The following is a 55,847-nucleotide window of genomic DNA, read 5'->3' as shown; positions in this document are numbered from 1 at the left end:
GCGGCGTCCGCCTCACGTGAGGGGCGGACGCCGCGACGGGGTCGGTCAGACGACGCGCAGCGTGCGGTTTGTCGCCGCGCTCGAGGCGATGTTCGTCGTCCCGGGGTAGGTGACCTTGACGGTGTACGTGCCCTTGGTCAGCGCCTTCAGCGAGACCGAGGCCTTGCCACCGGACAGCGGCGCGTAGATCGTGCGCCGGACCTTGCCGCTCTGCACCAGCTGGATCTTCGCCTTGCCCGTGGGGACCACACCGGTCGTGGTGCGGACCGTCACCTTGAGCGTCGCGATGCCGGTCCCGGCCTTCAGGCTCGTGCGGCTCAGCGTCGTCGTGATGCTGGAGGAGACCTTGACGACCTTCGTCGTCCTGGTCGCCGACGACGCCTTGACGCTCGCGCTGCCCGAGTAGGCGACGGCCACGGAGTACGACCCGACCGCGAGGCGCGGCAGCGTCACCGTGGCCGCGCCGGAGGCCAGCGTCACCTTCTTGGTCGAGACCACCGTGCTGCCCTTGCGGACGGTGACCGTCGCGGTGCCGGTGACCTTCGTCGTGCCCGCGGTCACCTTGACCTTCACGGCGTGCGTGGCGCCGTACGTCACGGACGACGAGAGGCTCACGGCGGTCGTCGACGCGACGGGCTTCTTCGTCACGACCACCCGGTAGGTCGCGGTCGTCGTGCCGTCCTGCGCCGTCACCGTGATGACGTAGGTGCCGTCGGAGGCCTTCGGCGCGACGACGACGGTGGCGTCGGCGTCGTGCGCGACCGCGCGGACCACCGCGCTGCCGGACGTGGTCTGCACCGCGTACTGCCGCACCGCGGGGCTGAACCCGGGGAGCGCGACGCCGTCCACCGTGATCGACGCGAGCGTCGCGTCGGTGCGCGGCGCGACGACCGCCGCGCTGGCCGGCGTGGTGCGCACCGAGACGTGCCCGGCGGCGTCGGTCGCGGTGACCTCGGCGGTCACCGTCAGCCCCAGGTCGGCGGCCCGGACGACGAAGGTCGACCCGGTCGCCCCGGCCACCGGGTCGCCGTCGACGAACCAGCGGAACCCGGTCGCCGTCCACTCGGCACCGGTGGGCGCAGCGGTCAGCGTGGCGCCGACCCGCGCGGCACCGGTCAGCGCCGGCACCATCACGGTCTGCGGCGTCACGTGGCGCAGCGTCGGGCGGATGGTCTGGAACAGGCCGTTCGCGCCGATGGTGATCCGGTCGAGCTTCGTCTCGCGGTAGTACCCGGTGCGCTGACCGGCCGGGACGCTCTGGGCGAACCGGTGGTAGGCGATGTACCAGTCGTCGGTGCCGGGGACGTTGAGGATCGACGAGTGCCCGGTCGCGTAGACGTCGAGCGCCGGGTCCTTGACGAGGATCTCGCCGCGGTAGGTGTACGGCCCGGCCATCGACGTCGCGGTCGCGTAGCCGACGCGGTAGTTCTCGCTGCCGGTGTCGTCGATCGAGTACGTGAGGTGGTACGTGCCCTGGCGGTAGTTCATGAACAGGCCCTCGCGGAAGTTCGTCAGCCCGCCGATCGAGATCGCGGACGTCTTGAGCGAGGTCATGGAGTCGTCGAGCTCGGCGTAGTACGGCGTGCCGTTGCCCCACATCAGGTAGTACTTGCCGGTCTGCGGGTCCTGGAACGCCGCCGGGTCGATCTCCTGGCCGTTGCCGGTGGAGCCCTTGAGCATCGAGTCGGGCTCCGCCGTGAACGGGCCTTGCGGGCTGTCCGCGATCGCGACCCCGATGTTCTTGGCGTTGTCACCGGGATGGTGGCCGGAGAAGTAGAAGTAGTACTTCCCGTCGCGCTCGATGATCGTCGGCGCCCACGCGTTGCCGGTGGCCCACGGCACGTTGCCGTTCGCGCCGTCGAGCGTGAGGAACGGCTCGGCCGCGCGGGTCCACGTGACCAGGTCCTTCGAGCTCCACGCGTAGAACGTGTTGCCGCCCCAGCCGGGCTTCCCGTCGGTGGTCGCGTAGATGTAGTACGTGTCGCCGAAGACCGCGATGTTCGGGTCGGCGTAGAAGTGGCCGCCGGTCGCGTCGACGAGCGCGGGGCCGTCGTTCGGCAGTCGCGTGGGGACCTGGAACGCGACGGGCGGCAGCGTGCGGGTGACGCCGGTGCGGTCGACGAGCGTGGCGGTGGCCGTGACGTCGATCAGCTCGTCCTGCTCGGACTGCGGGCGCGTGACCGTGCCGTCGGGCGCGACGATCCCCGCCACGTCGGCCGTCCACGTGACGCCCGGCGCACCGGGCAGCGACGCGGTGACCTGCGTGCCCGCGACCGCGGCGACGTCGGCCGCGAACGCCCCGGCGACCGTCGCGGAGTTCGAGCGGTACAGGTCGGCGACCTGCTCCGGGGTCAGCGCGGTCGCGTAGATGCGCGCCTGGGACACGCCCCCGACGTACATCGAGTCCGCGCCGTACGCCGAGCGGCCGATCGTGTTGAGGGTCTGCGTCGCGAGCTCCGCGGGCGTGACGACCGAGGCGTTCGTCGTGGACGCGACCTGCTCGCCGTCCACGTACAGCGTGATCGTCGCCGGCGAGACCGAGCCGTCGATCGTCGCGGTGAGGTTGGTCCACGTACGCGCGGGGAGCACGGCCGGGTCCTCGGCGCTCTGCTCGGCCGTGTACGTGGTCGCGGTGATCTTGGTGCGCGCGTGGCCGTTGCCGGTCGTCGCGAACCAGTAGCCCTGCGTGCCGGTCCCGCCGATGTTCCACAGGAAGTTGTTGCGACCCAGCGAGACCGGGTCCGCGCTGGTCTCGATCGAGACGGTCGCGCTGCGGGCGCCGACGAGCAGGTTGTTCGGCAGGGAGACGTAGCTGCTGCCGTCCAGACGCAGGCCGTGCCCGCCGATCCAGGCGGCGTTCCCGACGACGGTCGCATCCGCGTCGTTGCCCGAGCCGTCGGCCGCGACGGTGCCGCTCGTCTCGTCGAACGCGTAGTGCGCGACGAGACGGTCGGCGCGCTGCGCGGGGACCGTGACCGCGTAGGTGGCCGCGTCGGTGAGCCCGCGCGTCGCGTAGCTCACCTGCAGGGTCACCAGGGCGTCGGGCTGGCCCGCCACGGGCCGCACGACGACACCGTTCGCACCGATCACGGCCGGGTCCGACGACGTGAGCGTGACACCCGGAGGCAGCGCCAGGCTGCGCGTCGCCCGGCCCTCGCCCGCCACGACCCGCAGCGCCTTCTCGACCTGCGCCCGCTGCGCGGCGAGCGCCTCGGCGGCCTGCTCGTCGGCGATCGCATCCGCCTCCGCGGCCGTCAGCGCGTCCGAGTAGACGCGCAGGTCGGCGACCTCACCGCTGAACCGCGCGTCGTCGGCGTACGCCGACCGGCCCAGGTAGTTGACCGCGTGGCTCCCGAACTGCCCCGGGGTCACGGTGACGTTCGTGGCCTGCGCGGCCTGCACGCCGTCGACGTAGAGCGTCAGCGTCTGGGAGTCGGCGTCCAGGACGCTCGTCATGCTGTACCAGGTGTTCGCGGCGAACGCGCTGGTCGCGCGCGCGTCCCGCTCGTTCTGCCAGTTGGTCGACGTGATCTTGGTCCGCGCCTGCCCGGTGTGCACCGCGCCGAACCAGTAGCCCGTCCCACCGCCCGACGCGCTCACGCCGACACCGCCGAACGTCCACACGAAGTTGTTCGCCAGGAACGCCGCCGCGTCCGCGCGCACCTCGACCGACACGCTCGCGCTCGACGTCCCCGCGAGCAGCGACGGCAGGGTCACGTACGCGTCCGGCCCGAGCAGCAGCCCGCGCTCCCCCGCCGCGACCCGCCCGACGACGGTCGCGTCACGTCCGTTGCCGCTGACGTCCGGCACGGTCGACGAGCCAAGGTCCGCGAAGTCGTAGTGCGCCACCAGGGCGTCGGTGGGCGGCCCGGCCGGCTCGGCCGCGGTCGCGGGCATCGCGAGCCCGGCGATCACGAGCCCCGCGAGCGCGGCCGCGCTGGTCGTGCGGGTGAGGGTGGAGCGCATCGTCTTCCTCTCGTCGCTGCTGCGCACCGGTGACGTCACCGGCGCATGCCACAGGACGCGCTCGCGCGCGCCAAGGGGCGGCCGCCCCGGAGGTTTGCGGCCCTCCGGGGCGGCCGGGCGGGTCAGCGACCCGCAGGGTGAGCGCTGTGGGTCCGCGACGCGGTCGGCGGTTGCTCGCGCGCGCAGCGCTCGTGTGGTCCGTCGTGCTTCGTGGTTCGGGCTTCGTGGTTCGTGCTTCGTCGTGCGCCTGGTCGTGCGTGTCGCGTCGGGGGGCTGACCGTGCTCCTTCGCAACGGTCCGCGACGTCGTCGTCGGCTGTACCCGGGCAACTGTCGTCCGGTTGGCGGCGATGTTAACGCTCACACGCCGCGAAGGGAAGGCCGCGCGCGCCGGCTGGGCCGACCGGGCGACCGTCTCCGGGCGCGGGACGCACGGACGGCAACTAGGGTCGGCTCTTTCGGGTGACCCGATCGTGGGGAGGTGGTCGTCGTGGGTACGAGAGCCGGGACGTTCGTCGTCGGAGTCGGCGTCGGGTACCTGCTGGGCACACGTCGCGGGCGCGAGCTGCTCGGCAAGGCGGGCGGCAAGGCGGGCGAGGTGTGGCGGCACCCGCGCGTCCAGGAGTACGTGCAGGACGTCGAGGTGCAGGCCAAGGAGTTCGCCAAGGCGCAGGGCACCGCCCTCAAGGACAAGGCGTTCGAGGCGGCCCGCTCGGCCACGGGGACGTCCGGCGACGATGCGCCGAGCGTGGTCGTCGAGCCGGACACGCGCTACGACATCTGAGCCACCGGCACCACGCGCGCGGGACTGCGGGGCGCGCTCCGTCTAGCGCGAGACGAGGGCGAGCCCGTACGTACGCGCCGCGGTGCCCGAGCGGACCGCGGCCAGGTCGTCCCCGTCCAGTGCCCGCTCCAGCGCCGCGTCGACGGCCGCCCGCGCGCGTCGGCCGGGATCCGCGAGCAGGCACACCGGCCAGTCGGAGCCGAGCATCAGGCGCTGCGGCCCGAACAGGTCGAGCGCGACGTCGACCACCTCGCGCACGTCGTCGGCGTACGACGGGCCGGGACCGTCAGTCGCGTACAGCCCGGACAGCTTCGCGACGACGAGGGGGTTGCGCGCCACCTCAGCGAGCGCGGCGCGCCACCGCGCGAGCCCGGCCCGGTCGCCGAGCACGGGCCCGCCGAGGTGGTCCAGCACGAGTCGCAGCCCAGGGTGACGCTCGCCGACCGCGGGCAGCACAGCAAGGGCGGCCGCACCGGCGGCCGGGTCCACCGCGATCGATCCCGTGACGAGGATCCCCCCGGAGCCGCCGAGCGTCGTGCCGTTCGGGGGCATTCCTTGCAGGGGCGTGCCTTGCAGGGGCGTGCCGTCGACCGCCGAGCGAGCGGGCGCCCTGCGCACCGTCGTGCCGTCCGAGGTCACGTAGTCGTACGGCAGGTCGAGCCGCTCGAGGACCCCGAGCCCGGCGTCGGTCTCGGGCCGCAGCACCCAGCCCGGGTCGCGGCGGTGGTGCTGCAACGTGCGGACGCCGACGACGCGCGTGCCCGCCGCCGTGGCCATGCCCCGCGCGCGCTGCACCTCGTCCGCCACCTCGTCGGGCCGGTCCAGCGGCGCCCACACGACGAGCCCCGCGACCCGCGCCTCGTCGCGCGCGACCGACGCCATGACCTCGACGTCGCGCGGGTCGTCGCATGCCTGCACGAGCACGGCGCGCACGGGGTCGTCAGCCGTGCACCCGTCGTCCTCCTGCTCGTCGTCGAGGTGCGCCGCGAGGTCCGGGTAGGTGAACGCCCCCGTGAGCGGGCCCATCCGCGGGCGCAGCCACGGGTACCGCACCCACGCCGGGTCCCAGACCTGGGCGTGGGCGTCGATGATCACGGCACCACCTTGGCCGACTTGCCGCTTTTCGGGTAGAGGGTGGGGCCGACGGTCTCACCGTCCTGCTGTGCCGCGTGACCTGCGGCGCAGCAGGACGAGGCCGACCGTCCTACTGGCCGCGGTCGCCGGCCCGGCCGACGAGCACCGAGCACCGCGCGTGGTGCACGACCGCGGACGCGGTGGACCCCATGACCGCGCGGCGCAGGCCGCTCAGCCCGCGGGTGCCGAGCACCACGAGGTCCGGCTCGGTCTTCTCGATCATGCCGAGGATCGTCGGGCGCACGTCGAACGAGACCGTCATGGGGACGGCGCCGACGAGGAACGTCCGGACCTCCTGCGCGCCCGCCGCGCGCAGCTCGTGCGCGGCCTCGATCATCGCCGCGCGCGGGTCGCCCTGCGCGGTGTCGACGCCCATGACCGTCACCGCGGCGTCGCGCAGCAGCGGCAGGCTGCCGAGCGTGCGCACCGCGTCGAGCGCGTCGGGCGAGCCGTCGGCGCAGACCAGCACCGAGCGCACCGGCTCGGTCGAGCGCGCGATCAGCACGGGCGTGAGCGGACGGTGGGCGGAGACGAGCCACTCGGCGGTGCTGCCCAGGTGCAGACGCTTGAGCAACCCGTGCCCGCGCGGGCCGATCACGATCAGGTCGGCGTCGTCGTACCCGTCGAGGACCACACGCGGGTCAGCCTCGGCCAGCAGGTGCTCGACCGGGACGTCCGGCTCGGTCAGCGCGCGCGCCGGCTCGGGGTGCCAGGCGTGCGGTGCGGCCTGGTCGCTGGGCGAGCCGTCCTCGCGGGGTCGCGCGGTGATCGCGGTGACACGCCAGCCCGACCAGGGCTGTGCCGCGACCCAGGCCCACACGTCCGCCGCGGAGTCGGTGCGGTCGTCGCCGACCACCAGCCAGGGGCGAAGGTCATCGGGACCGTGCGTCGTCGCCTCGTCGGGACGAGGTGTCGTCGTGGGGGTGCTCATGGCCGCCACTCCTTCACGGGCAGCCGCGCCGCGGCAGTCGTCCAGTCGACGGCTCGGGACCGCCACGCGGGACTGCTCTCCCTTCGGTTGTACCTCCGGCCCCCGTGCCGGGTATGGGCCCTTCGGCCCGGTCCGTCCGCTCGCCTGGTGCGCGCCGGGCGACCGGCGCACCCTGAGGGCATGCCCCTCGAACACGGCTACGGCGTGCTGGTCGGCACCCTGACGTCCCACGAGCGCGACACCCCCGACAACCAGGGGCGGTGGTTCCACGTCAACCTGCAGGTGCAGACGCCGGCGGGCAGCTACCGGTGCGCGGTCGACGTGGACTCCGCGAAGTCCGCGATCGGGGTGCAGTGGCGCACGTTCGGCGTCTCGGCCCGGGATCTCGGGCCGGTCGCGACCATGACGCCCGGCTTCCACTTCCTGGCGAGCAACCCGACGAGCGGGGCCGTGGACCTCATCCGGCACCCCGCGTTCCGCCCCCGCGGCGGGTGCCTGTTCGTCACGGCACCGCCCGCGTGGCTGCAGGCGATCATCACGTGGCTCGCCGAGCACGCCTGGACCGCGGGCGACAACGTGGCCGCGGCCACCGCGCTCGAGTCGGTGCTGCAGGTCGGGGCGCGCACGCTCGTCTTCGGCGAGCCGTTCACCAGCGGGCTCGGCGTGCACAACATCCACCAGAACCAGGGCGACCCGGCCGGCTCGCAGTGGTGGGACGACAACGCCATCTGGCAGGACGGCGCGACGCTCGTGCTGCGCCCCGACGGCGGCTACGCCGTGTTCGTCTCGAAGTTCTCGTCGCAGTCCTCCGCGACGGACGCCGACGGCCACCCACTGTGACCGCGAACCGACGCGAGCGGCCCAACACTGTGGGCGGAGCCCTAGCGTCACCTTCGACCGGCGCCTGGCTAGGTCCCCCGAACGCCTAGTGGCTCAGGGCGTCGCGCTTCGCCCCATACACTTCCGCTTCCTCAGCAGACTTGGCGCGCGGCCGGCGCCGCCTGTTCGGATACCCCGACCACATCTCTAGGAACGGGCTGCGGAATCGACGCGTAAAACGCAATACCTCCGTTGGTTCTCCAATCGCGGCCGAACGAACGGCGTAGAACGACTCCGACATGCCCGGCAGACCCATCCAGTCAAAACGCGTCGGTCGGGAGAACGAATGTTCTAGGCCCCGTGGGCCCGAGTAGTAGAAGACACTCCGGCCCCACTCGTCACGCGTCATTCGGGCCGGGCGGAAAAGCAGCCGACACAGACCTAGTGTCTCTATGCGCGTAACAGCCTGACGAATTGCGTCGAGGGCGGACTCGAGACGCGAGATTGCACGTACCGTGCGGCGGTAGTGCGCATACTCGTTCCGCACCGAATTCACCTCCGCGGAGGTCAACACTTGTGTGATCTCGCGCAATCCGGTGATGATTCTGTCCCGGCTCGGTGGCGTCAGGTTCAGGAACATCACCGTCGAGTTGAGTAGGAAGGACTTCAACTCAGTCTTACCATCGTAATCCGGAAGCTCCGACGGCGGACGCTCATAGTCTACGGGCGTCGCGACACACGCCTCTAGCCGGCCGGCAAGAGCACTAAACCCTGAGATCAGGTTTCCAAGATCGACACGTTCAGCACTGTAGTTCGATGAGCCGGCCGGACTTGGCGCGATTTCATTCATCAGGGCAAGCCCGGCCGCGCGGTCCGCTTCGTCATCGTAACTAAACGGGGCATCGGCGTCGAGATGGTCCGTGAGTAACGCCCAGGAGCTAAACGCCAGCGCGTCAACTAGGAGGCCTTCCAGGCTCGCGAAGTACGGAGTTGCCGCCTCGATGAACCTCTCCGACCCGCCGATCTCCGACGACTGCGTCAGGGACCATAGCCGCTCATGCCGTGCCCAGAAGTCTTTATGCGGGTCCTCTTCGCTTGGCACGGGAAAGCCCAGCTTCCAGAGAATAGTATCGATGAGTTCTCTGTCCGAGAGCCCGCCATTCTCTTCGAGCCCGACCTCCTCGCACGCCGCGATCATGTTTGTCTTCCGCGCGAGCACCATGCGCTCAAGGGCCTCACGGGGAGCTCGGCGCTGGAAGAAGTACTCAAGCCGTTCATCGAGGTCGGGGATCTCAAGGCCTCGCAGTTGCCACTCGAGTTCCTCGACGTCCGTGTCAGCTTCGCGCACGTAGAGCGCATCGAGTAGACGTCGCTCTCGAAGCAATGCGAATCCAGGCTCATCGGACGAGAACCGGATGCCGTGACGGCCCAACTCCGGCGCGAGGCCGAACGCGCCCGACCGCATGCCGAACGAGACGACCGCCCTTCGTACCTCGCCAGGCGGAACTTCGATTACTCCGTCCCGTACTAACCTGTCGACGGCTATTCGCAGTTCCGATTCGCGCGCGAAGAGCGCAAGTTGCAGAAGTTCCGCACGTCCGAGGTCGGCGACTGCGGTGTTCGCGTTCCGAACGTCGAGGAAACCGGCGACGTCCGCGCGCAACCGCCCCTTGCTTGTGTCGAGAAGAGCCCAGATCAGGGCGCGAAGCTCGTCCAGGGCGAGGGCGTCGCCTATTAGTGGGATCAGCGTTCCCGCGCGCTGGTCGCCGTAATATGCCGATGTCGCGCCACTCACCTCAGTCGCAAATGCCCACCACTCGGCCGCCTCCCCATCCATCGAGCTGAGGAGATCTTCGAGCTTCTCACGATCACGATTTACTGCCGCAATTCTACTCGTTTCGAGGTAAATCGGATGCAGCGCACGGCAAATTGCGCGGGAACAATGGTAGCCGCTCACCCGGCGTTTGGACTGCAGGCTTCTTGACGTTCCAGCCCGTCGGACGCCGTAAGGACCAGTCGTGAAGCGTCCAAACTGAAATACGCCGACCGGTAGCGCGTCGAGGAGTCGGAGCGTCTCGTCGAGGGTGAGTATGTCCTTCTCGTCCTCGAAGAGTTCGGCATACCGGTCGTATAACTCAGGGCCGAAGACGAACGGCAGTTGGATTCGCCCCTCCAGAACCTCTTTACTGATCGCCCTTGCGAGTTCGTCGGGATCCGTCTTCTCGATATCAATGAAGAGTTCATCGTGCCCCAGCGAGAGCGCGCACATCAACTTCGCTTCCTTCGCCGCGACGCCCTCTTTCGTAACAAGCTTGTCACGGAGCGCAACGCCTGCCGCGGAGAGCGTGATCGCGTTACGCAGATCGTCCGAGATCGTGTAGCTGTCCGCGATTACGCATCCGCCCAGTAGGTCCATAAGGTCGCAGATCTCGACGAAACGGCCCCGCCAGGCCGAATCCGGATATGCCGCCTTGAGCTCTTCGACATTGCGGTGAGGCATCCGTCCTCCGATCATTGACAGGACGGTACCGCTCCGCTTCACCTCCAGGTAGGCCGTTACCGGGTGGTCTTCGTAGCACTACCAGCGCCACCGACTCCGGGCCTCTTAGGCGCCGACGTAGGTCGCCAGGTGCTGACCCGTGAGCGTCGAGCGGTCCGCGACGAGCGCCGCGGGGGTCCCCTCGAACACCAGCCGACCGCCGTCGTGGCCCGCACCGGGGCCCAGGTCGATGATCCAGTCCGCGTGCGCCATGACCGCCTGATGGTGCTCGATGACGATCACGGACTTGCCGGAGTCGACGAGACGGTCAAGCAGCGCCAGGAGCTGCTCGACGTCCGCGAGGTGCAGGCCGGACGTCGGTTCGTCGAGCACGTACACGCCGCCCTTGTCGCCCATGTGCGTCGCGAGCTTGAGGCGCTGACGCTCGCCGCCCGACAGCGTCGTGAGCGGCTGGCCCAGGCTGAGGTAGCCGAGCCCGACGTCGGCGAGCCGGTCGAGGATCGCGTGCGCGGCGGGCGTGCGCGCGTCCCCCGCGCCGAAGAACTCCTCGGCCTGCGTCACCGACATCGCCAGGACGTCGGCGATGTTCTTCCCGCCGAGCGTGTACTCGAGCACCGCGGCCTGGAACCGCCGGCCCTCGCACACCTCGCACGTGGTCGTGACGCCCGTCATCATCGCGAGGTCCGTGTAGATGACGCCGGCGCCGTTGCACGTGGGGCACGCGCCCTCGGAGTTCGCGCTGAACAGCGCGGGCTTGACGCCGTTCGCCTTCGCGAACGCCTTGCGGATCGGCTCGAGCAGCCCGGTGTACGTCGCGGGGTTGCTGCGCCGGGAGCCGCGGATCGCGGTCTGGTCGATCTCGACCACGCCCTCGCGCCGCGCGACCGACCCGTGGATGAGCGAGCTCTTGCCCGAGCCCGCCACACCCGTCACGACGACGAGCACGCCGAGCGGCACGTCCACGTCCACGCCCTGCAGGTTGTGGGTGCTCGCGCCGCGGATCTCGATCGCCCCGGTCGCGGTGCGCACCGTGTCCTTGAGCCGGGCGCGGTCGTCGAGGTGCCGACCGGTGAGGGTGTCGCTGCGCCGCAGCGCGTCGACCGTCCCCTCGAAGCACACCGTGCCGCCCTGCGTCCCGGCGCCGGGCCCCAGGTCGACCACGTGGTCCGCGATCACGATCGCCTCGGGCTTGTGCTCGACCACGAGCACGGTGTTGCCCTTGTCCCGCAGCTGCAGCAGCAGCTCGTTCATGCGCTGCACGTCGTGCGGGTGCAGGCCGATCGTCGGCTCGTCGAACACGTACGTGACGTCCGTCAGCGACGACCCCAGGTGCCGGACCATCTTGGTGCGCTGCGCCTCGCCCCCCGACAGCGTGCCCGCGGGGCGGTCGAGGCTGAGGTAGCCGAGCCCGATGTCGACGAACGAGTCGAGCGTCTCGCCGAGCGAGGTGAGCAGCGGCGCGACAGTCCCCCACGGGATGGCGGAGCCATCCTTCCCGTGGGAGGTACCCCCAGGCTCGTCGAGCCCGCGCACCCACGACGCGAGGTCGTTGATCTGCATCGCGCACGCGTCGGCGATCGAGATGCCCGCGATCTTCGACGAGCGGGCGCCCTCGTTGAGCCGCGTGCCGTCGCAGTCCGGGCACGTGGTGAACGTGATCGCGCGGTCGACGAACGCGCGGATGTGCGGCTGCATCGCCTCGCGGTCCTTGGACAGGAACGACTTCTGGATGCGCGGGATCAGGCCCTCGTACGTGACGTTGATGCCCTCGACCTTGATGCGCGTCGGCTCCTTGCGGAGCAGGTCGTCGAGCTCGCGCTTCGTGAACTGGCCGATCGGCTTGTCCGGGTCGAAGTAGCCGCACTCGCGGAAGATGCGCCCGTACCAGCCGTCCATCGTGTAGCCCGGGATGGTCAGCGCGCCCTCGTTGAGCGACTTGCTCGCGTCGAACAGCGCCGTCAGGTCGAAGTCGGTGACGCTGCCCATCCCCTCGCAGCGCGGGCACATGCCGCCGATCTGCGAGAACTCGCGACGCTCGGTCTTCTTGCCGGACGCGCCCTCGATCGTGATCGCGCCCGCGCCGCTCACCGACGGGATGTTGAACGCGAACGCCTGCGACGAGCCGATGTGCGGCTGCCCGAGGCGGCTGAACAGGATGCGCAGCTTGGCGTTGACGTCGGTCGCGGTGCCGACCGTCGAGCGCGAGTTCGCCCCCATGCGCTCCTGGTCGACGATGATCGCGGTGGTCAGCCCGTCGAGCACGTCGACGTCCGGGCGCGGCAGGTTGGGCATGAATCCCTGCACGAACGCGCTGTACGTCTCGTTGATCATGCGCTGCGACTCCGCGGCGATCGTCGAGAACACGAGCGAGCTCTTGCCGGAGCCCGAGACCCCGGTGAACACCGTGAGCCGCCGCTTGGGCAGGTCGATGCTGACGTCCCGCAGGTTGTTCTCGCGCGCGCCGCGCACCCGGATCAGGTCATGGCTGTCGGCGGCGTGCCGCCCAGGGGCACCCTCGCTCGTCGTCGTTGCTGGCGTCATCGCTCGCGTCTCCCTCGCTGCGCACCTCCCGACGGAGGACCGGTCCGTCGGAGCCGGCGGTGGCTCGTCGTCGCGGCCACGCTAGCGCGCACGACCGACACGCGGTTCAAGGGCCACCCGGCCCCAGGGCGTGCCGCGGAGCGGGGCTAGCGGCTCTCGGGCTCGTCGTGCCCGCGGTACTCGAACGAGCGCACGACGACGTCCCCGCGCTCGGCCACGACGCCCACCATGCGCCCGGTGAACCCGGCCGCGACCTCGGTGGACAGGTACCGGCCGTCGAGCCGCCCGAGCTCACGCCGCCCCGCCGCGCTCTCGACGCGCGCGACGACCTCGTCGGGCCCGCGCTGCGGGCTGAAGACCCCGAACGGCGAGGCACGGACCTCGAGCTCGAGCACGGCGTCGTCGTCCAGCGGCGCCTCGCCCAGCACGGAGGTGAGCGAGCCGATCCGGGCGACCGCCCGCACCGTCGACCCGTCGACCTCGAGGGTCACCGCGTGCGTCGCGTCGAGCCGGATCTCGAGCCCGCCCACGCCCGCGGACGCCTCGACGCGCGCGTGCGCGACCACCCGGTTGTGCTCCTGCCGCCGCCCGACGAACGTGCGCCCGCTCGGCGTCGCGGTCAGTCGCCACGTGCCGTCGCCGGCCGGACGCAGCACCTCGTCGGGGAACACGTGCGCGCCCACCCACTCGCCACCGAGCTCGGCGCCCAGGTGCTCGCGCGCAGGCGCGATCGCGGCGGGCTGGATCGGGGTCGTCGGCACCGGCCAGCCGTCGCGCCACTCGACGTCCGCGGCGAACGTCTCGCGGCCCAGCACGTGCCACGAGGGGAAGTAGCCGCGCGGCCGCACGGCCAGGAAGACGATCGCCCACGAGCCGTCGGGACGCTGGACGAGGTCGGCGTGGCCGGTGCTCTGGATGCTCGCGTCGGTGCTGCGCGCGGACAGCACAGGGTTGGTCGGGCAGGGCTCCCACGGGCCCGACGGCGACGGTCCGCGCGCGATCGTCACCATGTGCCCGGCGGCTGTCCCGCCCTCCGCCGCGAGCAGGTACCACAGGTCCCCGACGCGGTAGAGGTGCGGCCCCTCGACGTGCGCGCCACCCGTGCCCGCCCAGGTGAGCTGCGGCTCGGTGAGGAGGTCACCGGTCACCGGGTCGAGCTCGGCCTGGCGCAGACCGGCGTCGCACCACGTGATCAGGCAGCGGCCGTCGTCGTCCCACGCGATGTCCGGGTCGATGCCGCCCGCACCCTCGATCCGCACCGGCTCGGACCACGGGCCCGCCGGGTCGTCCGCGGTCACCAGCAGGTGCCCGGGCCCGTCGGACACGTTCGTCGTGATCATCCAGAACCGGCCGTCGTGGTGCCGCAGCGTGGGCGCGTAGATGCCGCCGGACGGCTTCGCGTCGGCGACCCGCAGCTGCGACGGGCGCGACAGCGCGTGGCCGATCAGCGTCCACGTCACCAGGTCGTCGGACCGGAAGATCGGCACCCCCGGCGCGTACTCGAAGCTCGAGCACGCGAGGTAGTACGTCTCCCCCACGCGGCACACGGACGGGTCGGGATGGAACCCGGAGATCACGGGACGCGTCGGCATCGGCACGACGAAGAGCCTGCCACGCCCGCCGCCGCACACCGGGCGGGGTTCCGGCGCGTCCGCGCGACGATGCGCTCTGCACGGCCACGGCCCAGCGCGCGGCGCTGTCTATCGTTGCTTTTCGAACGATAGCGCCTAGGATCGCCGTATGAGCGTGGCGGTGACGACTGAGACGCAGGTGGGCACGGCCGTGCGCGCGCAGCGCCTGTCCCGCGAGCTCGACCAGCGCGACCTGGCCGAGCTGGCGGGAGTCGGAACGAGCGCAGTGCGCCGCCTGGAGTCCGGACAGGGATCGACGATGCGCACGTTGCTCGCAGTCCTCGCCGTCCTCGAGATGCCCCTCACCCTGCCGACCGCCGAGCACCAGCCGCCCGTGAGTCGGCGTGTTCGCGGCAAGACCCACGGACGTCCCGCGCTGGAGCGCCGCGAGGAGAAGATCTCCCTGGAGCTGCACCGTGCGGTCGCGCGGCGGCTGCGCCACGACGGCCCGAGCGTGCGGGCCAAGGCGAGGGCGAACCTGCCGAGGATCGAGAGCAAGGTGCACGGGCGGCAGGCGGTCGACTGGGTCCGTCAGTGGCGCGACGCGCTCGACGGGCCGACGCATGAGCTCCTCGACCTGTTGGTACGTGAGGACGAGCACGGCATCGACATGCGCCAGGTCTCCCCGTTCGCCGGCGTGCTCAGCGACGACGAACGCACCGCAGCGATCCGCAAGGCCCGCCAGTGGTGAGCCGGTCCGATCTCGAGCACGCCATCCGCGCATCGACCAGGATCGTGCAGCAGAAGTCGGTCATCATCGTCGGCTCGCAGGCGGTGCTCGGATCTTGGGACGAGGATGAGCTGCCCGCCGAGGCCACCCTCTCGGTCGAGATCGACGTGTGCCCGATGCACGACGACGACGCGGAGTCCTTGGCAACCGAGCTTGACGCCCGGATCGGTGAGCTCTCGAGCTTCCACGAGACCCACGGCTTCTACATCCAAGGCGTCGGCCGACGCACCGCGCTCCTGTCAACCGCGAGAAGGACCACACCTATGTCGGGGCACTGATCCAGGCGCGGTTCGTCGATCCGAACACCGTCTGGGATCGAGTCACGGCGACCGACACCGACGCGCAGCGCATCGAGGCGGCGCAACGCTGGCTCCTTCAGCACTGCCAGGTCTGGCGCGCCACGGGCGAGGTCTCCCGGGCGCCGTCGCACGGCCCACGCTGAGGCCTTCGTCGCAGACCGCCGAGCGAGGTTCCACCGCAGGCTCGGGCGGGCAGCGGGCAAATCTGGGCGACGGTCGGGGTGTTGCGTGCCAGCATTCCTGGCGTTCCCGACATCAGATCGAAGAGAGCCCAGTGCCCGTGCGCGAGCCGTCGTCGCCTCGTCCTGCCCCGTTCAGCGCCTAGTCGCTGACGCCGAGGGCCTGCCCGCCGAGTTGCGCGTCGCGAACTACCTCGTCGACGACCTCGGCCGCGAGCACGACGCCGCGCTCCTCCTCTACGAGGACTTCTGCGCCCTGAGCCCCGCGCAGCGCGGCGGGCTGCTGCGGCGCACGCGCGAGGCGCTGCGGCCCGGCGGGGCGTTCGTCATGGACGTCACGGCCGCGCCCCGGTTCGCCACCGAGCACCCCGGCGCGCGGCACGAGCGCGACCTCGACGGTGCGGGTGGAGAAACGCGCGCCAGGCGTGACCTTCTCCACCCACACCGTCGGTGGTCGGTCAGCGGGAGCTGAACGCCGCGTCGAACGCCGCCGACGGCGGGTCGAAGGCGTTGCGGCGGACGAACTCGAGGGCCTCGGGGGCGCCCACGAGGCGGTCCATCCCCGCGTCCTCCCACTCGACCGAGATCGGGCCGTCGTAGCCGATGGAGTTCAGCGCGCGGAACGCGGCCTCCCACGGCACGTCGCCGCGGCCGGTCGAGACGAAGTCCCACCCGCGGCGCAGGTCCGCCCACGGCAGGTGCGAGCCGAGCCGCCCGTTGCGACCGTTGCCGAGCCGGAGCTTCACGTCCTTGCAGTCCACGTGGTAGATCCGGTCGCGGTGCTCGAGGATGAAGTCGACCGGGTCGAGGTCCTGCCACATGAAGTGGCTGGGGTCCCAGTTCAGGCCGAACGCCTCGCGGTGGCCGATCGCCTCGAGCGTGCGCTGCGTCGTCCAGTAGTCGTACGCGATCTCGGAGGGGTGGACCTCGTGCGCGAACCGCACGCCGACCTCGTCGTACACGTCGAGGATCGGGTTCCAGCGGTCGGCGAAGTCCTGGTAGCCCGCGTCGACCATCGCAGCCGAGGCCGGCGGGAACATCGCGACGAACTTCCAGATCGACGAGCCCGTGAACCCGACGACGGTCTTCACGCCCAGCTTCGCCGCGAGGCGCGCGGTGTGCTTCATCTCCTCCGCGGCGCGCTGCCGGACGCCCTCGGGGGCACCGTCGCCCCACACCTGGTCGGACAGGATGTCGCGGTGCCGGGCGTCGATCGGGTCGTCGCAGACCGCCTGGCCCTTGAGGTGGTTGGAGATCGCCCAGACCTTCAGGCCGTAGCGGTCGAGGATCGCGAGGCGGTCGGCGACGTACGCGTCGTCGTCCCAGCGCCACGGGTCCAGGTGGTCGCCCCAGCAGGCGATCTCGAGGCCGTCGTAGCCCCAGCCGGACGCGAGGCGCGCCACCTCCTCGAACGGCAGGTCGGCCCACTGGCCGGTGAACAGGGTGATCGGGCGGGTCATCGTCAGGCCTCCTGCGTCTCGATCGGGGTCCACGTGCTGTCGGCTGCCGCCGAGCGTTCGACGGCGTCCAGGACGCGCTGCACCTGCAGTCCGTCGGCGAAGGTCGGGGCCGGGTGGTCGCCGGCGGCGATCGCGCGGACCAGGTCGACGGCCTGGTGGGTGAACGCGTGCTCGTACCCGAGCCCGTGGCCCGCGGGCCACCACGCGGCGACGTACGCGTGCTCGGGCTCCGTCACGACGATCCGGCGGAACCCGGCGGTGACCGCGGGCTCGCTCGCGTCGAAGTAGTGCAGGACGTTCATGTCCTCGAAGTCGAACGCGAGCGAGCCCTTCGAGCCGTTGATCTCGAGCCGGATCGCGTTCTTGCGGCCGTAGGCGAACCGCGTGGCCTCGAACGTCGCGAGGCCGCCGCCGGACATGCGGGCCAGGAACACCGCGGCGTCGTCGACGGTCACCGGCCCGGTCGCGCCGGAGGACGACGACGAGCCGGACAGGCCCGTGAACTCGTCGGCCACCGGGCGCTCGTGGACGAACGTCTCGAGGATCGCGCTGACCCCCGTGACCTGCTCGCCCGTGATGAACTGCGCGAGGTCGACGACGTGCGCGCCGATGTCGCCCAGCGCACCCGAGCCTGCCTTCTGCTTGTCGAGACGCCAGGACAGCGGCACCGACGGGTCCGCGATCCAGTCCTGCAGGTACTGCGCGCGCACGTGCCGCACCTGGCCGATCCGTCCCTCGACGACGAGCGTGCGCGCGAGCTGGATCGCCGGGACGCGGCGGTAGGTGAAGCCGACCATCGCGACCTGCCCGGGCGCGGCGGCGGCCGCCGCGGCCATGGCCTCCGCCTGGGCGACCGTGTTGGCCAGCGGCTTCTCGCACAGGACGTGCTTGCCCGCGGCGAGCGCGGCCAGTGCGATCTCCTCGTGCGTGTCGCCCGGCGTGCAGATGTCGACGAGGTCGACGTCGTCGCGCGCGACGAGGGTGCGCCAGTCGGTGGTCGTCTCGCGCCAGCCGAGGCGCGCGGCGGCGGCGCGCAGCTCCGGCTCACGGCGTCCCGCGACCACCGCCATGTCGACCTCGAGCGGCAGGTCGAAGAACCGCGGCGCGGTGCGCCACGCGTGCGAGTGGGCGACGCCCATGAAGGCGTAGCCGACCATCCCGACGCGCAGGCGGGGTCGGGCGGTGCTCGGTGCGGTCACGGGTCCTCCTCAGGAGCCGGGGTGGGGCGGCCGGGTGCGGCCGCCCCACCGGGAGCGTCAGGACTCGAAGGCCGTCGGCAGGTACTGGTCGACGTTCTCCTTGGTCACGACCGGCGCGTACAGCTGGATCGTGCGCGGCACCTCGACCTCGACCAGGTCGCTCATCGACTTGCCCTGGACCAGGAGCCGCGCGAGCTTGATGCCGTCGGCCGCCTGCGTGGACGGGTAGATGACCGTGGCCTTGAGCACGGTGTCGTCGGCCTTGATGGCCTCCATGACGTTCTTCGACCCGGCGCCGCCGACCATGAAGAACTCGTCGCGGCCCGCGGCCTCGATCGCCGCGAGGATGCCGACGCCCTGGTCGTCGTCGTGGTTCCAGATCGCGTCGAGCTTCGGCGCGGCCTGCAGCAGGTTCGCCGCGGCGGCCTCGCCGCCCTGCACGGTGAAGTCGGCCGCCACGCGGTTGGCGACCTTGAGCCCGCACTCGCCGAGCGCGTCGGCGAACCCCTGGCTGCGGTCCTGCGTGAGCGGCAGCGAGTCGATGCCCGCGATCTCCGCGACCTTCGCGTCGGCCTTGCCGCCGAGCTGCTCGCAGATGAACCGGCCCGCGCTGATGCCCATGCCGTAGTTGTCGCCGAGCACGGTCGTGCGCGCCGCGGTCGGGTCGTCGAACTCGCGGTCCACGTTCACGACGACGATGCCCGCCTGCATGGCCTTGATCGCGACCTCGGTCAGCGCGGCGCCGTCGAACGGCAGCAGGACGATCGCGTCGACCTTGTCGTTGATGAACTGCTCGATCTGGCTGATCTGCAGGTTCACGTCGTTCGTGCCGTCGGCGACCTTGAGGTCGATGTCGGGGTACTGCTTGGCCAGGTCCTGCGCGGACTTGGTGATCGAGCCCATCCAGCCGTGGTCGGCGGCGGGGGCGGAGAAGCCGATCGTGACGGTGTCGCCCTTCTCGTCGTTCTCCCCGCCCGGCACGACGGCGGCCTGCGTGGTCGCGTCGTCGGTCTCCTGCGGCTCGTTGGACGTGCAGCCGGCCACGAGCAGCGACGCGGCGGCCAGCGCCCCGGCGGCGGCGACCCAGCGCCGGCTCAGACGTGCGGACATGACGATCCTCCTTGATCGGTGGTGCGCGAGTGGTGCGCCGGGCGGGAGCCGGCGCGAGCTGGGGTCGTGGCGAGGCGGCTACGTGCCGGCCCGGGAACGGTCGGCGAGCCGCTGCTGCAGCAGCACGGCGCCGACGATGATCGCGCCCTTGAACACGGACTGGGCGGAGATCGACAGGTTGTTCTGCGTGAACACGTTGGTCAGCGTCGTGAAGATCAGGACGCCCAGGACGGTGCCGACGATGCTGCCGCGGCCGCCCGCCAGGAGCGTGCCGCCGACGACCACCGCCGCGATCGCGTCGAGCTCGTAGAGCATGCCGTTGGTGGAGCTGCCCGCCGTGGTGCGGCCGAGCATCATGACGCCGGCGATGCCCGCGGCCAGGCCGGACAGCGCGAACAGGTACATGGTGTGGCGCTGGACCTTGATGCCCGCGAGACGCGCTGCCTCGGCGTTGCCGCCGACGGCGACCGTGCGGCGCCCGAACGTGGTGCGGTTGAGCAGCACCCACCCGGCGACGGACACCACCGCGAAGATCCACACGAGCACCGGCACGCCGAGCGGGTCCGCGCGGAAGAAGTCGAGGAAGTCGCGCACCCGCACCACCTGCGTGCGGCGGTTCGCGATCACCTCGGCCAGGCCGCGCGCGGCGACCATCATGGCGAGCGTCGCGATGAACGAGACGACCTTGCCGTACGCGACGAGGACGCCGTTGATCAGCCCCGCCCCGACACCCACGCCGAGCGCGACCAGCACCATGACGATCCAGTGCGAGTCCTCGGCCATGGTCTGCGTCGCGATCGTCGACGCCCACACCGAGGCCAGGCCGAGCACCGAGCCGACGGACAGGTCGATGCCGCCGCCCGTGATGACGAACGTCATGCCGATCGACAGCACGCCGAGCACGGACGCGAGCCGCAGGATCGTCAGGAGGTTGTCGAGCGTGGCGAACCGGTCACCCGCGGTGATGATCCCGACGAGGCAGATCGCCACGAGCGCGATCACCAGCCCGAGGTTGCGACCCGCGGGGCCGTGCAGCAGGCTGCGGCGCCGCCGTGGCTGTGATCCCGGGGCCGACGCCACGGTGCCCGGGGCGGGCGCGTCGCTCGCCGCGACGTCGTGCTCGCTCATGCGGCACTTCCTTCCATGACGAGGTCGAGCACGCGGTGCTCGTCGATGTCGGTGGCGGGCCCGGTGTGGACCACCCGCCCTTCGGAGACGACGAGGACGCGGTCGGCCAGGCCGAGCACCTCCTCGATCTCGCTCGAGACGACGACGACCGCCGTCCCTGCCGCGGTCAGCTCGGCGACGAGCGCGTAGATCTCGGCGCGCGCGCCGACGTCCACGCCGCGCGTGGGCTCGTCGAGGAGCAGCACGCGGCAGCCGTGCACGAGCCAGCGCGCGAGCACGATCTTCTGCTGGTTGCCGCCGGACAGCGTGCGCGCGTGCCGGGTCACGTCCGCGGGCCGCACCTCGAGCGCCTCGACCTGCGCGCGGGCCTGCTCGCGCTCGGCGGTCTCGTCCAGGAAGCCGCCGCGCGCGGTGCGGGTGAACGTCGAGAGCGTGACGTTGCGGTAGACCGGCTCGTCGAGCAGCAGCCCCTGGCTCTTGCGCTCCTCGGGGCACAGCCCGATCCCGGCGGCGACCGCGTCGGCGACCGATCCGGTCCGCACGCGCCTCTCGCCCACCCGCACGGTCCCGCTCGTCGCGCGTCGTGCGCCGAACACGGTCTCGAGGATCTCGGAACGGCCCGAGCCGACCAGGCCCGCGAGCCCGACGACCTCGCCGGCCCGCACCGAGAACGACACGCTCTCGAACGCCCCGCGCAGCGCGAGGTCCGCGACGTCGAGCACCACGGGCGCGTCGGCGGCGACGGGAGCACGGCGCGGGATCGCGTACTCGACCGTGCGGCCCGTCATGAGCCGGATGAGGTCGGGCGTCGGGGTCGTCGCGGGCAGGCCCGAGGCGACGGTCCGGCCGTCCTTGAGCACCGTGATCCGGTCGCCGATCTGCCGGATCTCCTCCAGGCGGTGCGAGATGTAGACGACCGAGACGCCCTGCGCGGTCAGGTCCCGCACCACGCGGAAGAGGTTGGCGACCTCCTCGGAGTCGAGGACCGCCGAGGGCTCGTCCATGACGATCACGCGCGCGTCGTGCGACAGGGCGCGCGCCATGCTGACGATCTGCTTGCCCGCCGCGGACAGCCGCCCCACCTCGCGGTGCGGCGGGATCGAGGAGTGACCCAGCCGGGCCATGAGCTCGCGCGTGCGCTGCGTCGCCTCCCGGCGCCGCGTGAACCCGCCGCTCGACAGCTCGTGGCCCAGGTAGATGTTCTCGGCGACGGACAGGCCGTCGACCACGTCGAGCTCCTGGTACATCGTCGCGATCCCGAGCCGCAGCCCGGCGACCGGGTCCGCGATCGTCACGACCTCGCCGTCGACGACGATCTCGCCCGCGTCCGGCTGGTGCGCGCCCGCGAGCACCTTGATGAGCGTCGACTTGCCCGCGCCGTTCTGGCCGAGCAGGCAGTGCACCTCGCCCGCCCGGACGTCGAGCTCGACGCCGTCGAGCGCGCGGGCGCCGGGGAACTGCTTGACGATCCCCCGCATGACGAGAAGCGGAGCCTCGGGACGCGGCGCTGCGTCCGGTGCGCCCGGGATCGGGCGGTCTGCGTCGACCATGAGGATGAACGTAGGGTCACTTCTGCTCAGCGTCAAGCAAAAGTTGCCTATTGCGGATCAGAGTTGCACGATTGCGATCCACAGAAGCGGTGCCCTTACGCGCGCACGCCAGGACGAACGTGCCGCCGACCTGCTGAAACGGAGTGGTTCACTGTGCGCATGGACGAGCAGACCCGCGCGCCGCGTCCCAGCGGCACGGGCGAGCTGTTCCAGCTCCTGCGCGACGGGCAGCCCCGGACCCGGTCCGACCTCGCGTCCGTGACCGGCCAGTCACGCTCGACGATCGCGACGCGCGTCGACCTGCTCCTCTCGTCCGGCCTGGTCAGCCCGGCGGGTGAGGCGTCGTCGACCGGCGGCCGCCCGCCCGCCACGTTCGCGTTCAACCCCGCCGCGCGGGTCGTCCTGGCGGTCGACCTGGGCGCCACGCACGCGCGACTGGCCGTGACCGACCTGGCGGGCACGGTGCTGGCCGAGCACGGCGAGCCGATCTCCATCGGCGCGGGACCGGCCGTGGTCCTCGACCGCGTCGTCGAGATCGGCCTGGACCTGCTCGTGGCCGCCGGCCGCCCGCAGAGCGACCTCGTGAGCGTGGGCGTCGGCCTGCCCGGGCCGGTCGAGCACTCGACCGGCCGTCCGATCAACCCGCCGATCATGCCCGGCTGGGACGACGCCGACGTGCCCGGCCTCCTGCGGTCCCGCCTGCACGTCCCGGTGCTCGTGGACAACGACGTCAACCTCATGGCGCTGGGTGAGCACACCTCGCAGTGGCGCGGCGTGGACCACCTGCTCTACGTCAAGGTCGCGACCGGCATCGGCGCCGGGATCATCTCCGACGGCGCGCTGCGGCGCGGTGCGCAGGGCGCCGCGGGCGACCTCGGGCACGTCGCGGTCCCGGGCGGGCAGGACCGGCCGTGCCGGTGCGGCAACACCGGGTGCCTCGAGGCCGTCGCGAGTGGTCCGGCGATCGCCGGCGAGCTGCGGGCACGGGGCCTGGACGCGACGACGAGCGCCGACGTGGTCGCCCTCGTGCGCGCCGGCGACCTGACCGCGAGCCACGCGGTGCGCGACGCCGGGCGCAGCATCGGCGGCGTGCTGGCCGCGTGCGTGAGCCTGCTCAACCCGTCCGTGATCGTCGTCGGCGGGCAGGTGGCCGAGGCCGGCGAGCACCTCATCGCGGGCATCCGCGAGGTCGTGTACCGCCGCTCCCTGCCGCTCGCGACCCAGCACCTGCGCATCGTCGCGACCCGGACCGGCGCCGAGGCCGGCGTCCTGGGCGCGAGCGCCATGGCGGCCGAGCACGTGCTCTCGGCCGCCGCGATCGACACCCTCATCGCCTGACCCGTCCAGAGAGATGGCCGCCTGCCTCGTCCGGGCACCTATACATCGTGTGTATACGTAGTGTGTATAGTCGCCCTGTGAGCATCGCACCCGCCCTCCTCGGGCTCCTGCAGACCGGGCCTCGGCACGGCTACGACCTCAAGCGCGCCTACGACGAGCGCTTCGGCCACGACCGCCCGCTCGCGTACGGCCAGGTGTACGCCACGATGGCCCGCCTGCTGAAGAACGGGCTCGTCGAGGTGGAGCTCGAGCCTGGCGACGGCCCGGACCGCAAGCGCTACGCCATCACCGACGCCGGGGTCAGCGACGTCGAGCAGTGGCTGTCGCGCCCCGAGAAGCCCGAGCCGTACCTGCAGAGCACGCTCTACACGAAGGTCGTCCTCGCGCTGCTCACCGGGCACGAGCCGACCGACGTCCTGGACACGCAGCGCGCCGAGCACCTGCGCCTCATGCGCGAGCTCACGCGCCGCAAGGCCGAGGGCGACCTCGCCGACCAGCTCGTGTGCGACCACGCCCTGTTCCACCTCGAGGCGGACCTGCGCTGGCTCGAGCTCACCGCCGCCCGCCTCGACCAGCTCGCCGCCTCGGTGCGCGCGTAGCCCACCCGACCACCAGCACGCGCTCGAACCCGCACCCACTCCAGGGGGATCTCGTGACCACCGCACCAGTCACCACCGGCCCCGGCGCCGTCATCCCGTCGTCCGGACCGCTGCTCGTCGCTCGCGACCTGCACGTCGAGTTCGGCCCGACCACCGCGCTCGCCGGCGCCTCGCTCGAGGTCCACGGCGGCGAGGTCCTCGCGCTCATGGGGCCCTCAGGCTCGGGCAAGTCGACCCTGCTGCACTGCCTCGCGGGCATCCTGCGGCCGGACTCCGGGACGGTCGCGTTCGACGGCCGCGACGTCACCGCGATGTCCGACGCCGAGCGCAGCGCGCTGCGCCGCTCCGAGTTCGGGTTCGTGTTCCAGTTCGGCCAGCTCGTCCCCGAGCTGACGTGCGTGGAGAACGTCGCGCTGCCGCTGCGCCTGGCCGGCGTCACGCGCCGCGACGCGCACCGCACCGCGCGCGAGTGGCTCGACCGGCTCGAGGTGCCCGACATCGCCGACAAGCGACCCGGGCAGGTCTCGGGCGGCCAGGGGCAGCGCGCCGCGGTCGCCCGCGCGCTCATCACCCGGCCGCGCGTCGTGTTCGCCGACGAGCCCACGGGCGCGCTCGACTCCCTCAACGGCGAGCGCGTCATGCAGCTCTTCGTCGCCGCGGCCAAGGACACCGGTGCGGCCGTCGTGCTCGTCACGCACGAGGCGCGCGTCGCCGCGTACTCCGACCGTGAGGCCGTCGTGCGCGACGGTCGCGTGCGCGAGCAGGTGCCCGCATGACGCCCGGTCGCAGCAGCGCGCCGGCCGACCTCGCGCTCGGCGTCCGCATGAGCGTGAGCGGCGGCCGCTCCGGCTGGGCCAGGCTCGGACTCATCGCGACCGGCCTCGGGATCGGGGTGGCGATGCTCCTGCTCGTCGCGTCGTTGCCGACGGTCCTCGACACGCGAGCAGAGCGCGATGCCGCCCGCTCCCCCGGCACCGAGGTCGTCGAGCCGGGCGACGACACGCTGCTCGTCAAGCGGTTCGCCTCGGACGTCGCGGCCGACCTCGTCGTCGGCTACCTGGTGCAGCCGGAGGGCGCGAACGCCCCGCTGCCACCCGGCGTCGACCGCGTCCTCGCGCCCGGCGAGGCGCTGATGTCGCCCGCGCTGCAGCGCGTCCTGGACTCGCCCGAGGGCGAGCTCCTCGACGGGCGCTGGGGCGACCGGGTGGTGGGGACGATCGCACCCGAGGGCCTCGTCGGGCCACAGGAGCTGCGCGTCTACGTGGGCACGGACCAGCTCACCGGCGACAACGCGCAGCGCATCAGCGACTTCGGACGCGCCGTGCGCGACGACGGGGCGGACGCGACGACGATGCTCATGGCGCTCGTCGGACTGACCGGCCTGCTCGTCCCCGTCGCCGGCTTCATCGCGACCGCTGTGCGGTTCGGCGGCGAGGCGCGCGACCGTCGTCTCGCAGCCGTCCGCCTCGCGGGCGCCGACGCGGCGACCACGGGACGCATCGCCGCGGGCGAGACCCTCGTCGGAGCGGTCGGCGGCCTGCTCGTCGGCGGGTTGCTGTTCCTGGCTATGCGCGCGGTGGTCCCGCCACTGGTCCCGTCGTCGCTGACGTTCCACGGCGCCGATCTGCGGCCCGTGCCGGTGCTCGCCGCGCTGGTGGCCGTCCTGGTCCCCGTCGCGTCCGTGCTCGTCACGCGGTCCGCGCTCAAGCACGTCATCGTCGAGCCGCTCGGCGTCGTCCGGCGCAGCACGGTCGTCCACCGGCGCCTGTGGTGGCGCGTCGCGGTCCCGGTCGTCGGGCTCGCGCTCATGCTGACCCCGCTGCTCAGCGGCGGGACCGGCTCCTTCGGGGACTCGCAGGGTCTCGTGCTTCTCGGGATGGTGCTGCTCCTCGTCGGCGTCGCGCTCCTGCTCCCCTGGCTGCTCGACGTCACCGTGCGCCGGCTGCGACCCGGGGCGCTCTCGTGGGACCTCGCGCTGCGTCGTCTGCAGCACGAGAGCGGCACGGCCGTCCGGGCAGTGTCCGCGGTCGTCGTCTCGGTCGCCTCGCTCGTCGCGGTGCACGGGTTGCTCGGCAGCGAGACGGGGACCCCGGGTTCCGAGGACGGGCGGTTCGAGGCGGTGGTGTACGACGACCTCCCGGGCTCGGACGGTGCCCACTGGGCGTCCGCGCTCGCCGGCATCGAGGGCGTGCAGGGCATCGAGACGCGCGTCATGACGTCGGCGGAGCCCGTCGACGTCGGCGAGCCGATCGCCCTCGTCGTCGGCAGCTGTGCCTCCTTCACGGACACGACCGGTGCGACCACCTGCACCGACGGCGACGTCATGCTCGTCGCACCCCCCGACGCCCAGGCGCCCGCACCGGGCACCACGTACGTGCTGGGCGCGCCCGGCTCGGGCGCGTCGACCTGGTCCGTGCCCGCGGACGTGGCCACCGTCGAGCCCGAGTACCCGGACAGCGCGCCCTGGCTGTTCGTCACGCCGCGGGCGCTCGGCGACGCGGTCGTCGTGCCGTCCGGCGACTACGACAACGCGATCGTGACGATCGCGCTCGACCACGCCGCGCCCGACGTGACCGCGCACCTGCAGACCGCGATCGCGCAGATCGACCCGACGGCCACCGTCATCATCAACGACCCCGAGGCGACCAGCTCGATGGTCACGGGCATCCGTCAGGGGCTCATGCTGGGCACGGTCGCGCTGCTCGCGGTCGTCGGCGCGAACCTGCTGGTCACCACGGCCGAGCAGCTGCGCGAACGCCGACGCCCGCTCGCGGTCCTCGCCGCGTTCGGCGTCCGCCGCCGCGTGCTCGGGTTGTCGGTGCTGTTCCAGGTCGCGGTTCCCGTGGTCGTCGGGCTCGCGCTCGCGGTCGTCGTCGGCAGTGGCCTGGCCGTGATCCTGCAGGCCGGCGCCGACCTGCCGGTGAGCCTGGACCTCGCGGGGATCGGCGTCACCGCGGGCGGGGCCGCCGCCGTGGTCCTCCTCGCGACGGCGGCGCTCCTGCCGCTGCTCGGGCGGGTCACGCGCCCCGCGGGCCTTCAGGGCGAGTGACGCACCCTGCCCGTGGGCGTGCTGGGGGCGCCCACGGGCAGGTCGTCATGGTGACTTCCGTACCGGCTACGGATGCCGCGGGGCGTGCCCGGCGGTCAGGCTGGGCCGGTCCCGCGAGTCGACAGCCCGGAGGGCACGGATGGATCGGCAGCACGTCAGGGCGCGCGCGCAGGCCGCCGCGTCCGCGCTGCCCGTCCCACGACGCTCGTCGGAGCCGAGCCCGAAGGCGCCGCTGCTCCCCGCCCCGCTCCCCCTGTCAGCGGGCGCCACGAGCGCCCCGGCACCGGCGACGCCCGGCGGGCTCGGGGTCCTGCGCCGCTACACCGACCGCACGCCGTCGGCCGCCGCGCCGCCCGAGCCGCTGCCGATCATCCGCCGCGCACGCACGAAGCGGACCTCGAGGAAGCACTTCTCGGGGGGCGTGCGCAAGCACCGGCGGTCGAAGGCCGGCCGCTTCGACATGACCAGCGGCACGCGCTACGCCACCACCGACCGCACGCTCACGCTGAGCCAACGGGCCTCCGGCGGCTTCAAGCCCGACGCGCACACGACCAGTGAGGACTTCCGGTTCCGCTCGAACCCGACGACGGTCGGCGTGAGCTCGGGGTACCACGAGGCAGCGGTCACCACCGACACCTTCACGTTCTTCCGCAACGCCGACGACCAGGGCGACGGCACCGCGCAGCTCCCGGCCACGGCCAACACCGCACCGCTGCAGGCGCTGCAGGGTGCGATCGTCGACAAGAGCGTGCTCGACTTCCTGCTGGGCGCGGCCGACGGGTTCCGCACCGACACCGCCCTGACGATCCTGTCCGCACCCGACGGCGAGCCGGCCGGCCACTCCGGCTCCGGGATCAGCCAGTCCGGCCAGAGCGCCGCGCACGACCTGGTGCGCGAGGCGTGCGCGCGCGTCCTGCAGGATCCCGACACCGCGAAGGTGTCCCGCCAGGCCGTCACCGTCGCCCTCGGCGCCTACGTCGTCGGCTCGATCGCGCCCGGGGAGGTCGCCAGGCTCGTCTCGACCGACACCCTCAAAGCGGGCCCGGCCGCGATCGCGACCTGGGAGACGCGGCGCAACGAGGCCAAGGCCCGCGTCGAGGGTCTGTTCGCGACGCTGTCCGACGACGAGAAGACCTACGTCCAGCGGCACTCGCAAGCCTTCCTGACGTCCGCCGACCCGACCGGCGGGCGGCACCTCGGCCAGAACACCAAGCCCGCCTTCAAGCGCGCCACGTCGCTGCCACGCCTCGAGACCAACCACGGCACCGAGGTCTCGGGCGGCAAGTACGACCAGACGCGCGGCAACGAAGCCACGTCCGCTCCCTCGTTCGCCTCGGCGTCCGACGTCGGCGTCTACGTCACCCAGCCCTTCCGCCTCGACCGCTAGTAACCGACACGGCACCACCGGCATCAGTGGGCGAGCTCTCTCGGGTTCGTGTTCGTCGAGCACGCTCATCGTCCTGCACCGGACAGCGTCGCACCGGAGCGTCCTGAATGACGGTGCGGCCCGCGCGCTCCGTGCGGGACCATCGGCCCTCGTCGTCGTCCTCGCGCACGTGAGTCAATGGGCGGCGTCGCGTCGTCGACGGAGGAGATCGCATGCCCACGGCCGCCCCGGCCGCCGCCACCGCGCGCCGGTCAGGTCGCGCGGGTGCCGTGATGCGGTTCGGCGCCACCGGCGCGTCCGCCGCGCTGCTGTACGGCGTCGTCGCGCTCGCGCTCGGGACCGCCTACCGGTGGCCCGCGCAGGTCTCCCACCTCGCCGCCACGGCGGCCTCGACCGTCCTGGCCAGCTCGCTGCACCGCCGGTTCACGTTCCGCGCGACCGGGACGGCGTCGTGGCAGCAGGGGCAGACGGTCGGGGCGATCACAGCGGTGGTCGGGCTCGCGATGAGCACGCTCACGCTCGACGTGTGGCGGCACCTGGCCCCCGAGGCGGACCGGCTCAGCGGGGTCGTCCTGGTCTACGCGGTGAACGCGCTGATGGGTGTCGTCAACTTCCTCGTGCTGCGGCGTGCGCTCACGGGGCCGGCGCGCGGCGGCGCCGTTCGCGTCGCTTCCCTGCGCATGCGGTGACTCGCGTCCGTCGATGTGTACAGACGTGCATATCGACACCTAGCATGGGCTCCGTGACCCACGACTACTTCGCCGACGACCCACGCACCAACCGCGAGCGCATGCTCGCCGGGGACCTCTACATCGCCGACGACCCCGACAGCGAGCGCATCGCGCGCGAGGCGCTGCGCCTCTCCGACGCGTACCACCGCGCCGAGGTCGCCGGCGACCCGGACGCGCGCGAGCACCTCGTCGCACTGCTCGGCTCGCTCGGCGAGGGCGCGTACGTCAAGCCGCCGCTGTTCGTGGACTACGGCGAGAACCTCCACATCGGGGCGCGCACGTTCGCCAACTACAACCTGACGGCGCTCGACGTCGCGACCATCACGATCGGCGAGGACTGCCAGATCGGCCCGAACGTGCAGCTGCTCACGCCGACGCACCCCGTCGCGCCGCAGCCGCGCAAGGACAAGCTCGAGGCCGCCAAGCCCATCACCATCGGCGACAACGTGTGGCTCGGTGGCGGCGTGATCGTCTGCCCCGGCGTGACGATCGGCGACAACACCGTCGTCGGCGCGGGGGCCGTGGTCACGCGCGACCTCCCGGCGAACGTCGTCGCGGTCGGCAACCCCGCGCGCGTGGTCCGCGAGATCACGGATCAGGGCTGACGTGACGAACCCACCGGACCGGCGACGGCGCCGGTTCGACCCGGACCGCCGCGACCGCATCATCGACGCGTGCCTCGCGGTCATCGGCGAGGTCGGTGTCGCGGGCGCGTCCAGCCGGCGCATCGCGGCCGCCGCCGACGTCTCCCTCGGGTCGATGACGTACCACTTCGCCGGGACCGACGAGCTGCTGCGCGAGGCGTTCGGACGGTTCGCGCGGCACGTCAGCGACCGGTTCGAGGATCACCTGGCGCGGGCCACGGACGCCGACGAGGCACGACGAGCCGTGGTCGACCTCATCACCTCCGACGTCCTCGTCGACCCCCGCGAGCTCGTCCTGACGCACGAGCTGTACACGCTCGCCGCACGCGACCCCGGCTACCGGGAGCTCACGCACGCGTGGATGGCGCGCAGCCGGCACGCGCTCGAGCGGCACTTCGACCCCGCGACGGCACGGCTGCTCGACGCGCTGATCGAGGGCCTGACGATCCACCGCGCCCTGGACACCGAGGCGCACGACCCCGACGAGGTCCGCCGCGCGGTCGACCTCGTGACGCGCCCTCTGGCTGGCACCCCGCCGACGCCGACCTGACCGACCGAGTACCGCACCACGCTGCACGACGGCCGCTGGTGCTGCGCCGCGGGGCTCAGTGCGACATGCCGTCCATGAGGGACCCGTCGTCCATCGTGTGGGTCGGGTTCCAGCCCAGCACGGTCGGGTCGAGCATGCCGACGATCATCGCGACGTGCGCCACCACCAAGAACACACCGACGAACGTCGCGTGCAGCTTGAGCCAGCGCTGCTGGTCCCAGCCGGCTCCGACGACCCGCGTCTCCATCAGGCTGATCCCGTACAGCGGGACCAGACCGAGCAGGTAGAAACTGACGGCGATGACGTCGGCCGGGCCACGCCAGCCACCGTCCGCGGTCAGCGGGATGACCGCGTGCTTCATGAGGTAGACGAAGACCCCCAGGAAGTAGAACCCGGCGATCAGCCCGGCGTACCGGTTCGCCGCGCGCACGGCACGGCCGGCGCGGGCGGGGCTGAACAGGATCACGAGCTCGGTCACCGCGATCGTCTCCGCGCAGATGACCGGGACCGCCATGAACAGGAGCAGGTTCCACGGCTGGTTCGCCGCGAGCAGACCCATGTAGTGCGTGCCGCCCATGTCCTGACCCGCCGGCCAGGCGGGGAGCGCCAGCGCGACGACCACGACGAGCAGGCTGAGCGCCGCGACGACCGCGAGGCGCAAGGTGCGGCCGCCGACGACCGTGTCGGGCGTACGCGGGGTGCGGGGACGGGTGGTGGTGTCGGTGGCGACCATGCGGGGCTCCTCCGTGACATCGCCGGACCGTCCGGCGCAGGACCACCGTTCTGCACGCCCGGATCGGTTCGCCTGAGATCTGATGAATGTTCGATCAAGGCTCGTCCTGCGGGCGCCGTCGCCCAGCGCCGGGGGACGAACGACCTACGGCACCCCTTCGTCACCCGGTCGGCCGACGGTCCCGTCACCGTCAGAGCCCGCCCAGCAGGTTGGTCATCTCCGCGATCTCGGCGGTCTGGGCGTCGATGATCGTGCGGGCGAGAGCGAGCGCGTCGGCATTCCGACCGCGCGCGAGCTCCGCCTCCGACATCTCGATCGCACCCGCGTGGTGCGCGATCATCAGCTCGAGGAACCGCCGGTCGAACCCGACCCCCGACTGCCGCTCGAGGTCGGTCACCGCGCCGGCCTGGTCCATGCCGTCCATGTCCATCCCGCGATGGTCCATCCCGGCGTGGCTCATGTCGGGCGGTCCGGGCTCACCCCAGGCCCGGAGCCACGCCGTCATCTGGTCGATCTCGGGCTGCTGGGCGGCGGCGATCCGCTCCCCGAGCGCCTTCACCTCGGCCGTGGAGGCGGCGTCGATCGCGAGCTCGGCCATCTCGATCGCGCCCTCGTGGTGCACGATCATCATCTGCGCGAACTGCGCGTCCGCGGCGTTGTGCGTGGTGCTCGCGGCCTGCGACGAGACGGTCGTCGCCCGGTCCGGGGAGAGCGCACCACCGGCGTCGCTCGTCGCGCACGCCGTCAGCGTCACGGTCAGGGTCAGAACGGCCGCCGCGGCCGCCAGGCGTCGGGACATCGTCTTCTCCTCGGATGGTGTGCGGGTGGGTGATGGTTCACAGACGGCTGGTGACCTCGTCGAGCAGGTCATCGGGTGCGAGCCACATCGACGGGTAGTCGCCCTGCCAGACCTGGTTGCCGTCGGCGTCGACGAGCACGAAGCCGTGACCCGGCAGGCCCTCGTGCATGCCGGTGCCGAGGGTGCCGTACGCGTCGGAGACGGTGCCGTCGTCGATCAGGAACGGGGCCTGCACCCCGAGGCGCTCGCGGTCGGCGTTGATCTGCTCGGCCGTGTTCATCACGATCGGCAGGACCGTGATCCCCGCCTCGGCGAACCGCGCGTCCTTCTCGATCGCGCCCATCTGCGTGAGGCAGGCGTCGCACCCGGCGCCCTCGTTGAAGTACAGGACGACCGGTCCGCCGCGGAAGTCCGCCAGGGAGACTGTCGACCCGTCCGAGGCGGGCAGCGTGAAGCCGGGTGCGACGCGCACGTCGTCGGAGACCGTGGGACGTGCGGACATCAGGCCCGCGGTCACGAGCACGCCGACGACGAGGACGGCCAAGCCCCAGACGGTCCGCGTGCGCCGGCGGTGGTGTCGCGCGTCGGCGGACTGCTGGGCGCAGACGGCGTCGAGGGTGCTCTCGCGCTGGCGACGGACGGCGGTGCCGGAGGTCATGACGGTGCTCCTTGGCTGGTGGCGGAGGCGGGCTCGTGGTGGCAGACGGGGGCCGCCGAGCGGTCGGCGGGGTGGACGTCCTGGTCGTCCGGGTCGCCCAGGTCTCCCCCGTCGACGGCCGTGGCGCGCGTCCCGCGGTCGGTGAGGGTCGCCCACACGAAGGCGCCGGCGACCGCGAACAGCGCGATCGCGAGCACCGGCTCCGGCACCGGTGAGAGCCAGTCCTGCACCCGGCCGAAGACCGTGGTGAGCGTGCGGCTCGCAGCGTCCTGGATCGGGGTGCCGCCGCTCATGTCCTTGCGCCACGCGAGCGCGATGACCGCGACGCCCATCAGGGCGAACCCGATCGCGACCGCGACGTTCAGGCTGTTCGTCACCAGGGTGCGACCTGCGACGGACAGGCGCACCACCTTGGCGCGCACGAGCCGGCGGTCCCCGAGCCGCGCCTTGTCCCAGAGCAACGCCATGACGAAGAGCGGGAAGACCATCCCGAACACGTAGGCCAGCCCGAGGACCAGGCCGCCCCCGGTGGAGCCGGACAGCGCCGAGAGGGTCATCACCCCGGCGAGCACCGGCGCGCAGCACGACGACGCGATGCCGGAGAACACCCCGAGCGCGAAGAAGCTCGCGGTGTCACCGCGCGTGGTGTCCGGCGACCGCACGAACGAGGGCAGCGACCACATGCGTCCCGACAGCGCCAGCCCGGCCAGCGCGAGCATCAGCACGCCACCGGCCCAGTACAGAGGCGCGTGGTATTGCGCGATCGCGCCCGCGAGCACGCTCACGCCCAGCGTGATCGGCACCAGGATGACGGCCAGACCGGCGGCGAAGACGAACGTCAGCGGCAGCAGGCGCCACCGAGCGTTCTTCACCGCGCCCGCGAGGTACGAGGGCGCGAGGAAGACGATGCAGCAGGGTGCGAACAACGCGACCCCGCCGGCGAGGAACGCCGCGAGGATGCTGCCCGTCGCCAGGAGCTCGGTGCCCATCAGTGCACCGCCGGCACGCGCGCGCCCAGCGCCGTGAGCGTGCGCTCGAGCTTGCGACGCGGCAGCCGTCCCGACGAGAAGAACTCGCCGTCCAGCAGCACGAGCGGCGCCAGCGCCGGGCGGTGCCTGGCCACGAGCGCGCGCCCGTCAGGGGAGGTCGCGTCGACGATCTCCACCACGATGGGGTGGTCCTTCGACAGCTCGGCCAACGTCGCCTTGGCCTCGTCGCACAGATGGCAGGCCGAGGCCTCGACCACCGTGATCTGAGCACTCGGTCGGGCACGGTCGCGCATGGCAGCCTCCTGGGTCAGCTCCGGTACCCAGCAGCCTCGGCCCGGAGCCCGGCACGCCCGCTCGTGGTTCGATCAAGGTTCGGTGAAGACTCCGGAACGACCCCCGGACATGCGGAGAATGGGCGGATGAGACAGACCCCGGCGGCCGGGCGTCGTGCGGTCGTCGTCGACGACGAGCAGGCGCTGGCCGGCCTCATCGGCTCCTACCTCGAGCGCGACGGCTTCGACGTGACGCTCTGCCACCACGGTGGCGCGGCGATCGACGTGCTGCGCGACGTCGACCCCGACGTGGTGATCCTCGACCTCGGCCTCCCCGGTATCGACGGGGTGGAGGTCTGCCGACAGCTGCGGACCTTCTCCGACTGCTACGTCGTGATGCTGACCGCACGGTCCGAGGAGGTCGACACGCTCATCGGGCTGTCGGTGGGTGCGGACGACTACATGACGAAGCCGTTCAGCCCGCGCGAGCTCATGGCACGCGTCGCCGTCCTCATGCGCAGGCCACGGCGCGCGGCGAGCAACGGTGTGGTCGCGTCGGCACCCGCGCTCGAGATCGGGTCGCTGCAGCTCGACGTGGACGGCCGTGAGGCGCACGTCGACGGAGAGCTCGTCCCTCTCACGCGCACGGAGTTCGACCTGCTGGCCGCGTTGGCCGTCCGCCCGGGTTCGGTGCTGTCGCGCCGGGCGCTCATCGACGCGGTGTGGGGCACCGGCTGGGTGGGCGACGACCACCTCGTCGACGTCCACGTGCTGCACCTGCGCCAGAAGCTCGGCGACACCGCCCAGGAGCAGCGCTTCGTGCGGACCGTGCGAGGAGTCGGCTACCGCATCGGCACCGGGTCGTGAGCCGGTCCGGCCGCCGGCATCAGGTCGGGCTCGCGCCTCGACTGCTCCTGGCGCTGCTGATCGTCCTGGCGACCGCCGCGGTCACCGCCTGGGTCGTCGGCGCGCTCGTCGGGCCCAGGCTCTTCCACCAGCACATGGTGGAGGCCGGGCTCGACGACAACGACGCCGCGGTGCTGCACGCCGAAGAGGCGTTCCGGTCCGCGACGAGCACGGCCGCGACCCTGGCGTTCGCGGCGGCCGCACTCGCGTCGGCCGGCGTGAGCGTGGTGCTCGCGCGGCGCATCGCGGCATCGCTGGGCGCCGTCTCCACCGCAGCCGCGGCCCTCGGGGCAGGCACGTACGGGGTCCGGGTGCCGTCGTCGGGGCTCGGCGCGGAGTTCGACCAGCTGGCCGGGTCCTTCAACGCCATGGCGGACCGGCTCGAGGACGCGCAACGGCTGCGGGAACGGCTGCTCGCGGACCTGGCCCACGAGGTGCGGACGCCGATCGCGACGATCGCCGGGTACCTCGAGGCGGTCGAGGACGGCGTGCGACCCATGGACGACACGACCGTCGCTGTGCTGCGGGACCAGGCCGACAGGCTGACCCGGCTCTCGCACGACCTGTCGGCCGTCACGCACGCCGAAGCCGGCGACGTCGTGCTCGACCTGGAGCTCGCGCCGCCCGAGCAGCTCGTGCAGGCAGCCGTCCAGGCGGCTGCGGAACGTGCCGCCGATGCCGGGGTCGAGCTGCGAGCGCACGTCGACCCGGGCGTGCCGGCGGTCAGCGTCGACCGGCACCGCATGGCGCAGGTGCTGGACAACCTCGTGACCAACGCCCTGCGGCACACGCCGCCCGGCGGCTCGGTCAGCGTCCTCGCGGGCCGCCAGGGCGGTGCCGTGACGTTCACGGTCTCGGACACCGGGGACGGCATCGCCGCGGAGCACCTTCCGCACGTGTTCGAGCGCTTCTACCGCGCGGACGTCGCGCGCGACCGGGACAGCGGCGGCTCCGGGATCGGGCTGGCCATCAGCAAGGCCCTCACCGAGGCGCACGGCGGCACGATCCTCGCCAGCAGCCCAGGCCCGGGGCGCGGCGCGGACTTCGTCGTCAGGCTTCCCGCCGCCTCCTGACGGGCGACCTCGACGCTCACCCGGCGCGTCCGCCGGGGCGTGGATACGCTCGCCGAGGCGGCAACGCCGCTGCACGGCGGCAGACGAGGGGAGAGTCCAGTGGGCATCAAGGACGACGACATCACCAGCGAGCCGGCACCCGCAGGGGAAGGCGTCGCGGACGGCGGCGCCAACCCCGGCGGGCACGACGGCGGAGCAGACGGCTCGGCCGGCGAAAACCCGGGCGGGCACGACGGCGGAGCGGACGGCTCCGCGGGCGAAGGCCCGGCCGACGGCGGCGCCGACCCCGGCGGGCACGACGGCGGGGCGGACGGCTCGGCGTAGTGGCGCAGGACGCCCTGACGGAGCGCGGACCGGTCACCCGGTCCGCGCTCTCGCGCTGCATCGCCGTCCCGGCCGAGCAGTTCGCGCGCGAGCACTGGGGCCGCGCGCCGCTGCTGTCCCCGGAGCACGACGACTTCCACGACCTGCTCTCGCCGGACGCGGTCGACGAGCTCGTGGGCCGACGAGGGCTGCGCACGCCGTTCATCCGGCTCGCCCATGAGGGCAGCGTGCTGGCCGCGGAGCGGTTCACCTCGTCGGGCGGGTTCGGCGCCGAGGTGTCCGACCAGGTGTCGAGCGACAAGGTGCTGGCCGAGTTCGCTGCCGGCGCGACGATCGTGCTGCAGGGCCTGCACCGGATGTGGCCCCCGCTCGTCGACTTCACGCGTGCGCTCGTCGGCGAGCTCGGCCACCCCGCGCAGGTCAACGCGTACGTGACGCCGCCGTCGTCGCAGGGCTTCTCGCCGCACTACGACACGCACGACGTGTTCGTCCTGCAGGTCTCCGGCGAGAAGCACTGGGTGATCCACGCGCCCGTGCACCCGGACCCGCTCAAGGGCCAGGTGTGGACGGACCACCGCGCGGCGGTCGCCGCGGCGGCTGCGGGCGAGCCCGTGATCGACCGTGTGCTGCGTCCCGGCGACGCCCTCTACCTGCCGCGCGGGTGGATCCACTCGGCGACGGCGCTCGGCGACACGTCGATCCACCTGACCGTCGGCATGGCCGCCTACACGCGGGCCGACGTCGTCGACACCCTGCTGAGCGTCATCGGCGACACGCCCGCGCTGCGCACCTCCCTGCCGCTGGGGATCGACGTGTCCGACGCCGACGAGCTCCGGCCGATCGTGCAGGAGACCGTGGAGGCGCTGGTCACGGCCTTGACGAGCGCCCCGGACCCCGCCGGCCTGGCGGCCGCGCGGCTCGGCGCACGGTTCGGCCGGGACACGCGTCCCGCACCCGTCGGGCCGCTGGCCACGTTGAGCGCCATCGCCTCCCTGTCCGAGCACACGCGCGTCCGCTGGCGCGAGGGCCTGGGGGGTCGCCTCGAGACCGCCGACGACAAGGTGCGGCTGACCGCGGGAGGCGTCGTGCTGTCGCTGCCCGCCGAGGCGTCGCGCGCGTTGCAGACCCTGCGCACGGGCGACCCGGTCGCCGTCGGGTCGCTGCCCGGACTCGACCGGGCGAGCGCGCTCGTCGTCGTGCGGCGCCTGCTACGCGAGGGCGTGGTGGTGACGTCGCAGTGAACGACGCGTGGGTGCCGTGCAGCGACGGCGCCCGCGCACGCCAGGACTCGCTCGTGGCCACCGGCTCGCACGGCGACCGCTGGTTCCTCGTCGAGAACCAGGCGGGGTGGGGCCGGCACGCCCTGCTGGACCCGCCGTTCGACCCCACGCTGGGCCGCGCGCTCGTCCACCGGATCGAGGGTGCCGGTATCCGGCCGCTCGCCATCCGGCGGCCCGGGCGCCGCGTGACCCAGGAGGGGACGCGGTGGGCGCTGGTCGACTCCCGCCCGGGCCGGGAGTCGGTGCGGTGGGGGCGGGTCGACGACGAGCGCGAGCTGCTGGACGTCCCCCTCGACGGGTCTGCGGGCACCCCGTCCGACCGCCCGGTGCTCGCCGTCTGCGCGCACGGCCGCCACGACCAGTGCTGCGCGGTGCGCGGGCGCGTCGTCGCCGCGCGCCTCGCCGCGGCCTACCCCGAGGAGACCTGGGAGTGCTCGCACCTGGGCGGAGACCGGTTCGCCGGCACGATGGTGCTGCTCCCCCACGGCCTGTACTACGGCTGGGCCGACGACGGGGACGCGGTCGCGATCGTCGACGCCTACCTGGCCGGACGCGTCGACCCGCGGTTCCTGCGCGGCCGCAGCGCCTACTCCCACCCGGTCCAGGCCGCGCAGCACTTCGCCCGCGCCGATCTCGGCGACGACACCCTCGACGCCTTCGCCCCGCTCCACGAGTCGCTCACCGCCGACGGCTGGTCGGTGCAGCTGAGCACCCCCGACGGACCGATCACGGTGCGCCTCGTCGAGACGCAGTCAGACCCCCTGCTCTCCACCTGCGCAGCAACCCGCCCCCTCCCGGTCCACCAGTGGACCCTGGCCGAGATGCTGCGCACGCCTTAGCTCTCACCGACACGCCGCGGGCGCTCGCGGCAAAGGTCGCACTGATCAAGTGCTCACCATCATCGTTCCGGCAGCTCCGCGTCGCTGGGCCCGGGGGTCTAGCGAGCGCGGTCGGTCGAGGCTGCTCTCGCAGACGCTGCGGGGCCACGACGGGCGACCTGTTCTCCCGCGATCTCAGCGAGAACTCGCTCAACGAGGTCGGCGGCCTGATCGGCTGGAACATGCTCCCAGATACGCAGTACCGTCCATGCCGCTTCCTTGAGGAGCCGGTTGGTGTCCGCATCCCTGTCTCGGTTGGCCTTGAGTTTTGCCGCCCACCACTCGCCGTTCGTGGCGGGAAGGGTTCCGTGATGAGGACAACCGTGCCAGAAGCAGCCATCCACGAAGACTGCGAGCCGAGAGCGCGTGAAAGCGATGTCGATAGTGCGCCTCCTGCTGCTCGACACACGAAGAACCACGCGGAACCGCCGCCCCCGTCGATGCAGTTCTCGACGCAGTAGCATCTCGGGCTTGGTGTCACGGCGTCGAGCCGCAGACATGCGGATAGAGGCTGATCTGCCCGACGAGCCGGGATGACGAGGCACCGTGAACGTGGCGATGGCACTCTCCTTCGCTGAAGGAGTGGAGCGGCTATGACGGTTGACGGGCGGGTCCACCGGCGGGACGGCGACGACTACGCCGCGAACAGCCGGGACATTATCGAGTGCATGCCCACCACCGGATTCCGGTCCCCGCGGACCTGGTCGGGAAGCTCGATCACAAAGGAGACCGAGTCCGTGACCACGTCTACGAAAGGCGTGAAGTCGGCAGAGACCGGTATCGAGATGCGCTTGTCCGCAAGGTCATACAACCGCTCATACGTCGGAATGAATGGGCGCCGCAGGGATGTCTGCCCGGCGGTGCCGTCGTGGTCAAGGGCAAGCGCGGCGCCGGCGTACCCGCGTACCGCGTCAAGGAACGGTGCTCGGCGGCTAGCGGGCAGTGCTATCAGGATGTCCTTCACCAAGGACTCGATCGTCATGCCCGCGGAGCCAGTCGCGAGCCACCTGATCCCGATCGAGAGCAAGTGCAACTCAGTCTCGACAGTCCCGTCCGCGGCAACGCCGGGCTCGACCTGGTACCAGCCCTGGACGTGATGCCTGCTGGCGCTTGTCGTGGACGTCTTGACCTCAACCCCTCGAGCACCGAGCTGGAAGTCGCGACTCGAGCGCCGCCATCCTTGCCAGGCATCCAGACACAACTCGGCCGCGGCGAAGTCCGCCCTAATCATGGCGGCAAACGTGTACAGCTCTCCGCCCAGGCCCGTGAGTACCGCGTTCTCCGCGTGCGCTGGCTCGAGTGCCAGCGCGACGAGGGGCTCGGTGCGACGGAAGGCCGCGTCCGGGCCGGACTCGTAGCCCTTGTCGATGAGCTCGAGGAGAAGGGTCGCGCCGATCGCGTCGTAGTGCTCACCTGGAGGAAGGCGAAGACGGTTCGCAGAGAGCAGGTTACCTCCGGCAGTTACCCAGGAGTCGTGCACGAGCCGCTCCCTCACGGCCCGCTCGCGGGCGACGAGCGGGCCGCCTACGAGAAAGATCTCGAGTTGCCCTGTCGCGTCCCGGGAGATCGCGATTCGACGCTTCGTCCCAACCCACGAGATGCGCCTCTCGTCAGCAGCGATGGCGGCAGTCGCACTCGTCAACTCGTGACGCAGCGACTCGAATGTGACGGGCTCACTCGGCATAGGGCGTCCCCCTTCGACGTGCAGGGCTGACTGCTTCTGTGTGATCAGGGCCGCCACTCGGGATACTCAGCCCGACGGCGATCCCGTCGCCCGCCTCCCGGTGGACGAGGTGGAAGAGGACGAGCCCAGGCGCGCCTTCCATCCGTGATCCGTCGGGATGCACCGCGAAGTTGAGGCCCAGGACCGTCGCGTCGAACAGGTCGTCACCGACATAGCCGCTGTCCGTTGGCTTGCGCGAGCCCCATTCCGCGGCGAGCTCCCCGGTGGCGTGCGACCGCCGCGCCATGGGACGGACCTCCAGCCGCATCGCTTCACCGAGCGCCGCGAACGGTCCTGCCTTCACCGGGGGCGCCGCACCGAACCGGACGCCGATGCGGAATCGCGGTTGGTTCGCACGCTTCATGTCAAGGTTCAGTAGCGACCAGCGCTGAGGGGGCGTGTCATCCGTAAGGAGCCCTCGCACATTGCGATCGAGGCACGCCGACCACAGGCGGAGGTACGCCGCGATGGCATAGGGCGAGCGACTGCCCAGCTCCTCACTCAGCCCAGAGCTTGCCGGCGCTCGGTAGAGCGGAAACTCCGGATCGCCACGCGAGAGGGATACCTGACGCTCGGCTGCACGCCAACGGTCCGCCTCTGCGGCTACGGCAGCGTGGTCGTGGTAACGCAACTGATCCAGGAGATCGGCGCACTCGAGGAGAGAGAGCGTGTCGAGACTGACGAGTCCCCGGCGGTCACCCGAGACGTTGCCAGTAGCCGACCGACCGAGGAAGAACTCAGCGACGAGCGCCACGTTGTCGTCCGTCTCGCCGGGGGGGTTGAGGTGTCGGACGAACGGGCGCGAACCGGGTCGGAGCTGCTTCCCCGTGAGGCCTGAGATCTTCCCCGTCGCCTGGAACGCGTGTCCCTGAAGCACGGTGAAGTCTGGCAGCACCCCCGACGACTGCATGGCTGCGAGTACCTGTGACCTCAGCGCATGGTCTGCGTCGGCGTACCGGGTGAACAGCTCCAGCTGGGCTCGTGATAGGAACACTCGACAGAGATCGATGTAGGCGCCGCGGTAGCCGAACCACCGCTGCATCTGCATCTGAGTGTCTGCGAGCGGGGCGGATGACCGACGCGTGAAGAGCGTGGTGAGCAGCCCTTCGAGCGTTAGTCCCCGCGACATCACGTTACCCGACACAAAGATCGTCGAGTGGTTGCGGGGGGCATGCCAACACGCTCCGTCGTAGGACGGTTCGTACGACGGTCGCTCGTCGGCATTCGGGTCGCTGTTGACGACCGCGACCGAGGTGCCGGGAACGATCTCCGTCTCGATCAGGTGTTTGACCTCGTCCCAGGCCGGGACGTGTCGCCGACCCGAGACCGCTCCGAAGTCGTCGACGCCCGACGCGACCGCGTCGCGGGACGCCTGAAAGCTCTCGAGCCACGGCAGCCAAGCCGTCTCATCGTCGAGGAGGTCAGAGAGCACACCGGCCCCTGGTTCACCGCTCGGGCCGTCCCACCACGACTGAAGGCGCGCGGCAACCTCGAAGTGAGACTCCATGGCCGACGATGGGTGGATCAGCATGGAGCTCACCGCCGCGACGCCTCGCACCGCGTCGTCCCTTGAAGGGAACGTGCGCGGTCTCGCGGAAGCCGGGCCGAGACGGTCCGGCGACCTGCTGAGCCTGATGGCTGAGGCGACCAAGAATGCACGGGTCGCGTCGACGATCTCGTCGACATCGATGCCGTTGGGAGTCCCGTTGGCCACCGTCGGCCTGTCGGCCTGGACGTCGAGCGGCTCTCGGCGACCCGGCCGCTCGGCCACGCAGAGCACGTTCGCCAGAGCGCCGTAGAACACATCAGCGCCCGTGTACCAACCCGTCAATCCCTCTTCCACGCGGTACGTGAGCTCCCGTGGCTCGACGCCGCCACGGGGCCCAGGAGTGCGCAGGGACGCGACGAAGTCGCGTGGCGACAGTGGGTTCTGCGGGTCCTGGAGGAAGTTCGCCTGCGGAGTCGCGGTGTAGGCGACGTAGGTAGCGAAGACGTTGCCGGACACCGTTCGCCCAGGCTCGTTCCTCGCCTCCCACAGGTCGACGATCCGTCGAGGGATCTGCTTGTACTCATCGAGGTCGCCGACTCCCCACGGGACTCCGTCGTCCGCCACCGACGAGTCGTCCGCCTCGTCGTCCACGACGAGGAGGCGGACCGGCACTCCTGCGGCCTCAGCCGCCGGATAGATGGTCTTGTGGAGCACCTGTCCTAGGTGCAACAGGTGGTCGACCTGCTTCATCGCGACGAAGATGATCGGCCTGCCGCGCTCCAGGGCGCGCCGTGCCTGTCCTTCGGCGACGCCGTACGCAGCAGCCGGGCCTGCGCGACGCTCCGCGCCGATGGTGTCTGGGTTCGGCAGGAACAGGCGACGAAGCATGGGCCGGGCGCCGCCGTCGAGCTGAGCCTGGATTCGATTGAGGCTCTGCTGCCAGAGCGAAACCTGTGTACCTGCGAGCACGACCACGACGTTGACACCGTTGTCCAGACTGCGCGCGACGACGCCGATCATCGACGCCGTTTTGCCGGACTGGACAGCTCCCATGACAGCACCGGTCCGGACGCGTGAGGCGTGCCAGCGGGAGTCGGCTGCATCGAACGCCGCCTGATCGGCTATGTACCGAGCGTCCTCGAGGATCACCTGCCTGCTGATCTCACCCAGCCCGCTCGCTACGAGCGCGTTCTCGTAGTCGGCAAGCCAGCCCTGGGGGGAGCGAGCCAATCGGATGGTCTCGGACTCGCTCGCCGTCATCGCGAGGGCCACTCCGGCAGTTGAGGCAGCGTGACGAGCGCCGCGAGACCGGAGCTGCCGAATGCACTCCGGACCGCACGGTCCGTCTCGGCGGCATCCACGTCGAGCACCTCGAGGAACTCGCGGACGACACCGCCGATGAACTGCCATTGCTCACGCGACTGCGACTTCGTCGGCCGCGCCCACCGCTCCGACACGGCACGCAACTCCTCGGCACGCTCATCTACCCTGTCCGACAGCTCGCGATCGAGCACTACGCTCGCGGCAGCGAGAGCCAAGAGAGACGCCACCAGCTGGAGCTCCTGCCACCGCGCCTGCGACCCTCGGAACTTCTTCGACCAGATCTCCGGGGGCGCGGCTTGGTGCGCATCCATGGCAGCGTCCAGCAGGACCATGGCGCGCGCGACTCTTGCCGGGTCACGAAGCGGGTCCGTCGCGTCGCGCTCGATCCGCTTCAGAAGATTGTTCACGTGGGCAGTGGTCGAGCGGGTCGAGGCGTTCTCGTCCTCCATGAGGAGTGCCGCAGCGACCCAAGACAGCGCCTTGGTGCGCTTGTAACCGGCGTCAGGCATGGCGTACGGCCCGTTCGGGTTGGCGAGTGCCCGACCCGTGGACTGCACGTCATCCCATACCGGCGCGAGGAAGGGCGCGACCCGGTCGATGCCATCCGTGTCGCCCCCCGTGGCCAGCAACGCCCGCATGAAATCGAGCTCGTGGAAAGCCGCGTTGCGTATCTCCTCGGCGTTCAGGTGCTTGCCCTGCTTGTTATAGAGGCTGAAGACCTCGTGGATCTGCCGACTACTTGCCTCGTAGTAGACGATCACGGGAATTCTGTAGTCCGAGACTTCCTCGAACAGCGCCCGGATCTTCTTCTTGGCATTCCCGACTTGGATCGCCAGCGGCTTGATCTCGGAGTAGTAGCGGCCGCGGAGTTGCTCGAGGTCACCGCTGAGAGTCGGGGCATCCGTCTTCCGGAGATGGAACGGGAAGTAGAGCTCCTTCTCCTGTTTGGCGCTAAGGTTCGTCGCCTCGTGCCTGCGCCAGGTCTTCCTGAACTTCGGATAGTCGCCGGTGAACTGCTCGAGCATGTCCTCCGGAGACTCGCCCCACTCTTGGGCTTTCGTCCGGACCGTGGCCAGCGCCTTCGGGTGTGCAGCCGTGAAACGCAGCAGGGATGTCAATCGCTGCTTGCCGTCGACGATCTCGTAGCGATCGCCCTCGTCCGTGTTGCGTTGGAGCAGGATGACCGATGGGAGCGGGATACCTCGAAGGACCGACTCGATCAGCAACTGCGCGTCGCCGGTAGGCCAGACGTCCGCGCGCTGATAGGACGGGTTGAGGTCCATCTCCCCGTCCATGGCGTACTGGCGAAACTGGGCAATGGGCCATGTAGCGGCCTCCGCCCTGATCGGGCCACTGGACTCCGCCTCTTCGGTCTCCTCGACCTCGTCCCAAGCGGCTTCCCAAGCACTGGACGCAGCCTCGAGCGTCGTCGACCCGTCCATCTCGGAGTCGAGAGCCTCCTGAAAGGCGCGCCGGTTATCGACGGCGCGGTCAAGTCTCTCCTGCAGGCGCTCGAAGAGATCCGCGGGAGCGATGCTGGCGCTCGTGTCCATGCTCAGGAGGCTCGCCAATGAGCGGTCGAACCGATCGGCGTCCGACTGGTCGATGGTGGCGGGGAGGTGGAGCCAGCCCTGGACCTCAGCCAGCGCCGTACGCCAGCTTCCATCCTCGAGCTTGATGGCTGCTCCTGAGGCAAAGGGTGCGCGTGCCGCATCGACCTTCAGGGGCGCTGGGCCGCCCGAGGCGAGCTCGGCGACGGCATCGGCAATATTCTGCTCGATCTCGCTGAAGTCTTCAGGCACGTCGTCGTCCTCCACTTCGTCCCAGCGCGGCGCTGGGTTCAAGCCAACAAGGTCTCGCACCAGCGAACGTACAGGGAGCGCGCCGGACCTGATGTGCGCTTCGACGGCTCCGTCGACAAGTCGGTTGAGCCCCTCGAGCGTCACGGTGTCGCCGCCTGAGACGCAGCTCTCATCCCATCGCACGCCGACCGCTTCTGCGATCGCGCGAGCGCACTCGTGCTTCCCCGGGACGTCTTCGAGGTCGAGGTGTACGAATCGCCCGAGCGCGACGAGGGCAGACTTCTTCTCCTTGCTCCCGGGACCGAGCGGCTCGACGACCCGGTTCCCGAGGAAGTACATGCGCGCGACGGCCTCAGCCTTGGTGCGCGCGCTCTCGTAAGTCATCCGTCGTCAGCCTCGTCACACCAGGACGGTGTCGAGCACGTCGGGCTCGACTGTGGCCAGCCCCAGCGCCGACGCCAGCCCAGGCGCAATCAACCGGATGCGGTCGAGATCCCTCAAGACGTGCTGACGTAGGACATGCTGTACGACTCCAACGTTCACGCCGTTACCCAGCTGCTTGTACGAAGCGGAGTCGGGCTGGCTCCCGAACGTGAAGTCGAGTGGCAAGCCCTGCAGCGCCGCTGCCTCGGCCACAGAAAGGCGCCGGCGCTTTGGTCCGAGGATCGGCGTCTGCGAGATCGCGACCAGGGCCGGGAGGTGAGTCATCCGTTTTGCGCGGATGCCTGAGGGCCGGAGTTGGATCGCGCAGTTCCACAGCGAAGACTCCTGCTGCGCCTGCCACTCGAACTTCCTGCGTGACGGCGGGAACGACCTGACGCCATGCAATGCCAGCCAGGCGTCGAGGGCTTCCCTGTGCATCGTGTAGAACGCCGCGTTCTTCCGGAGAATGATCTCCTTCCACCGAGGAGTGCCTCCGGGGATCACGAGGTCGCGTTCGTCGACCCAAGCATCGATCCAGACAGGGAATCCGGGGAGACGCACCTCGTCGAGATGGGCCCTGGGCGCCGCGCGCATCAGGCGCCCGACGATCAGCTCGCGGAAGTTCTCCCAAGCGTCGATCCATCGGGTCTCCTCCGCTGACACCTCACAGCCCGGGATATAGCGGCGAGAGTCCAGCGGGAGGTCGAGCTCCAGGTCCCAGGGGTCGGTCCGCAGCATGCGGTTCTCCACCACCGGCGCGGGATCCTGCCCCGAGCGCTCGGGCCAGTACGTCGCCGTGATGAAGACGCGCTCCCGGATCTGCGGCCTCCCGCCGAGCTCCGCCGGCAGAAGGTGGGGCGAGAAGATGGCGGGGCGCGACGAGACGTGGTACCCCGCTTCACGCAGTGACTTGACGATCACCTCCCACTCGTGGCGGTGCCTAGGGCCCGCAAGGTTCCGAACGTTCTCAAGCAGCAAGACTGGGGGCCGGCGCGCTTCGACGATCTTGAGGATGTTCCAGAAGAGAGTTCCGCGAGCCTCGTCCATGCCTAGCTGCGCTCCGGACTTGGAGAACGGCTGACAGGGGAACCCAGCTGTAAGGACGGTGTGAGGCCCGAAGGCGACGACCTCCTCGTTCGCTAGTTCCGTGATGTCGCCCAGTGGGTTGACGCCGTGGTTCAGCGAGTAGACGGCGGCGGCCCTCCGGTCGACCTCGACCGACCCGACGCACTCCCCGCCAAGCCCCTTCAGGGCGACGGCGAAGCCGCCAATACCTGCGAAGAGGTCGACGAACGTGAACTCGCCGTGCGCGCCTGTCACTCGTCTCCTCAGGGGTCGTGTCGTCCCGACGCAGACCCGCATCGATGACGCTTCGCGAGGGTACGGACGGGCACTGACAACTGGCACTCCTCCTCAGCTTAGGTGCTGGGGGCCGTCTCGCCGCTCCGTGGCGAAGGCGACGCGCCGATGTCGCGCCTCAGTGCGGGAAGTGAAGTTGGGCGATCGCCGCGTGCGGCCAGGGATTCGGGACAGGTCAGCGCGCCAGATGGCAGCCCGCCCGCTCGCAACCATGCGGCGGACTGGCAGTTCGTCCAGCTGGTCGCGCTGTCCGACGACGACGACCTCCGCGCGTGGCTCTTGGCGGACGCGACACGTCAGCTCGACGCTCCGCATCGGTGAGCGCCGGCCGCCGGATCGGCACCCGTGACGACCACGAGAGGTTCTGCGAGGCCGAGGACTGGGAGCAGGTGCGCAGCTCTCGGGGCAAGCTCACCGGCCACCACACCACCTACGGGCTCGCCTTGCCGGACGGCCGGATCCTGCGCACTCGGATCTCGCGGCCCGTCGACGCCACCGTCTACGGGGTGAGCCTCTGGGACCACATCCTGCGAGACCAGCTGGACGTCACCGAGGACGAGTTCTGGTCGTGCGCGAAGGACGGACGACGACCTGAGCGTTCGCCAGCGCGGGCGGAACCAGAGAACGCCCTGCCCCTCGGCCTGGTCCTCGCCCTCAAGCGGGAGCTCGGGTTGAGTGAGGACAGCTCAGAACCATCACCAAGGACAACGCCGTTGCCCGCCTGAACGAGCACTGGGCGAGGGGCTAGCTGGCCGGACTTCACTTGGGCCGACCGGAGAGGCCATCTATCCGCTGATAGTGCGGCTAGGCAGGGGCTATCTGGGCGTGACACCGCTCGGCCCGGTCGCGGCAGTGGCCCTCGCTGCGGCAGGGTCACTGCCGATGTGGGCCGTGGCCATCTGGAGGCTCGCGGTCGCCCGCCGCCCCCTCGCCGACGCGTAGCGAGCCTCGCCGCCTGGTAGTGCTCGGGGCGCCTTCGTCTCGTCGTCGTTCGTACTAGCAAGGTTCGCTCGCGGTCGGGCCGCCAGACGCTAGCGCTGGACGAGTACGGGAGGCAGCGGTCAGTTGGACTCGGACTTGCCGTGGCGCCAGTAGCCCATGAACGCGACGGCCTTGCGGTCGATGCCGCGCTCGGTGACGAGGTGGCGGCGCAGGCCACGGATGACGGCGGACTCACCGGCGAGCCACGCGTACAAGGGCGCGGCCTCGCGCAGCGGGGTGCCCGTCGCGTGGTCGACCGGGACCTCCCACACGTCGTCGTCGGTGGGGTTGTACGACCACGGGACGTCGACGAGGTCAGTGTCGGCGGTCCGGACGGCGGGCAGGACGCGCTCGGCGGCGGAGCGGACCGCGGGGTCGAGCAGCGAGCCGTGCGGGGCGCCGTCGCGGCCGAGCCAGTGGATCGTCACGCCTGCGGGTGCGGTCAGGTCGAGCCGGTCGTCGGAGAACGGCATCTCGATGAGGGCCTCGCCGCGGGCGTCGGCGGGCAGGCGCTCGAGGATGTTCGCGATGGCCGGCAGGGCCGTCTCGTCGCCCGCGAGCAGGAACTGCTCGGTGCGCATCGGCGGGATGAAGTCGACCCCGCCGTGCGGGCCGCTCGCGTCCGCGTTCGGCCCGAGGACGACGAGCTCGTCGCCGACCTTCGCGTTCATCGCCCAGCGCGACGCGGGGCCGTGGTCGCCATGCAGGACGATGTCGACGTCGAGCTCGCGCTGCAGCGGGCGCACCTGGCGGGCGGTGTAGGTGCGCATGGGATGGCGCTGCTCGTCGGGCAGCTCGCGCCAGCGGCCGTACCAGTCGCCGCTGGCCGTGAGGTCAAGGAGCTCGGCGTAGCCGCACGCCAGCGGGAGGAAGAACTTGATGCGCTGGTCGAAGCCGTTGTCGGCGAACTTGTGCAGGTCGTCGCCGGTGAAGGTGACGCGCAGGAGGCTCGGGCACATGCGGCGGACCTCGCGGACCGTGACCGCGAAGGTGCGGAACGGGCTCGCGGCGGGCGCCTCGGTCTCGATCTGGGTCGCAGTCACCCCTGCACTGTAGGCAGGCAAGCCTTACCTATCAAGGGGCGTCCGGCGGGCCTACGTCACACCCGCGGTCAGGCGACCGTCGTCCCGAAGGTCAGACCCAGCAGGTAGGTGGCCGCGGCGGCGCCCCAGCCGATCGCGAGCTGGCGCAGCGCGCGCTTGGCGGGTGAGGTCCCCGACAGCAGCCCGACGACCGCACCGGTCCCGAGCAGCGCGACCCCGACGAGCCCCGTCGACCAGGCGACCGCGGTCCAGCCGGTCGCGCCCAGCAGGTACGGCAGCACGGGGATGGCCGCGCCCGACGCGAAGAAGCAGAAGCTCGCGACCGCCGCCCCGACAGCGGTGCCGATCGTCTCGTGCTCGTCGGGCTCGTCGACGGCCTCGGAGGACGCGGCGGCCTCGCCAGGATGCGAAGGGGCCGCGGGCTCGTCGGAGCTGAGGTCCGGCAGGACCAGCGCCCTTCCTGCGAGCTCCTCCAGGGAGGTCAGCACCGTGCGGGCGTGCTCCGCGGCGTCCTGCGGCGCCATGCCCCGAGCGCGGTAGACCAGCGCGAGCTCGTTCGCGTCGACGTCGAGGTGCGGCAGCGCGGCACGTGCCTGCGGGCCGGGGCGCGAGGCCTCGAGCAGCTCGCGCTGCGAGCGCACCGAGACGTACTCCCCCGCACCCATCGACAGCGCCCCGGCGAGCAGTCCCGCCAGGCCGGTCAGCAGGACCGTCCCCGAGGCGACCCCGGACGCGCCGATGCCCAGCACGAGCGCCAGGTTCGAGACGAGGCCGTCGTTCGCGCCGAACACGGCCGCGCGGAACGTCCCGGAGATGCGGTTGCGCCCGCGGATCGCCAGGCCGCGCACGACCTCCTCGTGGATGCGCTCGTCGGCGGCCATCCGCGCGGTCGCGTCCACGTCGTCGTCGTACGACGAGCGTGCCTCCGCCCGCTGCGCGAGCGCGAGGACGAAGACCGAACCGAACCGGCGCGCGAGCCAGCCGAGCACACGCGTGCGGAAGTCCCCGCGCAGGGGCTTGCCCACGTCGTCGCCCAGCAGGTCCAGCCAGTGCTGCTCGTGGCGGCGCTCGGCCTCGGCGAGCGCGAGCAGGATGTCGCGCTCCTCACCGCTGCGGCGCGACGCGAGGTCGCGGTACGCGGCGGCCTCGGCGCGCTCGTCGGCCAGGTACTGACGCCACCGCCGCACCTGGGAACGCGTGGGCGGGGTCGGGGTCGTCACGCCGCCATCGTGCCAGGCGGGCATCGGACATTCCGGTCACGAGCGCGAGTTCGCCGAGCCGAATCCACCGTTCCGGAGGGCCCCGCGGTTCCGCCGCGCCGCGGAGGTCGCACGCCGCTAGCATCCGCCTGGTGAGGAAGATCCGGGTGTTCGCGGGGCAGGCGGGTCGCAGCTTCGCGGCAGGGATGTGCGACTACCTCCAGGTCCCGCTGAGCGGGTCACGGCTGCAGCGGTTCGCCAACGACTGCCTGCAGGTCCAGCTCCTGGCGAACTGCCGCGAGCGGGACGTGTTCCTGGTGCAGCCGATCGTCGCGCCCGTGCAGGAGAACCTCATGGAGCTCCTGCTGATGATCGACGCGGCACGCGGCGCCTCCGCCAAGCGGATCACCGCGGTCATGCCGCACTTCGCCTACGCGCGCTCCGACAAGAAGGACGCGCCGCGCATCTCGATCGGCGGCCGGCTCGTCGCGGACCTGCTGACCACCGCCGGTGTGGACCGCATCCTGACGATGTCCTTGCACGCCCCGCAGGTGCACGCGTTCTTCCGCGTCCCGACCGACCAGCTGCACGCGCTGCACGAGCTCGCGACGCACTTCTCGCTGCAGGACCTCTCCCGCACGACGGTCGTCTCCCCCGACCTCGGCAACGCCAAGACCGCGACGCTGTTCGCGAAGATGCTCGGCACGCCCGTGGCCGCGGGGTCCAAGGAGCGGCTCGACGGGGACGCGGTGACCATCTCGACGATCATCGGCGACGTCGCGGGCCGCGACGTGATCGTGCTGGACGACGAGATCGCCAACGGCAGCACGATCCTGGCGATCGTCCGCCTGCTCGAGGACGCCGGTGCGCGGCGCATCCAGGTGGCCTGCACGCACGGGCTGTTCTCGCACGGCGCGCTCGACCGCATCACCGCGTCAGGCCGTGTCTCCGGGGTGGTCTGCACGGACACCGTCCCGCACGACGACCTCGCCGACGACGACCGCGTGACCGTGCTGGGGGTCGCGCCCGCGTTCGCGGAGGCCGTGCGCCGGATCCACTCCGGGGAGTCCGTGAGCGCGCTGTTCGCGCACGACGGGGACTGACCTCCTCGGGGTGAGCCCGCCCGTCAGCGCCAGGGCGGCGTCGGGACGGTGACGGTGCGGCCGGTGTCCGCGGCCTCCTCCATCGCCAGCGCGACGCGGTGGTCGTGGCAGCCGTCCGCGAGCGGGTAGGGCTCCGGGCCGCCGTCGTGCAGCCACGACGAGCACGCCGCGAGCAGGTGCGCGACCGCGAGCTCGTCGTCGGCGAACCGCGACCCGAGGAACGGGTTCCGGTACAGCACCCGCTCGCCCAGGCTCAGGTGCTCCAGGTCGAACCCGTCGAGGTTCTGCTCGCGCCCGCTCACCCGCCGTTCGATCGAGCTGGCCAGCACCGTGCGCTCGCCCGCGAACCACGTGACGTCGTCGCCGACGATCTCGCCGTGCGACCCGCGCACGACGATCCGGTTGGTGCGCAGCGGGTTGTGCCACTGGTTGTCCGTGAAGTCGTACGTGCCGGAGCGGCCGCCGCCGAAGTCGAGCGTCGCGATGAGCGTGCGGGCGTCGCGCGGCTGCGTCTCGCCGGTCCAGCCGTCGCGCGCGAGGGGCTCGAGCAGCGGCGCGGTGAACCGGTGGGCGCGCACGACGACCTCGTCGCGGCCGGCGTCGAGCAGGTGACGGATGAGACCGACCGCGTGGTACAGATGCGTGGACGATATCTGTACGCTCGTCGCCGCACCGATCAGCCCGGCGTCGACCACGGCGCGACGCGCCTGGTGCGCGGGCATGAACGGGCTGTGCTCGGCCACCTGCACGAGCCCCGAGGCGCCCACGTCGGCCCACAGCCGCTCAAGCCCCTCGACGTCCGGGGCGGGTGGCGTCTCGGCGAGGACGGGGACGCCCGCGGCGACGAGCGCGCGCGTCGCCTCCGGCGTCACGGGCCACGGCACGGACACCACGACGATGTCGGGCCGGTCCGGGCCCGCGACGAGCTCGGCGATCGAGCGGACCGTCGGCACGCCCCACTCGGCCTCGACGTGCGCGCCGCGCTCCGCCGACCGCGTCACGACTCCCGTGCACGCGAACCGCTCCGGCAGCGCCCGCGCCGCCCGCGCGAAGAACTCCGCGCGCCACCCACTCCCCACGATCCCGAACCGCAGCTGCGCCATCGCGACCTCCTCGTCGCCTGCGACCCTAACCGTGTCCCCGCTTCATCCACAGACCGGCCCCTGGCTTCCCCTGCTCGCGCTACTTTCCCGGGTGAAAGGTGCACGCCACCGACGACGCCGCAGGTCCCGAGCGCGGGGGAACGGACGCCATGACCACGCCGGAGCCAACCGCTCCTCCCGCCGTACCGGACGAGTCCGTCGCGTCGACGCCGGTCCGGCTGCGACGGTGGCTGCCATGGGCCGTCAGCGGCGCCGTCGCGCTCGTCCTCGGGGCGTGGCTCGTCGTCGGGCTGAACCCGACGCTGTCGTCGAGCTACACCGGGGCCGCAGATCCCGACGCGCTCGAGGAACCCTTCGGGTTCGGGCTGTTCGGCCCCGACGAGTCGACGGTCGTCGATCCGTCGGACGGCACCTACGACGGCGTGTGGAGCTTCCGCAACGACGGACGCGTCCCGGTCGACGTGCGGCTCGCCGCCTTCGAGCCGAGCACCTACGAGTGGCGCGCGCACCTGTTCAGCCTGCCGGACGACGGCAGCGTGACCGACGAGATCATCGACCGCGCGGCCGACGTCCTGACGGTCGGTCCCGGTGAGTCGTTCGGCGTGCAGTTCGCGCTCGGGTTCGGGTGCGCCGAGTTCGCGGGAGGCAGCGGCACGGGGATCGACTCGTTGCGCCTCGACGTGACCACGCTCGGCCTCACCCGCACGGTCGACGTCCCGGGCGGCTCCTCGGTCGCCATCATGACCGAGAAGTCGCATCACCCGTCCGCCGAGTGCGACGGCTCCTGATCAGGACACACCGCGCGCGTCCTGGCACGTCGGGGCGCTGCGTGGCAGCGTGCTCGCGTCGGTCCGGTCACCCGACGAGGAGGTCTCGGTGAACGTCGTCGTCGCGCTGTTCCGGTTCTTCATGGTCTACCTGGCGCTCATGGGCACGCGGGAGATCTGGCGGGACGGCCAGGTCGACGACCTGCTCTACTTCACCAACCAGTCGGGGATCCTGCTGGCGGTCGTGATGACGTGGGCCGGGATCTCCTCGCTGCTGCGCAAGCGGCAGCCGCCCGCCTGGTTCAAGGGCGGCGTGACGCTGTTCCTCGCGATCACCGGCCTCGTCGCGTACTTCGTCCTCGACCCCGAGGCGGCAGGCACGCCGGACCTCACGATCGGGCTCACGTCCGGCCAGATCGAGCACCAGCTCAACCCGGTGCTCGCGTTCCTCGACTTCCTGCTGCTCGACCCGCACCGCCGCATGCGCTGGCGATACGCGTGGTGGTGGCTGACGTACCTGCTCGCGTACGTCACGTTCACGACGATCCGCGGGACGGTCTGGGACCTCGGTTACCCGTACGGGTTCATCGACCTCGACGCGCACGGCTGGGGCGGGCTGCTGCTCAACGTGCTGATCTACGGCACCGGCTTCTACCTGCTGGGTCTGCTGATCGTCCTGATCGACCGCCGCATGCCTCGTCGGGCACGGCTCGGCACACCGGTCGCAGGCTCGTCCTGACCGGGCCCGAATCGGTCCGCGGGCCGCTCGCGGGCCGAGAAGCACAGACAGCTCCCAGGTTCGTCGCGTACCGTGCCGGGGGCGCCGCCACCGCGGCCCCTGCCCCAACCCCCGGAGTCCACCGTGCAGTCGATCGTGCGCCGCACGACCACCCGCCGTCTCGCAGCCGCCGCTCTCGCAGCGTCTCTCGCCCTCGCGCTCACCGCGTGCGGCGGGGACGACTCGGACGGCAAGCCGAGCGCCACGGCGACCGCCACGTCGACGGCTGACGCCGACCCGAGCGCGAGCGCGGAGCCCACGGCGAGCGCCGAGGACATCGCCGCGCTCGAGAAGGTCACCATCGACGGTGAGCCCGGGACGCAGCCGACGATCACGCTGCCCAGCGCGCCGTTCAGCGTCTCGGCCGCCGTCGCGCGCGTCGCGACCGACGGTGACGGCGAGGCCCTCGGGGCCGGCGACACGGTCGAGATCCAGCTGACCGCCGTCAACGGCGAGGACGGCAAGGTCATCGGCAGCACGTACACCGACGAGGCCACGGGCACGTGGACGGTCAAGGACGACGGCAGCGGCATCCCCGCGCTCGACGAGGTCCTGCTCACCACGAAGGTCGGCGCGCAGGTGCTGTTCGCTCTCGCCTCCGACGGCGTGACGCAGGTCTACGTGCTCGAGCCGGTCGCGAAGATCCCGACGCGCGCCGAGGGCACCGCGGTCGCCCCCGTCGAGGGCCTCCCGACCGTCACGCTCGCCGACGACGGCACCCCCACGGTCACGGCCGCCACGGGCGACGCCCCGACCACGCTGACCGTCCAGCCGCTCATCGAGGGCTCCGGCAAGGAGGTCGAGGCGGGCGACAACGTCCTCGTGCACTACTCCGGCGTCCTGTGGGACGGCACCCCGTTCGACGACAGCTGGAGCCGCGGCGCACCGTTCCAGGTGAGCTCGATCGGCCAGGCGCAGGTCATCGACGGCTGGAACGAGGGCCTCGTCGGGCAGAAGGTCGGCAGCCAGGTGCTGCTCGTCGTCCCGCCGGACAAGGGCTACGGCGACAAGGAGAGCGGCTCGATCCCCGCCAACTCCACGCTGGTGTTCGTCGTCGACATCCTCTGGGCCTCCTGACCCCGGGCTGGCACCTCCGACCGCACCCCCGGTCCCCAGGACTCTCGTCCTGACGGGACCGGGGGTGCGTCGTTAGTGTGGGCCGCAGGTCGCCGACGATCGCCGTGGGAACCACCCTCGTACCCGCCTGGCGGCCGGGGAGACGAGCATGGACCAGGCAACGACGCCCAGGATCCGCACCGTGGCCCTGGTGGGCGCCGCCGGAGCGGGCAAGACCACCCTCACCGAGGCGCTCCTGCACCGCGCCGGCGTGATCGCACGCCCGGGCAAGGTCGAGGACGGCTCGACCGTGAGCGACCACGAGCCCGAGGAGATCGCGCACGGGATCTCGCTGACGCTCTCGTCGGCGCCGTTCACGTGGAAGGCCCCGGACGGCCTGAGCTACGACGTGACGCTGCTCGACACCCCCGGCTCGGCGGACTTCGCGGGGGCCGTGGACGCGGCACTGGCCGTGGCGGACCTCGCGGTCGTCGTGGTGAGCGCGGTCGACGGCGTGCAGGCCGGGACGCACGTCGCCTGGCGGCTCGCGGCCGAGGCCGGGGTGCCGCGGCTCGTCGTCGTCACCAAGGAGGACAAGGCGCGCGCGGACTACCACCACGTGCTCGACGACCTGCGCACCGAGCTCGGGGACGGGTTCGTGCCGCTCGAGCTGCCGCTCGGCGAGGAGCACGCGTTCCACGGTGTCGCGGACCTGCTCTCGCAGGAAGGGCTCGAGTACTCAGCCGACGGGCGCCACAGCACGGGCGCGCTGCCCGACGACGTGGCCGACGAGGAGCACCGCCTGCACGACGAGGTCGTCGAGGAGATCGTGTCGCACGACGACGACGCGCTCGAGCGGTACCTCGGCGGCGACGAGCCGAGCGCGCCCGAGCTCGAGCGGTCGCTCGCGCACGAGGTGCGCGACCTCGAGGCGTTCCCCGTGCTCGTCGTCTCGGGTGTGACGGGCGTCGGCGTGGACCGGCTCGCCGACCTGATCTGCGAGCTCGGGCCCGAGCCGGCCGACCGACCCGCGCGCGTCCTGGCCGGCGAGACCCCCGTCGAGGTGGCGGCCGACCCTGCCGGGCCCCTGCTCGTGCACGCGTTCCGCACCGTCGCCGACCCGTTCGTCGGGCAGGTCACGCTGCTGCGCGTGCTGTCCGGCACGCTGCGCCCCGGCGACCGCCTGCTCAACACCGCGACCCGCACCGAGGAGCGCGTGCCCGGCCTGTTCCGCCTGCGCGGCAAGGAGCACCTGCCGCTGGACGCGGCGCCCGCGGGGCAGGTGGTGGCCGTCGCGAAGCTGACGGGTACGCCCAGCGGCTCGCTGCTGGCGGACAGGTCCGGACCGGGCGCCGCGATGTCGGCGCCCGCGCTGCGTCCGCGCCCGCCCGTCTACGGGCTGGTCCTGTCGCCGGTCACGCAGTCCGACGACGACCGCCTCTCCGCGGCGCTCGCGCGCCTGGTCGCCGAGGACCCGACGCTCGTCGTCGACCGCTCGTCGGACCGGACGATCCTGCGCGGGCTGGGC

48 protein-coding genes (1 of these 48 only partly in view) are annotated in these 55,847 nt (G+C 71.6%); 23 read left to right on the top strand and 25 right to left on the bottom strand.

The genetic code is table 11. The annotated features are described in order from the left end of the window. Positions 1-45: 45 nt before the first annotated feature. The gene (locus tag CGE01nite_RS07290) at positions 46-3,966 is read right to left on the bottom strand and encodes a family 43 glycosylhydrolase (protein WP_141369930.1); all 3,921 of its coding nucleotides are present in this window, start codon (positions 3,964-3,966) and stop codon (positions 46-48) included. A 489-nt stretch (positions 3,967-4,455) separates the two neighbouring features. Here CGE01nite_RS07290 and CGE01nite_RS07285 point away from each other — a divergent pair, with 489 nt between their 5' ends. Continuing rightward, positions 4,456-4,749 (top strand): hypothetical protein, encoded by a 294-nt coding sequence (locus tag CGE01nite_RS07285; RefSeq protein ID WP_048343334.1) that lies wholly within the window; start codon positions 4,456-4,458, stop codon positions 4,747-4,749. Positions 4,750-4,791: 42 nt separating this feature from the next. Here CGE01nite_RS07285 and CGE01nite_RS07280 read toward each other — a convergent pair whose 3' ends face one another. Next, positions 4,792-5,844: an amidohydrolase family protein gene (locus CGE01nite_RS07280; RefSeq protein WP_141369928.1), complete on the bottom strand. Its 1,053-nt coding sequence runs from the start codon at positions 5,842-5,844 to the stop codon at positions 4,792-4,794. A 109-nt stretch (positions 5,845-5,953) separates the two neighbouring features. Further along, a complete protein-coding gene (locus CGE01nite_RS07275; RefSeq protein WP_141369926.1) occupies positions 5,954-6,814 on the bottom strand; it encodes a universal stress protein in 861 nt (286 codons plus the stop codon). Between the two features lie 180 nt (positions 6,815-6,994). Here CGE01nite_RS07275 and CGE01nite_RS07270 point away from each other — a divergent pair, with 180 nt between their 5' ends. Then, positions 6,995-7,654 (top strand): DUF2278 family protein, encoded by a 660-nt coding sequence (locus tag CGE01nite_RS07270; RefSeq protein WP_048343300.1) that lies wholly within the window; start codon positions 6,995-6,997, stop codon positions 7,652-7,654. Positions 7,655-7,739: 85 nt separating this feature from the next. On the opposite strand, the gene CGE01nite_RS07265 is transcribed toward CGE01nite_RS07270, so the two are convergent. The 3 genes from CGE01nite_RS07265 to CGE01nite_RS07255 form a co-directional block, all read right to left on the bottom strand. Continuing rightward, a complete protein-coding gene (locus CGE01nite_RS07265; protein ID WP_141369924.1) occupies positions 7,740-10,148 on the bottom strand; it encodes a hypothetical protein in 2,409 nt (802 codons plus the stop codon). 90 nt (positions 10,149-10,238) lie between these two features. Beyond that, complete coding sequence (locus CGE01nite_RS07260; protein WP_048343301.1) at positions 10,239-12,674, bottom strand: ATP-binding cassette domain-containing protein; 2,436 nt, start codon at positions 12,672-12,674, stop codon at positions 10,239-10,241. Between the two features lie 146 nt (positions 12,675-12,820). Next, positions 12,821-14,266, bottom strand: coding sequence for a glycoside hydrolase family 43 protein (locus CGE01nite_RS07255; protein ID WP_141369956.1), 1,446 nt, complete (start codon positions 14,264-14,266; stop codon positions 12,821-12,823). 148 nt (positions 14,267-14,414) lie between these two features. On the opposite strand from CGE01nite_RS07255, the gene CGE01nite_RS07250 reads away from it, so the two are divergent. After that, entirely contained in the window at positions 14,415-14,996 is a 582-nt protein-coding gene (locus CGE01nite_RS07250; RefSeq protein WP_141369922.1) for a helix-turn-helix domain-containing protein, read from the top strand. Then, positions 14,993-15,313 (top strand): hypothetical protein, encoded by a 321-nt coding sequence (locus CGE01nite_RS07245; protein ID WP_141369920.1) that lies wholly within the window; start codon positions 14,993-14,995, stop codon positions 15,311-15,313. The genes CGE01nite_RS07250 and CGE01nite_RS07245 overlap by 4 nt, the downstream gene beginning before the upstream one ends. A 342-nt stretch (positions 15,314-15,655) precedes the next feature. Here CGE01nite_RS07245 and CGE01nite_RS07240 read toward each other — a convergent pair whose 3' ends face one another. From CGE01nite_RS07240 to CGE01nite_RS07215, 6 genes are all read right to left on the bottom strand, one after another. Then, a complete protein-coding gene (locus CGE01nite_RS07240; protein WP_141369918.1) occupies positions 15,656-15,952 on the bottom strand; it encodes a hypothetical protein in 297 nt (98 codons plus the stop codon). Positions 15,953-15,971: 19 nt separating this feature from the next. Beyond that, a complete protein-coding gene (locus tag CGE01nite_RS07235) occupies positions 15,972-16,973 on the bottom strand; it encodes a sugar phosphate isomerase/epimerase family protein (RefSeq protein WP_141369916.1) in 1,002 nt (333 codons plus the stop codon). Positions 16,974-16,975: 2 nt separating this feature from the next. Continuing rightward, positions 16,976-18,130 carry a Gfo/Idh/MocA family protein gene (locus CGE01nite_RS07230; protein ID WP_048343340.1) on the bottom strand — a complete coding sequence of 385 codons (1,155 nt, stop codon included), beginning with the start codon at positions 18,128-18,130 and terminating at the stop codon, positions 16,976-16,978. Between the two features lie 99 nt (positions 18,131-18,229). Further along, positions 18,230-19,282, bottom strand: a complete 1,053-nt coding sequence (locus tag CGE01nite_RS07225) for a substrate-binding domain-containing protein (protein WP_141369914.1) — start codon at positions 19,280-19,282, stop codon at positions 18,230-18,232. Between the two features lie 78 nt (positions 19,283-19,360). Next, on the bottom strand, positions 19,361-20,410 hold the full coding sequence (locus CGE01nite_RS07220) for an ABC transporter permease (RefSeq protein WP_048343304.1): 1,050 nt from the start codon (positions 20,408-20,410) through the stop codon (positions 19,361-19,363). Further along, positions 20,407-21,888 carry a sugar ABC transporter ATP-binding protein gene (locus CGE01nite_RS07215; RefSeq protein WP_307722634.1) on the bottom strand — a complete coding sequence of 494 codons (1,482 nt, stop codon included), beginning with the start codon at positions 21,886-21,888 and terminating at the stop codon, positions 20,407-20,409. The genes CGE01nite_RS07220 and CGE01nite_RS07215 overlap by 4 nt, the downstream gene beginning before the upstream one ends. A gap of 231 nt (positions 21,889-22,119) precedes the next feature. Between CGE01nite_RS07215 and CGE01nite_RS07210 the strand changes: the two genes are divergently transcribed. The 8 genes from CGE01nite_RS07210 (at position 22,120) to CGE01nite_RS07175 (ending at position 30,258) form a co-directional block, all read left to right on the top strand. Then, positions 22,120-23,298 carry an ROK family protein gene (locus CGE01nite_RS07210; RefSeq protein ID WP_048343305.1) on the top strand — a complete coding sequence of 393 codons (1,179 nt, stop codon included), beginning with the start codon at positions 22,120-22,122 and terminating at the stop codon, positions 23,296-23,298. A 77-nt stretch (positions 23,299-23,375) separates the two neighbouring features. Next, positions 23,376-23,897, top strand: coding sequence for a PadR family transcriptional regulator (locus CGE01nite_RS07205; RefSeq protein WP_048343306.1), 522 nt, complete (start codon positions 23,376-23,378; stop codon positions 23,895-23,897). 53 nt (positions 23,898-23,950) lie between these two features. Next, on the top strand, positions 23,951-24,673 hold the full coding sequence (locus CGE01nite_RS07200; RefSeq protein WP_229747312.1) for an ABC transporter ATP-binding protein: 723 nt from the start codon (positions 23,951-23,953) through the stop codon (positions 24,671-24,673). After that, the gene (locus CGE01nite_RS07195; protein ID WP_141369912.1) at positions 24,670-26,946 is read left to right on the top strand and encodes an FtsX-like permease family protein; all 2,277 of its coding nucleotides are present in this window, start codon (positions 24,670-24,672) and stop codon (positions 26,944-26,946) included. The genes CGE01nite_RS07200 and CGE01nite_RS07195 overlap by 4 nt, the downstream gene beginning before the upstream one ends. Before the next feature lie 139 nt (positions 26,947-27,085). Next, positions 27,086-28,333 (top strand): hypothetical protein, encoded by a 1,248-nt coding sequence (locus CGE01nite_RS07190; protein WP_141369910.1) that lies wholly within the window; start codon positions 27,086-27,088, stop codon positions 28,331-28,333. A gap of 212 nt (positions 28,334-28,545) precedes the next feature. Further along, on the top strand, positions 28,546-29,022 hold the full coding sequence (locus CGE01nite_RS07185; RefSeq protein WP_141369908.1) for a GtrA family protein: 477 nt from the start codon (positions 28,546-28,548) through the stop codon (positions 29,020-29,022). Positions 29,023-29,075: 53 nt separating this feature from the next. Beyond that, positions 29,076-29,669, top strand: coding sequence for a sugar O-acetyltransferase (locus tag CGE01nite_RS07180; RefSeq protein WP_141369906.1), 594 nt, complete (start codon positions 29,076-29,078; stop codon positions 29,667-29,669). A 1-nt stretch (position 29,670) separates the two neighbouring features. Then, positions 29,671-30,258, top strand: coding sequence for a TetR/AcrR family transcriptional regulator (locus CGE01nite_RS07175; RefSeq protein ID WP_141369904.1), 588 nt, complete (start codon positions 29,671-29,673; stop codon positions 30,256-30,258). Between the two features lie 55 nt (positions 30,259-30,313). Here CGE01nite_RS07175 and CGE01nite_RS07170 read toward each other — a convergent pair whose 3' ends face one another. The 5 genes from CGE01nite_RS07170 to CGE01nite_RS07150 form a co-directional block, all read right to left on the bottom strand. Further along, positions 30,314-30,991: a DUF6803 family protein gene (locus CGE01nite_RS07170; RefSeq protein ID WP_229747313.1), complete on the bottom strand. Its 678-nt coding sequence runs from the start codon at positions 30,989-30,991 to the stop codon at positions 30,314-30,316. Positions 30,992-31,181: 190 nt separating this feature from the next. Further along, positions 31,182-31,790, bottom strand: a complete 609-nt coding sequence (locus tag CGE01nite_RS07165; protein WP_141369902.1) for a DUF305 domain-containing protein — start codon at positions 31,788-31,790, stop codon at positions 31,182-31,184. Positions 31,791-31,827: 37 nt separating this feature from the next. Further along, positions 31,828-32,448 (bottom strand): peroxiredoxin family protein, encoded by a 621-nt coding sequence (locus tag CGE01nite_RS07160; protein WP_141369900.1) that lies wholly within the window; start codon positions 32,446-32,448, stop codon positions 31,828-31,830. After that, the gene (locus tag CGE01nite_RS07155) at positions 32,445-33,437 is read right to left on the bottom strand and encodes a cytochrome c biogenesis CcdA family protein (protein WP_048343312.1); all 993 of its coding nucleotides are present in this window, start codon (positions 33,435-33,437) and stop codon (positions 32,445-32,447) included. The genes CGE01nite_RS07160 and CGE01nite_RS07155 overlap by 4 nt, the downstream gene beginning before the upstream one ends. After that, positions 33,437-33,730, bottom strand: a complete 294-nt coding sequence (locus tag CGE01nite_RS07150; protein ID WP_048343313.1) for a glutaredoxin family protein — start codon at positions 33,728-33,730, stop codon at positions 33,437-33,439. Before CGE01nite_RS07150 ends, CGE01nite_RS07155 begins: the two co-directional genes overlap by 1 nt. Positions 33,731-33,856: 126 nt before the next feature. Between CGE01nite_RS07150 and CGE01nite_RS07145 the strand changes: the two genes are divergently transcribed. The 5 genes from CGE01nite_RS07145 to CGE01nite_RS07125 all read left to right on the top strand — a co-directional run bounded on the left by CGE01nite_RS07145 (position 33,857) and on the right by CGE01nite_RS07125 (position 38,131). Continuing rightward, positions 33,857-34,576: a response regulator gene (locus CGE01nite_RS07145; RefSeq protein WP_141369898.1), complete on the top strand. Its 720-nt coding sequence runs from the start codon at positions 33,857-33,859 to the stop codon at positions 34,574-34,576. Continuing rightward, positions 34,573-35,688 carry a sensor histidine kinase gene (locus tag CGE01nite_RS07140; protein WP_141369896.1) on the top strand — a complete coding sequence of 372 codons (1,116 nt, stop codon included), beginning with the start codon at positions 34,573-34,575 and terminating at the stop codon, positions 35,686-35,688. Before CGE01nite_RS07145 ends, CGE01nite_RS07140 begins: the two co-directional genes overlap by 4 nt. A gap of 99 nt (positions 35,689-35,787) precedes the next feature. Continuing rightward, the gene (locus tag CGE01nite_RS07135) at positions 35,788-36,012 is read left to right on the top strand and encodes a BatC protein (RefSeq protein ID WP_141369894.1); all 225 of its coding nucleotides are present in this window, start codon (positions 35,788-35,790) and stop codon (positions 36,010-36,012) included. Next, the gene (locus tag CGE01nite_RS07130) at positions 36,012-37,253 is read left to right on the top strand and encodes a cupin domain-containing protein (RefSeq protein WP_218022609.1); all 1,242 of its coding nucleotides are present in this window, start codon (positions 36,012-36,014) and stop codon (positions 37,251-37,253) included. Before CGE01nite_RS07135 ends, CGE01nite_RS07130 begins: the two co-directional genes overlap by 1 nt. Beyond that, complete coding sequence (locus CGE01nite_RS07125) at positions 37,250-38,131, top strand: ferredoxin family protein (RefSeq protein ID WP_141369892.1); 882 nt, start codon at positions 37,250-37,252, stop codon at positions 38,129-38,131. Before CGE01nite_RS07130 ends, CGE01nite_RS07125 begins: the two co-directional genes overlap by 4 nt. Positions 38,132-38,229: 98 nt before the next feature. Here the strand turns inward: CGE01nite_RS07125 and vsr are convergent, their stop codons facing one another. The 5 genes from vsr to CGE01nite_RS07100 all read right to left on the bottom strand — a co-directional run bounded on the left by vsr (position 38,230) and on the right by CGE01nite_RS07100 (position 46,250). Then, positions 38,230-38,670: a DNA mismatch endonuclease Vsr gene (gene vsr / locus CGE01nite_RS07120; RefSeq protein ID WP_141369889.1), complete on the bottom strand. Its 441-nt coding sequence runs from the start codon at positions 38,668-38,670 to the stop codon at positions 38,230-38,232. A 134-nt stretch (positions 38,671-38,804) separates the two neighbouring features. Next, entirely contained in the window at positions 38,805-39,854 is a 1,050-nt protein-coding gene (locus tag CGE01nite_RS07115) for a PD-(D/E)XK motif protein (protein ID WP_141369887.1), read from the bottom strand. Next, on the bottom strand, positions 39,844-42,654 hold the full coding sequence (locus CGE01nite_RS07110) for a Z1 domain-containing protein (protein ID WP_170210916.1): 2,811 nt from the start codon (positions 42,652-42,654) through the stop codon (positions 39,844-39,846). Before CGE01nite_RS07110 ends, CGE01nite_RS07115 begins: the two co-directional genes overlap by 11 nt. Next, on the bottom strand, positions 42,639-44,891 hold the full coding sequence (locus tag CGE01nite_RS07105) for a DUF262 domain-containing protein (protein WP_218022608.1): 2,253 nt from the start codon (positions 44,889-44,891) through the stop codon (positions 42,639-42,641). Before CGE01nite_RS07105 ends, CGE01nite_RS07110 begins: the two co-directional genes overlap by 16 nt. Positions 44,892-44,906: 15 nt before the next feature. Next, on the bottom strand, positions 44,907-46,250 hold the full coding sequence (locus CGE01nite_RS07100) for a DNA cytosine methyltransferase (RefSeq protein WP_229747314.1): 1,344 nt from the start codon (positions 46,248-46,250) through the stop codon (positions 44,907-44,909). Between the two features lie 356 nt (positions 46,251-46,606). On the opposite strand from CGE01nite_RS07100, the gene CGE01nite_RS07095 reads away from it, so the two are divergent. Continuing rightward, positions 46,607-47,014 carry a cytotoxic translational repressor of toxin-antitoxin stability system gene (locus CGE01nite_RS07095; RefSeq protein WP_218022607.1) on the top strand — a complete coding sequence of 136 codons (408 nt, stop codon included), beginning with the start codon at positions 46,607-46,609 and terminating at the stop codon, positions 47,012-47,014. A gap of 336 nt (positions 47,015-47,350) precedes the next feature. Here CGE01nite_RS07095 and CGE01nite_RS07090 read toward each other — a convergent pair whose 3' ends face one another. Then, entirely contained in the window at positions 47,351-48,313 is a 963-nt protein-coding gene (locus tag CGE01nite_RS07090) for a siderophore-interacting protein (RefSeq protein ID WP_229747315.1), read from the bottom strand. A gap of 68 nt (positions 48,314-48,381) precedes the next feature. After that, on the bottom strand, positions 48,382-49,557 hold the full coding sequence (locus CGE01nite_RS07085; protein WP_048343320.1) for a VIT1/CCC1 transporter family protein: 1,176 nt from the start codon (positions 49,555-49,557) through the stop codon (positions 48,382-48,384). Positions 49,558-49,664: 107 nt separating this feature from the next. Between CGE01nite_RS07085 and CGE01nite_RS07080 the strand changes: the two genes are divergently transcribed. Then, positions 49,665-50,615: a ribose-phosphate diphosphokinase gene (locus CGE01nite_RS07080; RefSeq protein WP_048343321.1), complete on the top strand. Its 951-nt coding sequence runs from the start codon at positions 49,665-49,667 to the stop codon at positions 50,613-50,615. Between the two features lie 23 nt (positions 50,616-50,638). Here CGE01nite_RS07080 and CGE01nite_RS07075 read toward each other — a convergent pair whose 3' ends face one another. Next, a complete protein-coding gene (locus tag CGE01nite_RS07075) occupies positions 50,639-51,718 on the bottom strand; it encodes a Gfo/Idh/MocA family protein (RefSeq protein WP_141369879.1) in 1,080 nt (359 codons plus the stop codon). Between the two features lie 149 nt (positions 51,719-51,867). On the opposite strand from CGE01nite_RS07075, the gene CGE01nite_RS07070 reads away from it, so the two are divergent. The 4 genes from CGE01nite_RS07070 to CGE01nite_RS07055 form a co-directional block, all read left to right on the top strand. Then, entirely contained in the window at positions 51,868-52,506 is a 639-nt protein-coding gene (locus tag CGE01nite_RS07070; RefSeq protein WP_141369877.1) for a hypothetical protein, read from the top strand. 88 nt (positions 52,507-52,594) lie between these two features. Continuing rightward, on the top strand, positions 52,595-53,224 hold the full coding sequence (locus CGE01nite_RS07065) for a Pr6Pr family membrane protein (protein WP_141369875.1): 630 nt from the start codon (positions 52,595-52,597) through the stop codon (positions 53,222-53,224). A gap of 123 nt (positions 53,225-53,347) precedes the next feature. Then, a complete protein-coding gene (locus CGE01nite_RS07060; RefSeq protein ID WP_229747316.1) occupies positions 53,348-54,340 on the top strand; it encodes an FKBP-type peptidyl-prolyl cis-trans isomerase in 993 nt (330 codons plus the stop codon). A 148-nt stretch (positions 54,341-54,488) separates the two neighbouring features. Next, positions 54,489-55,847, top strand: the 5' portion of a protein-coding gene (locus tag CGE01nite_RS07055; RefSeq protein ID WP_141369873.1) for an elongation factor G. The gene runs 699 nt beyond the window's last position; 1,359 of the gene's 2,058 nt are visible here — the first part of the coding sequence; its start codon is at positions 54,489-54,491; its stop codon lies off the right edge, out of view.

Origin of the sequence: Cellulomonas gelida (assembly GCF_006538725.1) — a bacterium.
GTDB classification, from domain to species: Bacteria; Actinomycetota; Actinomycetes; order Actinomycetales; family Cellulomonadaceae; genus Cellulomonas; species Cellulomonas gelida.
The sequence above is the reverse complement of the archived record's forward strand: the minus strand, read 5'-3'. Positions and strand labels throughout refer to the sequence as shown.

Coding starts and splice junctions, on each gene's coding strand:
- CGE01nite_RS07290 (WP_141369930.1), bottom strand. CDS start 3,966: ATGCGCTCCACCCTCACCCGCACGACCAGCGCGGCCGCGCTCGCGGGG.
- CGE01nite_RS07275 (WP_141369926.1), bottom strand. CDS start 6,814: ATGAGCACCCCCACGACGACACCTCGTCCCGACGAGGCGACGACGCAC.
- CGE01nite_RS07270 (WP_048343300.1), top strand. CDS start 6,995: ATGCCCCTCGAACACGGCTACGGCGTGCTGGTCGGCACCCTGACGTCC.
- CGE01nite_RS07265 (WP_141369924.1), bottom strand. CDS start 10,148: ATGATCGGAGGACGGATGCCTCACCGCAATGTCGAAGAGCTCAAGGCG.
- CGE01nite_RS07260 (WP_048343301.1), bottom strand. CDS start 12,674: ATGACGCCAGCAACGACGACGAGCGAGGGTGCCCCTGGGCGGCACGCC.
- CGE01nite_RS07255 (WP_141369956.1), bottom strand. CDS start 14,266: ATGCCGACGCGTCCCGTGATCTCCGGGTTCCATCCCGACCCGTCCGTG.
- CGE01nite_RS07250 (WP_141369922.1), top strand. CDS start 14,415: ATGAGCGTGGCGGTGACGACTGAGACGCAGGTGGGCACGGCCGTGCGC.
- CGE01nite_RS07235 (WP_141369916.1), bottom strand. CDS start 16,973: ATGACCCGCCCGATCACCCTGTTCACCGGCCAGTGGGCCGACCTGCCG.
- CGE01nite_RS07230 (WP_048343340.1), bottom strand. CDS start 18,130: ATGGTCGGCTACGCCTTCATGGGCGTCGCCCACTCGCACGCGTGGCGC.
- CGE01nite_RS07225 (WP_141369914.1), bottom strand. CDS start 19,282: ATGTCCGCACGTCTGAGCCGGCGCTGGGTCGCCGCCGCCGGGGCGCTG.
- CGE01nite_RS07220 (WP_048343304.1), bottom strand. CDS start 20,410: ATGAGCGAGCACGACGTCGCGGCGAGCGACGCGCCCGCCCCGGGCACC.
- CGE01nite_RS07215 (WP_307722634.1), bottom strand. CDS start 21,888: ATGCGGGGGATCGTCAAGCAGTTCCCCGGCGCCCGCGCGCTCGACGGC.
- CGE01nite_RS07210 (WP_048343305.1), top strand. CDS start 22,120: ATGGACGAGCAGACCCGCGCGCCGCGTCCCAGCGGCACGGGCGAGCTG.
- CGE01nite_RS07195 (WP_141369912.1), top strand. CDS start 24,670: ATGACGCCCGGTCGCAGCAGCGCGCCGGCCGACCTCGCGCTCGGCGTC.
- CGE01nite_RS07190 (WP_141369910.1), top strand. CDS start 27,086: ATGGATCGGCAGCACGTCAGGGCGCGCGCGCAGGCCGCCGCGTCCGCG.
- CGE01nite_RS07185 (WP_141369908.1), top strand. CDS start 28,546: ATGCCCACGGCCGCCCCGGCCGCCGCCACCGCGCGCCGGTCAGGTCGC.
- CGE01nite_RS07170 (WP_229747313.1), bottom strand. CDS start 30,991: ATGGTCGCCACCGACACCACCACCCGTCCCCGCACCCCGCGTACGCCC.
- CGE01nite_RS07165 (WP_141369902.1), bottom strand. CDS start 31,790: ATGTCCCGACGCCTGGCGGCCGCGGCGGCCGTTCTGACCCTGACCGTG.
- CGE01nite_RS07160 (WP_141369900.1), bottom strand. CDS start 32,448: ATGACCTCCGGCACCGCCGTCCGTCGCCAGCGCGAGAGCACCCTCGAC.
- CGE01nite_RS07155 (WP_048343312.1), bottom strand. CDS start 33,437: ATGGGCACCGAGCTCCTGGCGACGGGCAGCATCCTCGCGGCGTTCCTC.
- CGE01nite_RS07150 (WP_048343313.1), bottom strand. CDS start 33,730: ATGCGCGACCGTGCCCGACCGAGTGCTCAGATCACGGTGGTCGAGGCC.
- CGE01nite_RS07145 (WP_141369898.1), top strand. CDS start 33,857: ATGAGACAGACCCCGGCGGCCGGGCGTCGTGCGGTCGTCGTCGACGAC.
- vsr (WP_141369889.1), bottom strand. CDS start 38,670: ATGTCTGCGGCTCGACGCCGTGACACCAAGCCCGAGATGCTACTGCGT.
- CGE01nite_RS07115 (WP_141369887.1), bottom strand. CDS start 39,854: ATGCCGAGTGAGCCCGTCACATTCGAGTCGCTGCGTCACGAGTTGACG.
- CGE01nite_RS07105 (WP_218022608.1), bottom strand. CDS start 44,891: ATGACTTACGAGAGCGCGCGCACCAAGGCTGAGGCCGTCGCGCGCATG.
- CGE01nite_RS07085 (WP_048343320.1), bottom strand. CDS start 49,557: ATGCCCGCCTGGCACGATGGCGGCGTGACGACCCCGACCCCGCCCACG.
- CGE01nite_RS07075 (WP_141369879.1), bottom strand. CDS start 51,718: ATGGCGCAGCTGCGGTTCGGGATCGTGGGGAGTGGGTGGCGCGCGGAG.
- CGE01nite_RS07070 (WP_141369877.1), top strand. CDS start 51,868: ATGACCACGCCGGAGCCAACCGCTCCTCCCGCCGTACCGGACGAGTCC.